Here is a 42,449-nt window from a genome sequence, read left to right as displayed (position 1 = left end):
GGAACCGCATGTCCGGTGGTGTGAGAGGTCGGCGGCAAAAGCCGTCTCCTACTCGATCACGGGCAGTATGGAAGCAGAACGAGGAAAGCCTCGCTGACTGTGTGGAAAGATGTAGTAAATCGTTTATATGGTGGAAAATTGTCTCTTGATGGAGAACTCTTTGATTCTGAATGCATGAATATTGCTGGGACAATAGTGCTGTCGTTCGGAAGTTCCGGTACGCTTATAGCGATAGCAGAGGGAATTCTGGCAGCAGAAGGTATGTATATGGGAAATATTGATGCACAGTTTGGCACGGAAATGAAAAAATCAACAAAAACATTTCAGATGAAGTATGGGCTTGATCCAGACGGAGAGGTTGGAAAAGAGACCTGGACGGCTTTGTTTGGCATTATGGGGAATAAAACGGACTGAACTGAAATTTTCTCATTTTTGTGAAAAGTGCCAGTTATGAAAAAAAACTTGCAAATAAGAACTAATGTTCGTATAATTGCATTAAGAGCTATCAGACGAAGGAGGTGCTTTTTTTATGAAGTGTGTGTTTGACAGTAAGCGTATAGAAATGGGGAATCGCATACGTACATTGCGGAAGAGAAGAGTGGGAAGTCAGTCAGAATTTGCGGAGAAACTGGATGTATCTGTTATCACAATATCCCGGATAGAGAATGGCATGACAAAGATTGATGCAGAACTTCTAATCAAGATGTCAGAGGTTCTGCAGGTACCGGTGAATATCATCCTTGGAATTGGGCAGCAGGAATATTTTGTATAAATACAGTTTGGGTCAATAGATATTGATTGGGAGCACAAAAGATGGAAATTCTGGTAAGCGTAGGAATGATTATATTTGCCATTGCTTTTTTTATGTATATTTTTTGGCATCAGCAATATTGTTTTGTGATGCCCCGGTTTCATTGATAGGTGCACTTTTTTCATTCTTTTGTTTGTGTCCGATTGGAAGACACAAAATACATATTGGCAGAGAAATGAAGTATCGATGGGCAGATTGTATAAGTGAAGTAAATCCTCTTTATGTGGCTGGATTTTTCAGGAAAAACGCATCAGATAAGAATATGTTATCGAACCTCAAAGGAAAATTTTACTGTGAAACTGCGTTATGTGGGATTTGGGCAATAGCGTTTATATGCAAAATATGCACGATGTATATGAATGCAAATATCTGGAAAATATGTGACTATATATTTGGAGGCTGTTTTGTAGTTGTAGAAGTGGTTTGGTGTTATTATGATCTGTACTATAAATGGTATTACAATGAGGCTTTTCGTTACACAGAGGGACCGGATCATATATGGAAACCTTTCAGCAATATAGCGGAATATTCCAGAAATCCTCAATTTGCAAGTCCATATTATTATTATTATTATCGTGTGCCGTTTGAAGAGATTAAGAACAAAATAGAGCAAGAATGTACTTCGCAGCAATATATTTTTGCAGGAGCATATAGCAAAAAGGAAGTGCACTCTATAATTTACTGGAAGAAAACGGAGAAGTCTGTTGAGATTTTACAGTTGGGGCAGATGCAGAAATATTCCGAAGAAAACATGCAGATATTAAATGAATTTTTTGCACATTTCTGGAAACAGGAACTGAGTGCGGAAAAACAAAAAGTAAAAGTTATTGCAATCTTGTGCATAGAAAATGCAAACCGGGAACTGAGGAGGCATTTATTAAGCCTATGCTACGTTGATCAAAAAGATGGAGAACAGGGAAGATACAGACTTCCAGTAGTTATCCTGCATCAGGAAGAACCGCAGGTTCAGATTTTACCGTTATATTCAAAGTGGCGTGGTAAGAAAGAATATGATGAAATGAAAGAAGAAGTCAGTTCTATCCTGGGATTGAGTACTACAAGGGAAGAAGAATGAGCATAAATCGGAGGCGACTTTTTGCTGCCTCTGATTTTTCTATATTTGCCCAAAGAAAACACTTGTTCGAAAAATGGAAGTGTAGTATACTTAATAAAGAATGGATAAGGAGAATGTATGAAACAGTTAGAAAAGGCCAGGAAATACGAAGAACTGTATAAGGAATTGTTTGACAGGAACAGTAAGGTAACCACGATTTGTCTGCTGTTGTGTGGTGCTTTTTGGGTGTTAAAACTCTACGTGTTGAGTGAACAGTGTCTTATATTGTTTTTCTTTTCTGGCGGACTGTATGGGGTGAGGCGAATTCATCGAGAGCATGTTCAACTGGGCGAATATTATTTGCCAGATCAGCTAAGAACATCATCTATCTGTAACAAAGTACTGTATAAAGGTAATGTAATTCCTGTTAGCAGGGCAAATGTAATTGATGTCTGGATATTGGTATGCTGTTTGGGGGCGGCGACGCTTTTGTTATGGATTGAATGCATCTTCAGTAAAGATATTGAAGGCACTCCGGCACTTATAATGTTTTATGGCATTGTGCCTGTTATATGTCTGGAATATATTTCTGGGTTTCGTACAGTGCATAGAAGGCTCAAACGTCTGACATGGAAAAATTTTCGATATCATATAGGTTGGTGTAACATCGGTGAAAAACTGCCGAAACAATATAAACTGGGAAATTGTGAGATAACAAAGGAAAACAGGATTTTTTTCAGGACATACTATACTGTAAAGACAACCAAAACTAATAACATCTATAAGAAAGTCATGTATTGTGGAAAAGAAGAAATAAATATAGGGTCTACATACGTTCTGTACGAAATCTGTGGTGTCCGATATATACAATAGCAAATCCATAAATCGAGGGAAAAATATAGTCGAACTGGAATTCTCGGGCATTGAGTATCTGAAATTGTTTCCGTATGATGAAGAATATACCTGTGAAATCCTTGGAGTAACTCTGATATTGGAGGACGGCAAAATATTCTGGTGTGACTGTGATGGCATATCAAAAGAAGAATTTCCAGATTACAGGGGAATTTCAATTTGCGCGTCGGAACTTAGGTGGCGCTGGGTAGATGGAAATAATATAGAAACAGAGCGGGAATAAGGGGCTAAATGGCTGGACGAAACGCGAATGGCTATGCTATAATGACCCACGATATAGAGAATTTTCGTGAAGCACATATATATAGAAGGGAGCACATCCAAGAATGATAGATCAGAGCAAAATCCGTAATTTTTGTATCATTGCACATATAGACCATGGCAAGTCTACGCTTGCTGACCGAATTATCGAGATGACTGGTACGCTGACTGAGCGTGAGATGCAGTCTCAGGTCCTTGACAATATGGAACTGGAGAGGGAGCGTGGTATCACGATCAAATCCCAGGCAGTCCGTATCGTGTACAAGGCGAGTGACGGGGAGGAATATATCTTCAACCTGATCGATACCCCAGGACATGTCGATTTTAACTATGAGGTTTCCCGAAGCCTTGCAGCCTGTGACGGCGCAATTCTTGTCGTGGATGCGGCACAGGGAATCGAGGCACAGACACTGGCGAACGTATATCTTGCACTGGATCATGATCTGGATGTCCTTCCGGTCATCAACAAGATCGATCTTCCGAGCGCAGAGCCGGATCGAGTTGTCAATGAGATCGAGGACGTGATCGGAATCGAGGCACACGATGCACCGAGGATCTCAGCCAAGACAGGACTGAATGTAGAGGAAGTTCTGGAGCAGATCGTTACGAAGATCCCTGCACCGAACGGTGATGTGGATGCACCGCTCAAAGCGTTGATCTTTGACTCCATTTATGATGCATACAAGGGCGTTATCGTATTCTGCCGTGTGCTGGATGGCCGTGTAAAGAAAGGAACACAGATCCGCATGATGGCGACAGGATTTACGACAGAAGTTGTAGAGGTAGGTTATTTTGGCGCAGGTCAGTTCATTCCATGTGACGAGCTGACAGCAGGCATGGTTGGATACATTACAGCAAGTATCAAGAACCTCGGAGATACCAGAGTCGGTGATACAGTAACGGATAATGAGAGACCGTGTGCAGAAGCACTTCCAGGATATAAGAAAGTACAGCCGATGGTTTACTGCGGACTTTATCCGGCAGATGGTGCCAAGTACGGCGATCTGAGAGATGCACTTGAGAAGCTGCAGTTAAACGATGCTTCCCTGTTCTTCGAACCAGAGACATCTGTGGCACTGGGCTTTGGTTTCCGCTGTGGTTTCCTTGGTCTTCTTCATCTGGAGATCATTCAGGAGCGTCTGGAGAGAGAGTACAATCTGGATCTGGTAACGACAGCACCGGGTGTTATCTACAAGGTTTACAAGACAAACGGCGATATGATCGAACTGACCAACCCATCCAATCTCCCGGATCCGTCAGAGATCGAATACATGGAAGAGCCGATGGTAAATGCCGAGATCATGGTAACAACCGAGTTTATCGGCGCAATCATGGATCTCTGTCAGGAACGCCGTGGCCAGTACATCGGAATGGAATATATGGAAGAGACGAGAGCACTTCTGAAATACAAACTGCCTCTGAATGAGATCATCTATGATTTCTTCGATGCACTCAAATCCCGTTCCAGAGGATATGCTTCCCTCGATTACGAGCTCTGCGGTTACGAGCGCAGTGATCTGGTCAAACTGGATATCCTTGTTAATAAGGAAGAAGTCGATGCCCTTTCCTTCATCGTACATGCAGATACTGCCTACGAGCGAGGACGTAAGATGTGCGAGAAACTCAAAGAAGAAATTCCGAGACAGTTATTCGAGATCCCGATCCAGGCTGCGATCGGAAGCAAGGTTATCGCCAGAGAGACTGTCCGTGCCATGCGTAAGGACGTACTTGCCAAATGTTACGGTGGTGATATTTCCCGTAAGAAGAAACTTCTGGAGAAACAGAAGGAAGGTAAGAAGCGTATGCGCCAGGTAGGAAACGTAGAAATCCCGCAGAAAGCGTTTATGAGTGTTCTGAAGCTGGACGATAAATAATCGTTCGGGAATCGGAGGATAATAATGAAAAAAACAAGATCACGTTTATTGCTGACAGGTGCAGTCCTTCTGATGTGTACACTTCTGGCGGGCTGCGGATGCGGCAAGAAGAAAGCAGCAGATCCGGAAACAGAAGAAGTTATCAAGATCAGCATCACACCGGAGCCAACGCCTACGACTGCACCGGAGCAGGTAAATTCTGCAGCAGTTGTTTCAAGTGGTGGCGTAACGATGGTAAACAGCTATCTTGATGAGAATGCCGGATCTACATCTGCCAATACAGCAAGTGGAGCTGCGGTTGTGTCAGACAGTACTACGTCAGATAATGCTTCGACAGCAGATAATTCCAGTTTGTCAGACAACAGCACATCTGCGGATGCAAATATGTCTTCTGATACAGAGGGCGATTCTTCCGACAGCGGAGACAGCCAAGATTATTCAGAAGATGACAGCAGCCAGGATGATTCAGAATATGACGACAGTGAGGAAGATTACAGTGAGGAATACTAAGATTCCGCTGGAGTTATATGTGCACATTCCGTTCTGCGTCCGCAAATGCCAGTACTGTGATTTCCTTTCCGGACCGTCAGACCAGAAGACACGGGACGACTATGTAGATGCGTTGTGCAGGGAGATAAGAAGCATCTCACAGAAAGAAGTATATGAGGTCGTTTCTATATTCATCGGCGGCGGAACTCCATCTGTGCTCAGTGGAGAGCAGCTTTGCCGGATCATGGATGAGATAAAACAGGCATTTATTCTGAGTGAAGATGCAGAGATCACAATGGAGGCAAATCCGGGAACAGTCAGTCCGGAGCAGTTGAAACTTTGCCACGAAGCCGGTATCAATCGAATAAGTTTTGGACTTCAGTCCACGGTGCAGCAGGAACTTGACATGCTCGGAAGGATCCACACCTACGAAGAATTTCTCCAGAGTTATCACTGGGCGAGGAAAGCTGGATTTTCCAACATCAATGTAGACCTGATGTTTGCAATACCGGGGCAGACCTGCGAGAACTGGAAGCACAATCTGGAAACCATCGCAGAACTTTCACCGGAGCACATTTCGGCTTACAGTCTGATCATCGAGGAGGGAACGCCTTTCGCACAGAAGAAACTGATCCTTCCAACAGAAGATGAAGAATACCAGATGTACGAGGACACCGCGGAAATCCTGAGAAAATATGGATTCCATCAATATGAGATATCCAATTACGCCCGTGACGGCTTCGAGTGCAGGCATAACAAGGGTTACTGGCAGCGCACAGAATATCTGGGAGCCGGTCTGGGAGCGGCATCATTATTTCAGGGAAAGCGTTTCAGCAATACCAGAGATATGCAGACGTATCTGGCAGACAGCACAGAACCGGAGAAGATCCGGGAGGATGTTACGGCGCTTTCCAGAAACAACGAAATAGAAGAATTCATGTTCCTGGGGCTGCGTATGACAGAGGGAATCTCTGAAAGACAGTTTGAGAGAAATTTTGGATGCAGGATAGAGGATATTTATGGCTCTGTTCTGGCAAAATATAAAGAGATGGATCTGCTGGAACATACAGGTGAGTTCTGGCGTTTTACAAGAAAGGGAATCCATGTGAGCAATCCGATTCTGGCGGATTTTCTGCTGGATGAGTGAAAGAACAGTAATACTACAGAGAAACAGTGCAAATTAGATATAATGAGAAAGCAGAGGAGCATAAGAAACTATGGCGGGACATACAACTGAGAAGAAATTTATCCGGATTCGGGGTGCAAATGTAAATAATCTCAAGAATCTGAGCGTAGATATCCCAAGAGATGAATTTGTAGTACTGACAGGAGTCAGTGGTTCCGGCAAGTCTTCTCTGGCTTTTGATACCATTTATGCGGAAGGACAGAGACGCTATATGGAGTCTCTGTCTTCTTATGCGAGACAGTTTCTGGGACAGATGGAGAAACCAGACGTGGAGTCGATCGAGGGACTGCCGCCTGCAATCTCCATTGATCAGAAATCCACAAACAGAAACCCGCGATCTACCGTAGGAACAGTAACTGAGATCTACGATTATTTCCGTCTTCTGTATGCAAGGATCGGAATCCCACATTGTCCGAAGTGCGGCAAGGAGATCAAGAAACAGACCGTAGACCAGATGGTAGACCACATCATGTCACTGCCGGAGAGGACCAAGATCCAGCTTCTTGCACCGGTAGTCCGAGGACGCAAGGGAACCCATGCGAAACTTCTGGATCAGGCAAAGCGAAGCGGCTATGTCCGCGTTCTGATCGACGGAAACATGTATGAACTTTCCGAAGAGATCAAACTGGACAAGAACATCAAGCATAATATCGAGATCGTAGTAGACCGTCTGGTAGTCAAACCAGGTATTGAGAAACGACTGTCAGATTCCATCGAGACTGTCCTTGATCTTGCAGACGGACTTCTGATGGTGGACACGATGGATGGAAATATCATAAATTTCAGCCAGAGTTTTTCCTGCCCGGACTGCCAGATCAGTATTGACGAGATCGAGCCGAGAAGTTTTTCTTTCAATAATCCGTTTGGAGCCTGCCCGGACTGTTTCGGTCTGGGATACAAGATGGAGTTCGATGTCGACCTGATGATACCGGACAAATCCTTAAGCATTTCAGAGGGAGCCATTACTGTGATGGGATGGCAGTCCTGCACAGACAAGGGAAGTTTTACAAGAGCGATCCTGGATGCACTGGCAAATGAATACCATTTCAGTCTGGATACTCCATTTCAGGATTATCCGGAAGAAATCAAGAACATTCTGATCCACGGAACTAATGGACACTCTGTCAAGGTTTACTACAAGGGACAGCGCGGAGAGGGAATTTATGACATTGCGTTCCCGGGTCTTATCAAGAACGTGGAGCAGCGATACAAAGAAACAGGTTCTGACGCAATGAAGCAGGAATATGAATCTTTTATGCGCATCACCCCATGTAAGACATGTAAGGGACAGAGACTGAAGAAAGAATCACTTGCTGTCACAGTCGGAGATAAGAATATTTATGAGATAACAGCGCTCTCCATAGAGAAGCTGTGTGATTTCCTGAAAGACCTGAAGCTTTCCAGCCAGCAGGAACTGATCGGAAAGCAGATCCTCAAGGAAATCCGTGCGAGAGTTGGTTTCCTTGCAGAAGTAGGTCTGGATTATCTTTCTTTAAGCCGTGCGACCGCGACACTCTCCGGCGGGGAAGCGCAGAGAATCCGTCTTGCGACACAGATCGGCTCCGGGCTGGTCGGAGTTGCCTATATCCTGGATGAGCCGAGTATTGGACTTCATCAGAGAGATAATGACAAACTGCTGAGGGCACTGATGCGCCTCCGTGATCTGGGGAACAGCCTGATCGTGGTGGAACATGACGAGGATACCATGCGTGCTGCGGACTGTGTTGTGGATATCGGACCGGGGGCAGGCGAACACGGTGGAAAACTTGTCGAGATCGGAACAGCAGAGACACTGATGCAGAATCCGGATTCTGTCACAGGCGCATATTTAAGTGGCAGGATCAAGATTCCGGTGCCGACGGAGCGTAAACAGCCGACAGGATGGCTTAGGATCCGCGGAGCAGCGGAAAATAATCTCAAGCAGGTCAATGTGGATATCCCACTGGGCGTTATGACGAGTGTTACGGGAGTCAGTGGTTCCGGCAAGAGCTCCCTGATCAACGAAGTGCTGTACAAGACTCTGGCAAGAGACCTGAACCGTGCGCGGACTATCCCGGGCAAACATAAGGAAATCCAGGGACTTGACCAGCTTGATAAGGTCATCAATATCGATCAGTCGCCGATCGGACGTACACCGAGGTCCAATCCGGCAACGTATACAGGCGTTTTTGACCAGATTCGAGATCTTTTTGCCGCGACTGCAGATGCGAAGGCAAGAGGTTACAAGAAAGGACGTTTCAGTTTTAACGTCAAGGGCGGACGCTGTGAGGCGTGCAGCGGTGACGGAATCATCAAGATCGAGATGCATTTCCTGGCAGATGTCTATGTTCCATGTGAAGTGTGCAAGGGCAAACGTTATAACAGAGAAACGCTGGAAGTGAAATACAAAGACAAAAGTATCTACGATGTCCTGAATATGACAGTCGAGGAAGCACTGGGATTTTTTGAAAACGTTCCATCTATCCGCCGTAAGATCCAGACACTGTACGATGTAGGACTTTCCTATATCCGTCTTGGTCAGCCGTCCACTGAACTTTCCGGCGGCGAGGCGCAGAGGATCAAGCTTGCGACAGAACTCAGCAAACGAAGCACCGGAAGGACGATCTACATTCTGGATGAGCCGACGACAGGACTTCATTTCGCGGATGTACACAAGCTGGTTGAGATCCTGAAGCGTCTGACAGACGGCGGAAATACCGTTGTAGTCATCGAGCATAACCTGGACGTCATCAAGACAGCAGATTATATTATAGATATGGGACCGGAAGGCGGTGACCGTGGAGGTACGGTGATCGCAACAGGAACACCGGAACAGATCGCAGAGTGTCCGGAATCCTACACGGGCCAGTATGTGAAGAAATACCTGCAGCAATAGAGAAAATTGGGAAGGAGGCTATTATGCCTGCAAATGATATTGGAATCGATATGGGAACCAGCAGTTGTCTGGTTTATTCCACCGGCAAAGGTCTGATCCTCAAGGAGCCGACGGTGGTAGTATATGACAAGGATACAGAAAAGATCAAAGCAATTGGTGAGGAAGCAAAACAGATGGCGGGACATGCCTCTTCCAATATAGAGGTGATCCGTCCGATCCGCCAGGGCGTGATCACGGATTTCATTGTAATGGAAAAAATGCTCAAATATTTTATCCCGAAAGCAATGGGACGAAGAGCTTTTCGCAAACCCCGCATCAGCATCTGTGTGCCAAGCGGGATCACGGAGATCGAGCGCCGGGCAGTGGAGGAAGCAACCTTCCAGACTGGCGCACGGGAAGTTTTTCTGGTCGAAGAACCGATCGCAGCAGCAATCGGCGCCGGTGTGGATGTTACGAAACCGTTTGGAAATCTGATCGTGGATATCGGAGGCGGAACGACAGATGTGGCAGTGATTTCCCTGGGCGGTGTTGTCGTCTCTTCTACGATCAAGGTAGCAGGAGATACGTTTGATCAGGCGATCATGAGCTACATACGCCGGACACATGGACTTTTTATTGGAGAGGACACTGCCGAGACGATCAAGATCAAGATCGGTACCGCGATTGAGGAAGCAAATCCGAGAGTGATGGAAGTCAAGGGACGAAATATCCTGACGGGTCTTCCAAAGACCATCAAGCTGACTTCGGAAGAAATCCGTGTGGCACTTAAAGATGCCACAAATCAGATCGTAGAGACCGTTCATGGCGTTTTGGAAAAGACACCGCCGGAACTTGCAGCAGATATCGTGGACCGTGGAATTGTTCTTGCAGGAGGCGGCGCAATGCTGAGTGGAATGGACACTCTGATCGAACAGAGAACAGGGGTAAATACACTGACGGTACAGAATGCAGTGAATGTAGTAGCTGTTGGAACTGGAAAATATGCAGAGATCATGGCGAGAATGGAAGAATGACCGCAGAGATCCGTGAACACAGAAACCAGGAATATCTGAAGTTTACTTTGGATGTCCTGGTTTTGCTGTACGGAATTCTGAGAAGCAGAAGAGAGGAACTATGAGTGAAAGCGTGACAGGGTATATCGATCATGTGATTTTTCGAAACGAAGAAAACGGATATACCGTAATGATATTAAAGGGCGTAGAAGATGAGGAAGAACTGACCTGTGTCGGATCATTTCCGGTGATTACGATGGGGGCTTCCGTGGAACTTACCGGAAATTATATCCAGCATCCGGTCTATGGAAAACAGTTTCAGGCAGCAACTCTTACCGAAAAAATGCCGGAAGATGCCATGGCAATGGAACGTTATCTGGGATCAGGCGCGATCAAAGGCATCGGTGCGGCACTGGCGGCAAGGATTGTGAGACGTTTTGGGCGTGAGACACTTCGGATCGTGGAGGAAGAGCCGGAACGGCTGGCAGAGGTCAAGGGGATCAGTGAAAAAAAGGCGAGAGAAATTGCAGCGCAGGTTTCTGAGAAGGCTGACATGCGAAAAGCAATGATGTTTTTGCAGAAATATGGGATTTCTCTGAATCTCGGAGCCAAAATCTATCAGAAATATGGAGAAACAGTCTACAGTGTACTTCAGGAAAATCCTTACCGGCTTGCAGATGATATCAGTGGTATTGGTTTCAAGATTGCGGACGAGATCGCTTACAGGATTGGAATCCATACAGATTCAGATTACAGAATCCGAAGCGGGATGATGTATACTCTTTTGCAGGCATCAGGAGACGGACATGTATATCTTCCAAGGGAAGAACTGTTCCAGAGGGCTTCGGAACTTCTGGGGGTGGATCCTTCCTATATGGAAAAACATCTGATGGATCTTTCTGTAGACCGCAAGCTGGTGCAGAAAGAAGAGAACGGAGTGGTCCTGGTTTATCCGACCATGTACTATTATCTGGAACTTAACACAGCAAGAATGCTTAAGGAACTGGATATTCTCTATCCGGAAGATCCAGAGATGATCAACAGGAGAATCGCACAGATTGAAAAGGAAACAGACACTGTTCTGGATGAAATGCAGAAAAAAGCTGTCACAGAGGCGGCATGTCATGGCCTGTTTATTCTGACAGGAGGTCCCGGAACAGGAAAAACAACCACGATCAATGCGATCATCCAGTATTTTGAGGGAGAGGGAGCAGAGATCCGGCTTGCTGCACCGACAGGAAGAGCGGCCAAACGAATGACAGAGGCGACCGGCTACGAGGCACAGACAATTCACAGACTCCTGGAATTATCCGGAATGCCTGAGGATGACAATAAGAGTGGTCAGGCAGTTCATTTTGAGAGAAATGCGGAGAATCCTCTGGAAGCAGATGTCATTATCATTGATGAGATGTCGATGGTGGATATTCAGCTGATACATTCACTTCTCCAGGCAATCATTGCAGGGACGAGACTGATTCTGGTAGGTGATGAGAATCAGCTTCCAAGCGTGGGACCGGGAAATGTACTTCGCGACATTATCAGAAGCATGGCATTTCCGGTGGTAGAGCTTAAGAAGATTTTCCGGCAGGCATCAGAGAGTGATATTGTCGTAAATGCACACAAGATCAACAAGGGAGAACAGGTGGTTCTTGACAATAAGAGCCGTGATTTCTTTTTTCTTAAGAGATATGATGCAGACATTATCATTCGCGTGGTAATTGCACTGATTCAGGAAAAACTTCCGAAATATGTAGAGGCGAAGCCTTTTGATATTCAGGTCCTGACTCCTATGAGGAAAGGACTTCTTGGCGTGGAACGGCTGAATCAGATTCTCCAGAGATACCTGAATCCGCCGGATGCATCAAAGAAAGAAAGAGAAAATGCACACGGACTTTTCCGCGAGGGCGATAAAGTCATGCAGATCCGGAATAACTACCAGATGGAATGGGAAATCCGGGGCCTGTATGGTATTCCAATTGAGAAAGGTATTGGTGTATTTAATGGAGATACCGGAATCCTCAGGACGATCAATGACTTTGCCGAGACAGCCGAGGTGGAATTTGAGGATGGCAGATGGGCAGAATATTCTTTCAAACAGCTGGATGAACTGGAACTTGCCTATGCGATCACGATACATAAATCGCAGGGGTCTGAATATCCTGCAGTTGTAATTCCGCTTCTGTCCGGACCAAGGATGCTTCTGAACAGAAATCTTCTTTATACAGCTGTCACCAGGGCGCGTAAGTGCGTAACCGTTGTCGGCAGTGAGGAGACATTCCGGGAAATGATCCGGAATGAGAAACAACAGCAGAGATACAGCTCACTGGATCGGAGAATCTGTGAGACAGAAGAGTAAGAGTGCTTCATCGGGGAGAAAGGACTTACTTGGAGAAATTTTTGAATATCCTGTATCCGAGACGCTGCCCGGTCTGTCATCAGATCCTTACTGAAAAGGGAATACTTGTCTGCCGGGCATGTGAGAACCAGCTGCATCCGATCATAAAGGATTATTGTCTCAAATGCGGAAGACCGGTGGCGCCGGAGGTGGAATTCTGTCCGGAGTGTCGGAAAGTGCACAGAGAGTTCGACAGAGGGAGAGGCGTTTTTCTCTATAATAACAGAATGCGGCAGTCGCTGCTTCACTACAAATATTATGGGAGCCGGGAATATGGTGAATACTATGCTGCTTCTATATGCAGATATATGGAAAGAGACATCCGGGCATGGAACCCGGATGTGATCATTCCCGTTCCTATGTATCCGCGGAAGCAGCGGGAGAGAGGATTTAACCAGGCGGCAGACATTGCAGACAGGGTCGGAAGAAATCTGAAGATTCCGGTACCGGATCAGATCATACGAAAGACAAAGAATACCCGGTCGCAGAAAAAACTGAGTGCTGCTGAAAGAAAGCAGAATCTGAGAGAGGCCTTTCAGATTACTGAGAGAATGGACGGACTCAGTATACTTGTCATGGATGACGTGTACACAACAGGAAGTACGATAGAAGCAATGGCTCATGTCCTTAAGGGAGCAGGTGCAGACAGAGTGTTTTTTGTGACCCTCTGCATGGGCTGGATATGATAACAGCAGGGCATTGGCGGTGAAAAAAGGCTTTTCATGGTCATGGATATATGTTACAATTAATCTATATGAGTATTTCTGTCCGGTGGAAAGAAATACGGTTTTGTAAGGAGCAGACTATGATCAACGAAGAAAAAGTTAAGATAATGACAAAGCTCGCCATGTATGAGCAGGGCAGGGGCAGGAAACATCTTCCGGTCAGCAGATATTACAGAAGTGACTATATCGGGCTGGCACTGATCAAGAATTTTTTCCTGGTTACGATCGGATATGTGCTGATTGTTGCGGCAGTAGCGGTATATTTTGGAGAATATCTTCTGGAGAATATTCACAGAATGAATCTGGTCACACTTGGAATCTATCTGATTATCGGTTATGTGATTGTTCTTGCAGCGTATTCTATTCTGACGTATATTCAGTATTCCGTGAAATATTATCAGGCAAAGAAGAGTGTACGGGAATATTACAGCCAGCTTACAGAGCTGAATAAGATCTATGCGCGGGAAGAAAAGAAAATGTCCGCCAGAGGAACAGCGGGAGGTTATCGGAAATGACAGCATTACTGGAATTTAAACAGAAAATCAAAGGCTTATTTGCACAGTATGAAGTGTATGTGATGCCTCTTTTGAAATTTATCCTGGCACTGGTTTATTTTATATGGATTAACAGCAACATGGGATATGTGAAAGCTCTTGATAATATATTTGTAGTATTGATTCTGGCACTTGTCTGCAGTGTCCTTCCGACAGGAATGATTGTTTTTGCAGGATGTGCGATGATGGTGGCACACTGTTATGCACTCGGAATAGAAGTTGCCGGTTTCCTGCTGGTGCTTCTTCTTTTCATGCTGATTCTGTTTCTGAGATTCAGCGCAGGCAAGAACATTGTAATGGTGTTTACGCCACTGGCATTTGCATTTGATCTTCCGGCATTGCTGCCAATCGGATGCGGCCTTCTGAGTTCACCGGTATCTGCACTTCCGGCAGGCGGTGGCGTGATCATTTACTATTTTGTTCGCTATGTGAGAGTACAGTCCCAGGCACTTATGAGTGCTGATATGCAGATAGTAGACAAACTGACACTTCTTTCAGATGGCATTATGAAGAATGGTGAGATGTGGCTGACACTGCTTACATTTGTTGTTGTGATTCTTGCAGTCCAGCTGATCCGTACGAGACAGTTTGATTATGCATGGAGAATTGCAATCATTGCAGGCGGCGTGCTCTATCTTGTACTTATGCTTGCAGGCAGCATGTATTTTGGATTTTCTGTTCCTGTTGCATCACAGGTTATTTTTACCGTAGTTGCAGTTCTGCTTGGAATTGTTCTTGAATTCTTTGTGTTCGGAGGCGATTATACAAGAACAGAGCGTCTGGAATATGAGGATGATGATTATTACTATTATGTCAAGGCTGTGCCGAAGGCGCTGGTTGCAACTTCTGAGAGAAGCATCAAGAAGATCAACGGCGAGCCTGCACGCGATGACAGGAAACAGAATGAGCGTGTAGTGAATTTTTCTGCACCATTGTTCCAGGGAGCGGTTCCTCCGGAAAAAGAAAAAGCAGAACCGGATGTGACAGAAAATACGGCTGCTATCGAGAAAGCAGATCTCGATGACATCGATTTCGAAAAGAAACTGGAAGAATCACTGAAGGATCTGTGATCAGAACCGTAATTTATAACAGACAGAATATAACAACAAATAAAAAGACTAGGAGGAAAGCGTGTTTATGCAGAATATCACGGGTATAATGGGAAGGTATCTTTCGGATATCAATTTACCATCCATGAATATCATTGATATCATAGAAATTATTCTGATCTCATTTTTTGTGTATCAGTTTATGGTATGGATCAAATTTACCCGTGCTTATACCCTGCTCAAAGGACTTCTGGTCATTGGCGCTTTTCTTGTGATCGCTTATATCTTCAAGATGAATACGATCCTCTGGATCGTGTCCAGGCTGGCGGGGGCACTGATTACGGCAATCGTGGTTATTTTCCAGCCGGAACTCCGCAAGGTTGTGGAGCAGCTTGGACAGAAGAAGATCATGGCTTCTATTATTCCGTTTGATTCCGGCAAGGAAGTCAAGGAACGTTTTGCAGACAAAACAGTTAACGAACTGATCAAAGCCTGCTTCGACATGGGTGAAGTCAAGACAGGAGCACTGATTGTAATTGAGCAGGAGATCCGCCTGGATGAGTATATCCGGACAGGTATTAATGTAGATGCGATCCTGACGAGCCAGCTTCTGATCAATATCTTTGAACACAATACACCACTTCATGATGGGGCGGTGATCGTAAGAAAGAACCGGATCGTGGCGGCTACCTGTTATCTTCCGCTTTCAGATAATATGGAACTGAGCAAGCAGCTTGGAACGAGACACCGTGCAGGTGTGGGAATCAGTGAGGTGACAGATTCTGTGACGATCATTGTTTCTGAGGAAACCGGTCAGGTTTCCGTGGCAGAGGGAGGAAGGCTGATGCGGAATGTCAGCAGCACTGAACTCCGTGAAGTGCTTGAGAGGGCACAGAACAAGAAAATTGTAGATAACAATAAACTGAGACAATTTTTTAAGGGGAGAGTGAAGCATGAAGAAAAAAGTGGCAAATAATATCTCTCTGAAAATCCTGTCTCTTATTATTGCAGTAGTCGTATGGCTCCTGGTTGTAAACATTGACAATCCGATCGGGACGAAGTCTTTCGTGGTTTCAGATGTACAGCTTCTAAATGAGGCATATATTGATGCAGACGGTAAGATGTGTATACAGGACAGTGAACAGACACCGATCCGTGTGACGATCAAGGCACAGCGCAAGATCCTTGATAAGCTCACAGTCGCGGATCTTCGCGCAACAGCAGATCTGCAGCAGGCAGTAAGCCTGGATACAGATCCTGTGATGGTGCCGATTACGGTTTCCTGTGAGAAGGTTTTACCGAATAATATTGAGGTAACTCCGAATAATTTGAGTCTCCATCTGGAAGATAAGGATACACAGGAATTTGTGGTAAATGTTACTACCAATAATACGAAACCAGACAAGAGATATGAGGTAGGTTCTCTGACCTCCAATCCGGAGAAAATCAAGATTACAGGACCGAAGTCTCTTATTAATAAAATAGATAAAGTGAATGCTTCTATTGATGTGGACGGGGCAACAGAGGATGTGACCCAGGAAACAGAAGTGAAGATCATTGACAAGAATGGAGAGGAATTCTCCGACACAGATGCAGGTTATCTTAATATTTCCAAAGTTTATGTGACTGCAAGGTTGTGGAAAGTTCAAACTGATGTTAAAATAAGTGCGGAATACACAGGTACTCCGGCAAGTGGATATCAGGTGGAGAGTGTCAGTACGACTCCGAATGTGATCAGTATCGCAGGAAGTGAGGAGGCACTGGACAGCCTGAAGGATCAGAATAATACAATCTGGGTATCAGGAAATGCGGTTGATATTTCAGGTCGGGACAGTGATTTTGAGGCAAAGATCAATATTTCAGATTATTTGCCGGAAGGACTGAAGCTGACCAGTGATTCCAGTGAGGATGTTTTTGTCAGAGTGAATATTCTGCCGGAAGGCAGCAATGTCTGTGAGGTTCCAACCAAGAACATTACTGTTGAGAACCAGCCGGATGGAATGCAGGTGGCATTTGATACCGCCAATATAGAAGTCCGGATAAAGAAATCCGATGAAAGCCTGGATGATCTGACAGAAGATGAAATCAAAGCTTCTATTGATCTGGATGGCAAGGAAGAGGGCAGTTATGAAGTTCCGGTAAATGTCAGTGTTCCGAAGGGATATGAACTGGTAGATGAAGTTACCACAGGCGTGGAAGTTTCCAGAATTTCCACAGCAGATACAGGTAATTAATTACAGGAGATACAGAAGATGATCAGTCAGAAGATAACAGTCAGCAATCCGTCAGGGCTGCATCTGCGCCCGGCAGGGAATTTGTGTAATGAAGCAATTAAGTATGAATCCAGAATTGAATTTCTCTTTAGCGGAGGAAGCGCAAATGCCAAAAGCGTTTTGAGCGTTCTGGGTGCCTGCGTGAAATGTGGAGATGAGATTGAACTTATCTGTGATGGCATTGATGAGCAGGCGGCAATGGAAGCTTTGACCAGTGCAATCAGCAATGGTCTTGGTGAATAAAGGTGTTATGAGAATAAGGAGGAGAAGTTGTGAAGAAACGAGTTGTGGCAGTTTTACTGAGTCTGTCTATGTGCATGGCTACTGCAGCAGAAGCGACAGTTGCCAGTGCAGCGGATTTTTCTGCGGAAATTACAGCTGCAGAGGATAATGATGAATCTGTTGCAGATGAAACAGCGGACAGTCAGGATGTAGAGGATTCTACAGTAACAATAGAGGACGGTGAAGTATCTGATGAAGAACAGAATGATGCAGAGACAACACCGGAAGCAGATGTGGCAGATGCAGCTGATTCAGAGGATGAAGTAGTTGTAGATTTCAGCCCAGAAGAAGATTTTACTTCTGATGCAGTATCAGCAGACCAGGTTGTTGATGACAGCACAGCTGATGCAGTTTCTTATACAGGAGAGAATGTAGTAAGCAGCACAGAGGCAGTTCTTTCTTATCACAGATGGGAGCCAATCACTGTTGGTGGACAGCTCAGATGGAAACTTGAAAAAATCAGTGGAACCAAGACAGCATCCGCAGAGGAAGCAGGAGATGCTGTACAGACAGACGATGCAGCAGATGCTGATGTTTCAACAGATGAGGCTGTTGAGGCAGATGTGGCAGGAGAAGCAGAAGAAACATCTGAAACAGATGGAGAAACAGCGGAGGTATCCGGAACAGTCGAGGAAGCAGCAGATGCAGCAGAAGAAGTATCTGAAATTACCGAAGATACGGATACAGATGCAGTGAGTACAACAAAATCTTACTACACAGCAACGGATGGTCTGGTAAAGATCACCACACTGGATGGAGATGGAAATACAGTTTTCACCGCAAAATACGCTTTTGATGAGAAAGGCTATCTGATCACAGGAACAAGCCTTGTAGGCACCAACGGAAATGACCGCTATTATTTTGCAACAGCAGATGAAGTAGAGATCACAAAACCGGATGTAAACAGTGCTTACAGTGAAGTTGTAGCTCCATACAACTCCGCACTTGGTCAGATGCAGACAAATAAATGGGTATGGGATGGAAAGAAATTCACATACTTTAACAAGACAGGTGTCCTGGAATCCAAAAAAGAGGGAATCTACAAGATCGGCAGTGACTATTATTATCTCAAGAGCACCGGTGTGCCGTTCATAGGAGAAAAAAGCACTACATACAATGGCAAATCAGGACTTTACTGGTTCAAGAGTGCATCCGGTTCAAAGGATATTCCGGGTAAGATGGCAAGAAATACCTGGATTGGAATCAACAACAACAGATGGCGTTACTTCGGAAGTGACGGACGTTATGTAAAGAAAGGTGTCGGAGCATACAAGGTTCTGAATAACAGCTCCAGGCTGTATCTCCTTGATGCAAACGGATATCTTATCAAAGGAAAACAGGTCAAAGGCGCTGATGGATATTATTACATGTCCAACAGCTCAGGTATTGCATATGCAAACCGTCTTGTTAAGGTTGGAAACTATAGATACTACTTTACTTCCAACGGCCGTCGTGCAACATGGAGAAATCGCTGGGTACAGCTTGCAGGAACAGGTTCTACCAAGTACGGCAGATATTACTACTTCGGAAGCGTTGCAGGACGTGTAGAAGAAAAGAAGGGAATGCAGAAGGTAGTTGTTAACAACAAATTTATCGGATGGTTCCTGTTTACAAATGGTGGTAACAACTACCAGAAAGCATGGAGTGGTTCCAGATACTTCCTCGAAGACGGACGTATGGCAAGTGGTGTTACCAAGGTAAATGGCAAATACTATTTCTTCCAGAGATCCAGCACAACACAGTATCGTGGTCAGATGTATAAAGGAACCTGGATCAAGTATAATAATAAATATTATTATGCAGCATCCAATGGTGTTCTTCCGGTTTCCGGATGGAGAAGAATCAGATGTGACGGTAAGATGTATTACTTCTGCTTCTCCAATTGTGCAGCACTGACAAACAGAAGTGCTACCCGCGCAGGAACCAAGGGATGGCTGGACAGCAGAGGAAGATTTACAACAGGATGGGTAACCATCGATTCCAGCAGAAACCTGGCACGTTATATCAACCCGGCAACAGGTAAATGGTATAGAAATACCTCAGCATGGATTGACGGTGTAAACTATCGTTTCAATAAATACGGAAACCGTGTTTATGACAGAACCAGCGAGTTCAAGCGCAACAGATATTATCTGGAATGTGACCGTACAAACGGTGTTATGACTGTATACACAGACAGCAGCAAGAAGTATCCGATCAAGACGATCCGTGTTTCCGTAGGTAATCCTACATCACTGACTATAGCAGGAACCTTCACACTGACAAGATCTCTTCGCTGGCAGCCGCTGATGGGACCATCCTGGGGACAGTATGGTACTCATGTAGTAAATGGAATCTTTGTTCATTCCGTAGCAAGTGGTCTGATGAATGGAAATAACCTTCCGGCAAGCGAATATCTGAAACTTGGAAGCCCTGCATCTCATGGATGTATCCGTGCCTGCGTTGCAGACGCGAAATGGGTATATGAGAACTGCAATGGTTCCAAGCTCCGCGTATTCGATGGTAAATACAGTGCCGATGAATGCTACAAGGGACCTCTGGGAAGAAGACCTCTTACACCACTGAGAGGGAGCAAGACTTTCGACCCGACAGACCCGAATTACGCAAACAGATAATCAGAACAAAATAAACGCTCTCCCCTGGGGGGAGGGCGTTTTTCAGGAGGAAAAGAAAATATGAGAACATACCTGGTAACAGGCGGTGCCGGATTCATCGGTTCCAACTACATTCATTACATGTTTCAGAAATACGACAACGAGATCCGTATCATCAATGTAGACAAGCTGACGTATGCAGGAAACCTTGAGAACCTCAAGGACATTGAGAATAGAGAGAACTACACTTTCGTTAAGGCTGATATCTGCGACAGCGAAGCTATCATGAAGATCTTTGATGAGAATGATATTGACCGTGTCGTTCATTTTGCAGCAGAGAGCCATGTAGACAGAAGCATCCGTAACCCGGAAGTCTTTGTCAAGACAAACGTACTTGGTACTCTGGTCATGCTGAATGCAGCCAAATCTGCATGGGAACTTCCGGATGGAACCTTTAAACCGGACAAGAAATTCCTTCATGTATCCACAGACGAAGTATACGGCTCCCTCGAGGAAGATGGCGGCTTTTTCTATGAGACAACTCCATATGATCCGCACAGCCCGTACTCTGCAAGCAAGGCATCCTCTGATATGCTGGTAAAATCCTACATGGATACCTACAAATTCCCGGCAAACATCACAAACTGCAGTAACAACTACGGACCATACCAGTTCCCGGAGAAACTGATCCCGCTGATCATCAACAATGCGCTCCAGGGCAAGAAGCTTCCGGTATATGGTGACGGCAAGAATGTCCGCGACTGGCTCTATGTTATGGATCATGCCAAGGGAATCGACATGGTACAGGAGAAGGGACGTCTGTTCGAGACATATAACATCGGCGGACACAATGAGAAACAGAATATCCAGATCATCCATATCATTCTTGATACTCTTCAGGAAATGCTTCCGGAGGGAGATCCGCGTAAAGAACTCGTAAGCGAAAACCTGATCACTTACGTAGAGGACCGCAAGGGTCATGACCGTCGTTATGCGATCGCACCGGACAAGATCAAAGAAGAAGTTGGCTGGTATCCGGAGACATGTTTTGAGGATGGAATTCGCCTGACGATCCAGTGGTTCTTTGAGCATGAGGACTGGATGAAGAATGTTACCAGTGGTGACTATCAGAAATATTACAACGAAATGTACAAAACCAAATAAAACGCTCCGATCATTCAGACGGAGGCTGGAAATGCTGCAGGCATCGGAGGAGTCTCTGAGGCTTGCGGCATTTTTTGATGTTAGAAAGGATAATCATGAAAAAGATTGTAATCATCGGGGCAAATGATTTTCAGAAGCCACTGATTCAAAAAGCAAAAGAAATGGGATATGAAACGCACGTATTCGCCTGGAGAGAGGGCGCAACCGGTGCGGAGGATGCGGATTTTTTTTATGAGATCAGTATTGTGGAGATGGATGCGATCCTGGAAGAATGCCGGAAGATCAAACCGGATGCAGTTGCTACCATAGGCTCAGATCTTGCGAATATCACGGTACAGTATCTGGCAGAGAAACTGGGACTTCCGGGAAACAGCAGTGAATGTATCAGGCAGTCTACCAACAAATATGCCATGCGGAGCGCTTTCCAGAAAGCCGGGATCCCGGTTCCGTATTTTGCATGCGTCGGAGAAGGCGAGAGCGTGGAACCGGAGCATTTCCCGGTGATCGTCAAACCGACAGATCGTTCCGGCAGCAGAGCGATCACCAAGGTCACAGATCCGTCTGAACTTCCGGCAGCGATCGAAGCCGCGATCGCACAGTCTTTTGAGAAGAAAGCGATCGTGGAAGAATATATTTCCGGAGCAGAATACAGTGTGGAAACGATCAGCTATCGGGGAAAACACACCTGCCTTGCAATTACCAGGAAATTTACGACTGGAAGTCCGCATTATATCGAGGTTGGTCATTTACAGCCGGCTCCACTGACAGATGATATAAGAAAGCAGGTAGAAGAGACCGTATTTCGTGCACTGGATGCACTGGGAGTGGAATTTGGAGCGGGACACAGTGAACTCAGGATCAATAAAAAAGGCGAGATCCGCATTATAGAGATCGGGTCACGTATGGGCGGCGACTGCATTGGTTCCGACCTTGTACCTCTTTCGACCGGACAGGATTTTGTGGGCATGGTTGTGGACACCGCAGCCGGAAATCCGCCTGTCATCAAAGCGAATGAGCCGCATATATCTGCGATCCGTTTCCTGATGAATGAAAATGACCTGCGTCTTTTGAATGATATCAAACAGAATCATCCATCTAATCTCAAAAAAGTTGTGATCGAGGGCGATGTAAAAACCGCCAGCATCACAGACAGCAGCAGCCGTCCGGGATTTTTTATCCTGCAGGCAGAGTCTTATGAAGAGATGGAAACACTCCTTCATCATGGACCGTGGGAAAATCCAATCCATGTTTTTGACACACCGGTTCAGAAACTCCGCTATAATGATGGCAAAAATACATTTTTTATGAAGAGAGATGATCTTCTTCCGTTTGCTTTTGGTGGAAACAAGGTGCGTTTTGCGCGGAAGTTTGTGGAAGATATGCAGGAAGAGCATTGCGACAGCATGATCATCTACGGAAATTATCACTCCAATCTCTGCCGTATCCTTGCAACGCTTTGTCATGAGCTGGAGATCCCGTGCTATATGGTCCATAATACTGAGGATATCAAAGAAGACAGAGAGACGAGTAACAGCCGTATCATCCGGCAGATGGGAGTTGTAGAGATCCCATGCGGCAAGGCGGGAATCGCAGCAGCAGTGGAACAGGCTATGGCAGAACTGCGTGAAAAGGGATACAAACCGTATTATATTTACGGGAATTCCAGAGGCCAGGGCAGAGAATGGGTTCCGATGAGAAGCTACGAAGCTGTGTATGACGAGATCTGCTGTTACGAAAACAGACACGGTGTTCATTTTGACTATATTTTTCTTGCATCCAGTACAAATGCGACACAGTCCGGACTTCTTGCGGGAAGTCTGCGTCAGGGAGATGACCGCAGGATCGTGGGGATCTCCGTTTCCCGAAATGCCGCAAGAGGCAGGGAAGTCATCACCGGAAATCTCAGAGAATATGCAGAAAAATTCCACAGAACACTTCCGGACGATCTGGAAGACCATATCCATTTTACAGATTCCTATATGGAGGGCGGATATGGTGCATGGTCAGAACCGGCAGCAGATCTGATCCGTCAGATCTATGGCAGTGAAGGAATCCCTCTTGATATGACCTATACAGGAAAGGCTTTTTATGGTATGGTTAAATATCTGGAAGAGAATCAGATCCAGGGAAAACAGATCCTGTTTCTTCATACAGGAGGAACACCTCTGTTTTTTGACTTTCTTGAACAAGAGGATAAATAAGCATGAAAAAATTAATGATCCTGGGAGCGAGTTATTCTCAGCTCCCTCTTTATGAAGCTGCCAGGAAGCTTGGCGCAGCAACCGTAGCCGCCAGCACACCGGGAGACTGGCCGGGATTTGCAGTGGCAGATGAGAGCGTCTATGCAGACATCACCAATCCCGAAGCAATCCTTAAAGCAGCACAGGAAAAGGGAATCGATGGCATTGCAACCTGTTGTCTGGATGCAGGCGTGCGTGCACTTGGATACACCTGTGAGAAGATGGGGCTGATCGGTCCGTCAGCCAGAGCTGCTGATATCAGCAATGATAAATTCAAGATGAAAGAAGCTTTTATGGCAGGAGGCGTGCAGTGCGCGAGACATATCTGCATCCACAGTCTGGAAGAACTGGAAGAAGCACTTGAGAAACTGGAATTTCCGGTAGTCCTCAAGGCTGTAGACCTTATGGGGAGCAGAGGAATCTTTCGCTGCAATACCAGGGAGGAGACTTTCTTCTATTATAATAAGACTATGGAAGCAACACGAAAGGACTACTGTCTGGTCGAAGAATTTATCGAGGGTCAGGTGCTCGGATGTGAAGCTATGATCCGTGATGGAAAACTGCTTTACTGTCTGCCGAACAATATCGAAGCTTTTCAGAGCTATGTGCCGACTCCGATCGGTCATTCCGTTCCGTACAGGAAACAGGAAGAACTTGGGGCAGAGGTCCGGCATCAGGTAGAACTTGCCATCAAAGCAGTGGGACTTGATAACTGTCCGGTCAACTGCGACCTGATCGAAAAAGACGGAAAGATCTATGTGATCGAGATCACCGGAAGAGCGGGAGGAACCTGCCTGCCGGAAATGGTAAGCATTTATTATGGAATCAACTATTACGAGGCGATCGTCCGACTGGCTCTCGGAATGGATGTGGAAGAGATGTTCCGTGGCAAAACATCCGGTGTGGCAAATCTTTCCAGAACGCTGCTTTCAGAGAAAGATGGTGTTGTAAAAGCTATCCACAATGAGAATGAACCGGCAGAGGATATTGTGGATCTTTCCTTTAATATTGCACCGGGTGAGGAAGTACATCACTACACAAACGGCAGAGACCGGCTGGGTCAGGTGATCCTTCGGGGAGAAAGCCTTGAGTCCTGCGAGAAACGTCTGCAGGAGATTTTGTCGAAAATAAACATTGAATTTACGGTATGATTGTGAGAGAATAACATGAGAAATTACATTAGTTCAAAAAAAAGTATTTTTCTGATGCTTCATATCAGCCTTCTGTTCAGTTCACTGAGTGGAGTCTGCTCCAAAATGGCATCTCGGTATACAGATCATATATTCTCTGTGAGCTTTATTTTCTGGTTCGGGCTTGTTTTTGTGATCATGTTTGGATATGCGATCATCTGGCAGCAGATCCTGAAACGGATGCCGCTGACTGTTGCCTATGCCAACCGTCCGGTCACACTGATATGGGGAATCATATGGGGAGCACTGATCTTTGGCGAAAAAGTCACCTGGAATATGATCGCAGGTGCAGCCGTAATCTTTGCCGGGATTTATCTTGTAACAGGAGAGGATGGAGAGAAAGGCGGTGAGAATTCATGAACCGTCTGGAGATATCTGTCTGCATTCTGCTTTTTTCTGTGTTTATTTCATCTGTTTCCCAGATCTTACTGAAAAAAGCAGCCAACAGAACCTACGAGAGTCCACTGAAAGAATATCTGAATCCGCTGGTGATAGGAGCGTATGGAATGTTTTTCTGCTCTGTGATCCTGACGATGCTGGCACTTAAGTATGTGCCGCTTTCCATGTCACCGATCCTGGAATCCACAGGTTATATTTTTGTGTCGGTGATGGGATACTTTTTTCTGAAAGAGAAATTTACGAAGAGAAAACTGGCAGGATTTGCACTGATCCTGGCAGGAGTTATTATATTTAACATATAGAGAAATGAGGGATATAGGACATGCTGGTATCCATTGTCATACCATGCTATAATTCAGAACATACCATCGGCAAAGTGGTAGAACTGGCTATAGAAGAATTTGAGAAACTGAAAGACTACGAGTGTGAATTTGTGCTGGTCAACGATTATTCCAGGGATGGAACGTGGAATGCAATCCATGCATTGGCAGAGAAACATCCGAATGTCAAGGGAATCAACCTTGCCAAGAATTTCGGACAGCACAATGCGATCATGGCGGCTATGAATCATACGGAGGGAGATCTGATCATTGGAATGGATGATGACATGCAGAACCATCCGTCGCAGATTCCACTTTTTCTGGACAAGATCCAGGAGGGATATGACATTGTATTCGGCGTGTTCAAAGAACGAAAGTTTTCTGCATTCAAGAATCTGACAGGAGCAGTCAGCAGATTTCTTCTGTGGCATCTGCTGGACCGTCCGAAGGATATCCAGATGAGCAGTTTCTGGTGCTGCCGCCGTTATGTGCGTGATGAGATCGTGAAGTATGATGGATACAATATCTTCCTTCAGGTACTGTTTTTCCGCACAACACATAATATTGCCAATATCGAGATCGAGCACTTTGAACGTGAGGTAGGAACGTCTAACTATAACTTCCGCAAGGGACTGAATCTGTTTCTTTCCTGCCTGAATTTTACAGTGATCCCGCTCCGTGTGTCGACATTTTTCGGAACATTGTTTTCAGCGGCTGGCTTTATCGGGGCAATCGTTGTACTGGTCCGTAAGCTTCTGGATCCGACGATCGCGATTGGCTGGTCTTCTCTGATGTGCGCGATGCTGGTGCTCTTTGGAATTGCATTCCTGATGCTCGGAATCATCGGAGAATATCTCGGTAAGCTGATGCTGAATATCAACAGGACTCCTCAGTACGTGATCCGGGATAAGGCAAATATCACATCCGAAGAAGAAAAGAGGTAATACATGATAGATTTTAACAGACCGGCGATCGTCGGAAATGAATTAAAATATATTCAGGATGCTGTGGCGCAGGGGATGCTCTGTGGAGACGGCAAGTATACAAAGCTCTGCTCAGAGTGGATGAAGAAACGCTTTGATGTAAATCAGGTTTTTCTTACGACTTCCTGTACACATGCACTGGAGATGGCGGCTTTTCTCTGTGACATTCAGCCGGGGGATGAGGTGATCATGCCTTCCTACACGTTTGTTTCAACTGCAGATGCATTCGTGCTTCGCGGAGCAAAGATCGTTTTTGTAGATATCCGTCCGGATACCATGAATATCGATGAGAACCTGATCGAGCAGGCGATCACAGACAAGACCAGGGCGATTGTTCCTGTCCACTATGCAGGTGTGGGCTGTGAGATGAACAAGATCATGGAACTTGCGAAGAAATACAACCTCAAAGTTGTTGAGGATGCCGCACAGGGCGTGGAGGCATATTACCACGGCAAGGCTCTTGGAACGATCGGCGATTTTGGCTGCTACAGTTTCCATGAGACAAAGAACTATACGATGGGAGAGGGCGGCGCGCTCGTTTTCCAGAAAGACGAATACCAGGAAAAAGCAGAGATCCTTCGTGAGAAGGGAACTGACAGAAGCAAATTTTTCCGTGGACAGGTAGACAAATACCGTTGGATCGATTATGGATCTTCCTATCTTCCGAGTGAGATGAATGCGGCATATCTTTATGCACAGCTTGAGGAATGTGAAAAGATCAATCACAAACGCCATGAGATCTATGATTATTATCATGCAAATCTTAAGAATCTTGAGGATGAGGGCAAGATCCAGCGTCCGTTTGTGCCGGAAGGCTGTGTGCATAATGCACATATGTATTATATCAAGACCAGGGATCTGTCCGTAAGGAGCCGTCTGATCGCTTACCTCAAAGAAAATGGTATCTGTACAGCATTCCACTATGTTCCGCTGCACAGTTCACCGGCCGGCGAAAAATTCGGCAGATTCAGCGGCGAGGATGTATATACAACAAGAGAGAGTGAGCGTCTGGTGCGTCTTCCGATGTTCTACGATCTCTCAGAGACAGATATGGAATACATTGTAGAAAAAATACAGCAATTTGAGTTTTAAATGGAGGTAACACCATGAAAAAAAGAATATGCCAGATGGCTGCGTTGGGAAGTGTTCTGCTTCTGGCGTTTTCTGCACCCGTACAGGCAGCTGCTGTTACTACGAACGGTACGCCTGCGGCAGTTGCAACCAATAATATTCAGAACTGGCCGGCTGGTCCGGAAACTACATCGGAAGCAGCGGTTCTGATCGATGCCGATACAGGAGCGGTTCTTTATGACAAGGGAATGAATGAATGCCGTTATCCTGCAAGTACGACGAAACTGATGACGATCCTTCTGGCAACCGAAAACAGTTCGCCGAGGGATATTGTAACATTTACAGAGACAGGAATCCGTGACGTGACCTGGGACAGCAGTAATATCAATGCACAGCTCGGGGAGCAGATGACAATGAAAGACTGCTGGTTTGCTGCCTACATTAAGTCTGCGAATGAAGTCTGTGCACAGATTGCAGAGTATGTCGGCGGTTCAGAGGCGAATTTTGTCGATATGATGAATCAGAGAGCCAAAGAGCTTGGCTGTACGCACACACATTTCGCAAATGCCAGCGGTCTTCCGGATGAAAATCATTATTCCAGTGCCCTGGATCTCGCAAAGATCATGCGTGCAGGACTCCAGAATGCGAGATTCCGCAAGGTGATCGAGAGAGTCGGCTACACGATTCCGGCAACAAACTTAAGTGAATCCAGACCGATGCACACACATATGCCGCTGATGGCAAAGGAATCTGATCTTTATTATGAAGGATGTATCGGAGGAAAGACCGGGTTTGCGAATGAAGCAGAGCATACACTGGTTGTTGCGGCGGAGAGAAACGGCAGGACTTATATTGCAGTGACCATGAGGGCTGCTGATCTGGGAATCAACTGTACAGACAGTACTGCATTATTTGACTATGCATTTAATAATTTTGATACAATTGATGTAAATGGAACAAAGATGACGGTTCCGGCGGGAGCTACAGTCAATGATCTGACTACAGAAAGCGTAGACAGAAACGGAAAAACCATGAACCGTTATTATTACAATGGGCAGTATGTAGGGTATGTGGTGGCTGCAGATCCTACACCGACACCTACGGAGGCTCCGCAGAATGAGGAGGAAGCGACAGCAGACATTTCGACGGATCAGACTGCAGAGCAGACGGAAACAGCAGTACAGGACAGCCAGACGGAAACAAAGGGACTTTCCCAGACATCCAAAATCCTTCTTGGAGTTATGGCTGGTATGGGTGTGCTCCTGATCATTCTTCTGATCCTGCTTCACAGAAAAAATTATTAGAGTACTTTTATAAGATAAAAGGAGGACAATCAATGAAAGGTATTATTTTAGCAGGCGGCTCCGGAACCAGATTATATCCGCTGACCAAAGCAATTTCCAAACAGATCATGCCGGTATACGACAAACCGATGATCTATTATCCACTGTCAACTCTGATGCTTGCAGGAATCCGTGAGATCCTGATCATCTCCACACCACGTGACCTTCCGGTATTTCGTGAACTGCTCGGAGATGGTAAGCAGCTTGGCATGAGATTTGAATATGCAGTGCAGGAACAGCCAAGAGGACTGGCAGATGCGTTCATCATCGGTGCTGACTTTATCGGCAATGATGCAGTGGCACTTGTCCTCGGAGACAATATCTTCTATGGACAGAGCTTCTCCAGAGTACTTCTGAATGCTTACAAGCGTACAGAGGAAGAAAAGGGAGCAATTATTTTCGGCTACTATGTAAGAGACCCGAGAGAATACGGTGTTGTAGAATTTGATGAAAACGGCAGAGCCCTTTCCATCGAAGAAAAACCGGAGCATCCGAAGTCAAACTATGCAGTTCCGGGACTTTATTTCTATGACAATGATGTTGTAGAGATCGCAAAGAACGTGAAACCGTCCGCAAGAGGCGAGATCGAGATCACCAGCATCAACAACGAATACCTGAGAAGAGGAACTCTTAAAGTAGAAACTCTTGGAAGAGGATTTGCATGGCTGGATACAGGAAACCATGATTCTCTTCTTGATGCGGCAGATTTCGTTGCGGCATTCCAGAAACGTCAGGGACTTTATATTTCCTGTATCGAGGAGATCGCGTACAAACGTGGATTTATCACAAAAGAGCAGCTTGTCGAACTGGCACAGCCGCTTCTCAAGACTGCCTATGGCAAATATCTGATCGAAGTAGCGGAGGGATTATAAAATGGGTAAGATCACAGTAGAAAACTGTCATATCGAAGGACTTAAGGTCATCACACCAACTGTATTCGGGGATGAACGCGGTTATTTCATGGAAACATACAATTACAATGATTACAAGGCAGCAGGAATCGACATGGAATTCGTTCAGGATAACCAGTCAAGCTCCCGCAAGGGCGTTCTCCGCGGACTTCATTTCCAGATCAACTATCCGCAGGACAAGCTTGTACGTGTTGTAAGCGGAGAAGTGTTTGATGTTGCCGTTGATCTGAGAGAAGGTTCTGAGACTTACGGACAGTGGTACGGTGTTGTTCTGTCTGCTGAGAATAAGAAACAGTTCTTCATCCCGAAGAATTTTGCACACGGATTTGTTGTACTTTCTGATACAGCAGAGTTCGCATACAAATGTACAGACTTCTATCATCCGAATGATGAGGGTGGACTTGCATACAATGATCCTGACATCGGCGTACAGTGGCCGATCCCGGAGGATATGGAACTGATTCTTTCTGACAAAGACCAGAAATGGGGAAGCTTCAAGGAATACACTGCAAACAGGGGTAAAAAGGATTGAATAAAAATACCTGGCTGCCTGGAGAAATCTACAGAAACAGAAGATTAGTCTTTTCTCTGGCAAAAAATGATTTCAAAACAAAATATGCCGGTTCCTATTTCGGAACAGTATGGGCGTTTATCCAGCCGATCGTTACGATCTGTGTCTACTGGTTTGTGTTTGGTCTGGCACTTCGGAATGGTTCTGACAAGGGCGTTCCGTTTGTACTCTGGCTGATCGCAGGTCTTATCCCGTGGTTTTTCTTCCAGGAGGGACTGACGGGTGGAACGAATGCACTTCTGGAATACAATTATCTGGTCAAGAAAGTGGTATTCAATATCCGCATCCTGCCGGTAGTAAAGGTATTTTCAGCGGTGTTTGTCCATTGCTTTTTTGTAGTGATCGTTCTGGTGATCTACACCTGCATGGGATACCCGCCGAGCCTGTACGCCCTGCAGCTTGTGTACTACAGTTTCTGTATTTTTATGCTGATCCTTGCTGTGACTTATATGACAAGTGCGGCAGTCGTATTTTTCCGCGACTTAAGCCAGATCATCAACATTGCCCTGCAAGTAGGTGTCTGGGTGACTCCGATCATGTGGGACTTCAATGATCTCGGGCTTGGCGGGATCCTTCAGAAAATACTCAAACTGAATCCGCTGTTTTATATTGTCCAGGGGTATCGTGACTCCCTGATAAACAAAGTGGCGATCTGGGACCACCCTGTACTGACACTTTATTTCTGGGTATTCACGCTGGCAGTATTTATCTTCGGAACCAGACTGTTCAAAAAACTTCAGGTACACTTTGCAGATGTACTGTAACATGGAGAGTAGAATGAGTGAATTTGCAATTCAGGTAAAACATCTGGACAAGATGTACAAATTATATAACAAACCCTCAGACCGTCTCAAAGAGGCACTGGGGTTCAAGGTTCCGGTGCGGGAGCATTATGCGCTCCGCGATGTGAGCTTTGAGGTCCGAAGGGGCGAGACCGTGGGAATCATCGGAACAAATGGTTCCGGTAAATCCACGATCCTTAAGATCATCACAGGCGTACTGAATCCTACCGGCGGCGAAGTGACGGTAGATGGACGTATCTCAGCACTTCTTGAGCTGGGAGCCGGATTCAATATGGAATACACAGGGATCGAAAACGTTTATCTCAACGGAACCATGATGGGATTTTCAAAAGAAGAAATTGATTCCCGTCTGCAGGATATTCTGGATTTTGCTGATATCGGAGATTTTGTCCACCAGCCGGTCAAGGCGTATTCAAGCGGTATGTTTGTCCGCCTTGCTTTTGCAGTGGCGATCAATATCGATCCGGAGATCCTGATCGTAGATGAGGCACTTTCTGTAGGAGATGTTTTCTTCCAGGCAAAATGCTATCGTAAGTTCGAAGAATTCAAGAAGATGGGAAGGACCATCCTTTTTGTAAGCCATGATCTGAGCAGTATCGCGAGATACTGTGACAGGGTCGTTCTTCTGAACAAGGGTGTGAAGCTGGAAGAGGGATCCCCGAAGCAGATGGTAGATATGTACAAGCAGCTTCTGGTCGGGCAGGACCCGACGAAGCAGCAGGTGCAGGAAGAGAAGCCGAAGGAAAGCTGGAGTGAAGAATTCCAGGTCAATCCGAACATGCTGGAATATGGCAGTAAGCTTGCGGAGATCACAGACTTTGCCGTGATCGATGACAAGGGCAGATCCACGAATACCATCGAGAAAGGAAGTTCCTTCCAGATCCGCATGAAAGCTGTGTTCCACGAGGCGATCCAGGAGCCGATCATGGCATATACTTTCAAGGATATCAAGGGTACGGAGATCACCGGAACCAATACCATGTTCGAAAAGATGCATATCGAGCATTCGGATGAAGGTGACACCTGTACGGTGACTTTCACACAGAAGATGTTCCTTCAGGGCGGAGAGTATCTGCTCGCATTTGGCTGCACGGGATACAAGGATGGAGAATTCACGGTATTCCACAGACTTTATGATGCATGCAACATCACGGTTGTTTCCGAACAGAACACCGTAGGTTTTTATGACATGGATTCACAGGTAGAGATACAATACGGAGAAGAAAAATGAGTGAAAAAATAGGACAGGTTGTGCTGGATGACACGTATTATCCGGGAAAAGATTTATATACAGACGGTGCGATCGAAGATGAGATGCTGGAGATCGCCAGGACTTATCCAGAAGAAAAATGGAATCAGGTGATCGCAGAGCGCAAAAGCTGGCCGATCCTGTATCATTTTTCACATATCAGAGAAAATATCTTAAGCTGGCTTCCATTCACAGGAGAAGAAAATGTCCTGGAGATCGGTTCCGGCTGCGGCGCGGTGACTGGCGCACTGTGCAAGAAGGCAAAGAGCGTGACCTGCATCGAACTGTCACGCAAGAGAAGCCTGATCAATGCCAACAGACATAAGGACTTTGATAATCTTAAGATTCTTATGGGCAACTTTCAGGATATTGAGAAAAATCTTACCGAAAAGTATGATTACATCACGCTGATCGGTGTATTTGAATATGGAGAGGCTTATATTCAGAGCAGTACTCCTTATGTAGATTTCCTGAAGATCATTTCCAGACATCTCAAACCGGACGGCAGGATCGTCCTTGCGATCGAAAACCGTTTTGGACTGAAATACTGGGCGGGCTGTACAGAAGATCATTTCGGAACTCTTTTTGAAGGACTGGAAGGATATCCGACGACAAAAGGTGTCAAGACCTTTACGAAGAAGGAATTCAATGCCATCTTACGAGAGGCAGGGGACCTCAAAGCATCCTGGTATTATCCATTTCCGGACTACAAACTTCCAATGACGATCTATTCTGATGAGCGTCTTCCGTTCAAGGGCGAACTGAACAGGCTGGAGACGAATTATGACAGACTGCGCCTGCAGCTTTTCCAGGAGTCACCAGTATATGATTCTCTTCTGGACAATGATCTGTTCCCGGAGTTTTCCAATTCGTTCCTTCTTCTGATCGGCAGGGAAAAGCCGGAGATCGCAACGGTATATTCCAAATTTTCCAATGAGAGATCATCGGAATTCGCCCTTCGTACCGATATCTGCAAAGAAGGCAAAAAAGATCGTTTTGTTCGAAAAGTTCCGACAGAAACTACAGCAGAGAAACATGTACGGAATCTGGAATCCCTTTCCAGAGAGATGGCAAGGATCTATGCAAAAGAAGGTCTGGAACTGAACCAGTGCATACTGGAAAAACAGGGTGTCCGTCTGGAATTCCTCAAGGGAAAGACGCTGGAAGAACATCTCGATGCGCTGGTAGAACAGGGCAGAAACGAAGAGGCAGAGAAGCTTCTGTTCCGTTATGTTGAGAAGGTACGCCGGATCCACAGTGGAGAAGCTTTTTATAAAACACCGGAATTTGTCAAAGTATTCGGAAATGTTTCACAGGAAGGAACACTTTCCTGTAGTGGAATCTCCAATATCGATCTGATTCCGGCAAATATCCTGATCGACAATGACAGGATTTCCGTGATCGATTATGAGTGGACGTTCCGTTTCCCGATCCCGGGCAACTTTATCATTTACAGGATGATCCATTATTATCTGGAAAGTGACGGCAAGCGCCGTGCGCTCAAGGATATGGATTTCTATACGAAGGCAGGTCTGACAGAGAAAGAACTGGAGATCTATGCTGCAATGGAGCGTAATTTCCAGAATTATATCAAGGGCAGCCATGTACCGCTTCTTGACATGTATGAGGATGTTTCACCGGGCAAAGTTGATGTACTGTCTTATTATGAGCAGCTCCGGATCGCAGGTGCAGAGCGGAAACTGCAGGTATTTTATGACAGAGGAAATGATTTCAACGAAAGCGATTCAGCCGTCTATCCGATGGCGAAGACCGGACTTTCTCTGAAGATTCCGATTTCGAAGGATGCAAAACGTCTGAGACTTGATCCTGGTGAGGCAGCAGGAGGACTTCTCCTTCACAGACTTGCCTTTGATGATGGCAGCAAGGCTGTTTTTTACAGTAACGGATTTGACATGGGCGATGGAAGATATTATTTCGGAGCCGGTGACCCGCAGTTTATCATTGAGCATGTTCAGGGCAAAACTCTGGATATCGAGATCGAAGTATTGAAAGAGCAGGAAGCAAGGGAAGAATTCTGGCAGAAATTCTCACAGGTATCTTCACAGAAAGAGCAGGAGATCCAGAGACTGAACCAGAAAATACAGCAGATGGAAAACACAAAAGTCTGGAAGCTGTACCGAAGCATTAAAAAAAATTAAAGAGGATGTAGAATGGGTGATTTTTGTTTCAGCATAGATGAAGAACGTTACGATGACAGACATGGTCATGTGCTGAGTCTGGACGGATGGTATTCACATCCTGACAGAAAAACATATGGATTTGAACTTCTGGGAGATGGCTATGATACGGTAGAACTGCCAGAGATCCAGAGACGGGAGCGGCCGGATGTCGCACAGGCTCTTGGATGTGAATTCGGGGATTTTCTGCCGGGATTTACCGTTCAGATCCCGGAGGTACTGAAACTGGCAGAGAAATATCAGAGTCTGGAACTTTTTCTCCGCGACGGGGAAGAACGTGTCAGTATCTGGGAGATCAGTGCAGACGAACTGGATGAATTGATCAAAGAAAATCTTGTGGAATATCATCTGGACCGTGTTGAGATCCTGTATGATACGATGCTGGAGATCCAGGGATGGGTCGTTGATCAGAGAGGAAGCGTGGAAGTGACGGTACATCAGGAGGATGCATCACTTCTGGACTGCCGGATCAGCAGAGGACGCAGACCGGATGTGGTCGAGAGAAGGAATCTTGATGAGGAATATAAGACGCAGGAGATCGGATTCAGGATCTCTGCGGCGCTTCCGGAGATCAAAGGCGGAGAGATCATTCTTCATTTCTGTGGTGATTCTGTCACCAAAACATATACGATTGACATCGAGGAACTTCGGAAACAAAATAAACCAAAAGGATTCTTAAGCAGGCTTTTTGGCAAAGAGAGTGTGGCAGAAGGTGGATATGAAGCATGGCTTGCGCGCCATAAGGTGGATAAGAGAACCCTTCGCAGGCAGAAACATGCTGCTTTTGCACAGAAGCCGCTCATCAGCATTGTGATTCCGCTGTACTGCACACCGCTTCCTTATCTTAAGGAACTGCTGGAGTCTGTCCGCAGACAGTCCTATGAGAACTGGCAGCTCTGCCTGGCAGACGGAAGCCCGGATGACAAGGTAAAAGAATTCATTGAGAAGCATTACGGCAGAGAGAAACGTATTGTTTACCGCAAGCTGGAAGAGAATGGCGGGATCTCCGTCAACACAAATGAGGCGGTCGCGCTGGCAGCAGGCGAGTATCTTATGCTCTGCGATCACGATGACACCCTGGAACCGGATGCTCTCTATGAGATCGTCAAAGCGATCAACGATACAGGTGCCGATGTGCTTTATACCGATGAGGATAAGGTCAGCATGGACGGCCGGCATTACTTTGACCCGAATTTCAAACCTGACTTTAACCTGTTCCGTCTGAGGGAAAACAACTATATCTGTCATATTTTTGTTGTGAAAAAAAGCCTGACAGACGAAACGGGACTTCTCCGGTCTGAATTTGACGGCGCGCAGGATTTTGATTTTATCTTACGCTGCTGCGAAAAGGCGCAGAAGATCACACATATCCCGAAAGTGCTGTATCACTGGAGATGCCACATGGACTCCACAGCGGCAGATCCTTCCAGCAAGGCATACGCATATGAAGCAGGAAGAAAAGCCGTCCGTGAGCATTACCAGAGACTGGGCATCGATGCGAAGGTGGAGATGACAGAACGTCCTGGCTGGTATCGAAGCCATGTGAAGGTTCAGGGAAATCCACTTATTTCTGTCATTATTCCGAACAAAGATCATACAGATGATCTGGAGCTGTGCCTGTTTTCCATGACACGGAAATCAACATATCGCAATTATGAGATCCTGATCGTAGAGAACAACAGCGAGAAGGAAGAAACCTTTGAATATTACAGAAAACTCCCGGACCGTTATCCGAAGGCGAGGGTACTGACCTGGGAAAAAGAATTCAACTATTCCGCGATCAACAATTTCGCTGCTAAGGAAGCGAAGGGAGAGTATCTTCTTTTCCTGAACAACGATGTGGAGATCCTGACACCGGACTGGATGGAAGAAATGCTCCAGAACTGCCAGCAGGAAAACGTGGCGGCTGTGGGAGCGAAGCTTTATTACCCGGATGATACGATCCAGCATGCGGGTGTTGTCCTGGGACTTGGAGGCATCGCAGGCCATATCATGTGCCGTGCATCGAAAGAAGACCCGGGCTATTTTGGACGTATGATCAGCGTGCAGGAGATCAGTGCGGTGACAGCGGCGTGCATGATGGTAAAGAAATCCGATTTTGATGCCGTGGGCGGTCTTGATGAGACTTTCCAGGTGGCATTTAATGATATCGATCTGTGCATGAAATTCCGTGCGGCAGGAAAGAAGATCATTTTTACACCGTATGCAGAACTGTATCACTATGAATCAAAATCAAGAGGACTGGAAGATACACCGGAAAAACAGTTCCGCTTTGACAAAGAAGTAAAGAGATTCCAGGAGAAATGGGCGCAGCAGCTTGAGATGGGGGACCCGTATTACAGCCCGAATCTTTCTGTGACAGAAGGGGACTGTTCCCTGAGAGAAGACTGAGAAATGAGGTTGGATATAGATTATGGCAAGAGAAATTTTTGAAGTGACCAAGGACAGGTTCCATCTTCAGAATCCATGTTGTTACATCCTTCAGGGAACCTGGCCAAAAGAAGCAAGAATGCGTGCCTGCCTGGACGGATCAGAAGTAAAGGCAGAGATCAAGAAACTGGAGATGGTCAGTGCACTGGAGCGTTTCAAGGATCCTGATCTGATGCGCGGCGAGAGGATCACGGCTGAGATCCGTCTCCCGGAATCACTGGAAGGCTTTCAGAAACTTTCCGTTTATGCAGATATGCCGGACAAAAACTTCTGCTGGTTTTCTGTTCCGGTCAAAGAACTGGAACGACGCAGAGGCAAACCGCAGTTTTTTATCGAAGAAGAAAAGGTGCAGCAGGGCTTCCTGAGAGTACGTGGATGGGCTGTGGCATCTGAACCGGTCAAAATTCAGATCTTTGATGAAAATAAAGAGAAGATTTCAGCAGAAATCCTCCGTACAGAACGTGTCGACGTGGAACAGCTTTATGAGGAGACAGAGATCCATGATAAGACAGGATTCTTTGTAGAACTGACAAACCTTACAGGCAAATTTGTCTATATTGTTTTTTATGCAGGAAATACGAAGTCTGTCCATATCGCACACCTTCAGCCGACTGTTGTCCTTCGCAAAAAGGTCGGGAAATATGCCAAAAAAGGCTTACGTTACTGGAGAAGCCAGGGAAGCGTGGCGCTGGTGGGCAAAATCGCAGCCAAGGTTAAGACAGCTTCTACAAGAGAAATTCCATATCAGAAGTGGATCCTCAGGCATCTTCCGAGCCAGAAAGAACTGGAGAAACAGAGAAGAGAGAAATTCGACTTCCAGCCAAAGATCTCTATCGTGATCCCGTTATACAAGACCCCTGAGAAATACTTAAGACAGCTGGTTGATACCGTCAAGGCACAGACTTATCCGAACTGGGAACTCTGTCTTTCTGACGGAAGCGGTGCAGATTCACCGATCGCAGGACTCCTTAAGGAGCTTGCAGCATCGGATGAACGTATCAAAGTAGTTTCTCATAACCAGCAGCTTCAGATCTCTGGGAATACCAATGCAGGAATCGAGATCGCAACGGGGGATTACATCGCTTTTGCAGATCATGACGATGAACTGACACCGCATGCACTGTTTGAGTGCGTCAAGGCCTTGAATAAAGACCGCAGGATCCGTGTTCTGTATTCTGATGAAGATAAGATGTCGATGGATGGACATAAGTTCTTCCAGCCGCATTTCAAACCAGATTACAACCCGGATCTTCTCTGTACCGTAAACTATATCTGCCATCTGTTTGTGGTTGACAGAGAGATCATTAATAAAGTCGGTACTCTCCGCAGTGAATTTGACGGCGCGCAGGATTATGATTTTATTTTCCGCTGTATTGAGGCGGTAGATCCTTCAGAAATCTATCATATCCCGAAGATCCTGTACCACTGGAGATGTCATGAGGACTCCACGGCCGAGAATCCGGAGAGCAAGGCGTATGCATTTGAGGCAGGAAAACGTGCGATCGAGGCACATTATGAGAGAACAGGCATCCATGCGGAAGTATACCAGGGAGAGTTCCTGGGACTTTACAGAACAAGATTTATCCGTGACCATGATCCGCTGATCTCCATCATCATTCCGAATAAGGATCATATTGATGATCTGAAACGCTGCATGGATTCAATCGATAAGAAATCAACGTATCAGAACTACGAATACATCATTGTGGAAAACAACAGTACAGATGATAAGACCTTTGCATATTACAAGGAACTGGAAGCATCCAACCCGAAAGCACATGTTGTTTACTGGGACAGAGAGTTCAACTATTCCGCGATCAACAACTACGGCGCATCCTTTGCGAAGGGCGAGTATATCCTGCTTCTGAACAATGACACAGAGATCATCAATGATGACTGTCTGGAAGAACTTCTTGGCTACTGTATGAGAAGTGATGTAGGTGCAGTCGGTGCGAGAATGTATTATGAGGATGATACGATCCAGCATGCCGGTGTAGTTATTGGCTTTGGTGGAATCGCAGGACACTGTTTCGTGCTCCAGCCTCGTGGAACGACAGGCTATTGCCACAGGATCATCTGCGCGCAGGATTACAGTGCGGTGACAGCAGCCTGCATGATGGTGAAGAAAGAAGCATTTGATAAGGTAGGCGGTCTGACAGAAGAACTTGCCGTTGCCTTTAATGATATTGATTTCTGTATGAAGCTCCGTGCAGCCGGATACCTGATCGTGTATAATCCATATGCAGAACTGTATCACTACGAATCCAAATCCAGAGGACTTGAGGACACACCGGAAAAAGTGGCACGTTTCAACAAAGAGATCCAGATCTTTGAGAAACGCTGGCCGGATATCCTGAGAAACGGCGATCCGTATTACAATCCAAATCTGACCTTAAAGAGTCAGGATTTTTCGCTGAGACGTATATAGGAGGATTTTCTGATGAAAGTATTAGTAACAGGCGTAAAAGGACAGCTTGGCTATGATGTAATGAACGAGCTGGCAAAAAGAGGCTACGAAGGAGTCGGCGTTGATGTTGCCGAGATGGACATCACAGACAGCGCGGCCGTAGAAAAAGTGATCTCAGAAGTTCATCCGGATAAAGTTGTCCACTGTGCAGCGTGGACTGCTGTGGATGCAGCGGAGGATAACCAGGAGGTCTGCCACAAAGTAAATGTGGATGGAACAGCAAATATTGCAAAGATGTGTGGAAAACTCGACATTCCGATGGTATACATCAGCACAGACTATGTGTTTGACGGACAGGGAATCCGCCCGTGGGAGCCGGATGATCCGGTCGTAGAGCCGCTGAATGTCTATGGACAGTCCAAATACGAAGGTGAAGTTGCCGTGGAAAAATATGCTCCGAAGCACTACATCGTGCGTATTGCATGGGTATTCGGACTGAACGGCAAAAACTTCATCAAGACCATGATCAATCTTGGCAAAACACATGATACCCTGACTGTTGTAAATGACCAGATCGGTACACCGACTTACACCTACGACCTTGCAAGACTTCTTGTAGATATGCTGGAAAAAGAAGAGTACGGCAAATACCATGCAACAAATGAAGGCGGTTACATTTCCTGGTATGATTTTGCAAAAGAGATCTTCGCTCAGGCAGGTATGGATGTCAAAGTCCTCCCGGTAAGTTCTGCGGAATATCCGGCAAAGGCAAAACGTCCGTCCAACAGCCGTATGGAGAAGAAGAAACTCGACGAGCATGGATTTACCCGTCTTCCGGACTGGAAAGATGCTCTTGGACGTTATCTGAAGGAAATTATGTAAACTGATGAAAGAAAAGATGAAATCAAGCTCAAAGATCCGGACAGTGCAGAAGCTGTCCGGATTTTGTCAAAGCCCTGATGTGAGGGCGCTTTGTTTTTTATTTCTGCTGCTGAGTGCAAGCTGTAGTTTTATATTCCGGGATTATTTATATGGAAATGACCTGATGATCTTCAACGATATCGGAAGTGATACCTGGCAGCAGTACATCATGAACTATACCAGCATTGTGAACCATCTGCGGGACGGCAGCTTTTCTCTCTGGGATTTTAATAACGGGCTGGGGATCAACCAGTTTAACTTTAACCTGTTTGATCCGTTCCTGATGCTGCTTTATGGAGTCGGTGTTGTTCTGGGACCGGCACATATGCTTCTGTATATCAATGTCATTCAGATCCTCAAGATCATGGTGGCGGCGTTTGCTTTTTACTGGTTTCTGTCACAGTTTTCTTTCAGCGTGCCGTCAAAGATGATCACGTCTTATGCTTATGCGCTGAATGGGTTTCTCCTGGTGTGGGGGCAGCATTACCAGTTTGGAACGGTCGTGATCTATTTTCCGCTGATGCTTCTTTTCTGTGAGAAGTTCATCCAGAAAAAGAAAGGAAAGGCACTGTTTCCGGTCATGGTATTCCTGTGCGGGATCTACAGCGTGTACTTTACATACATGTGCCTGGCGGCGACCGGGCTGTATCTGCTTTTCCGGATCCTGATGCTGGACGGACTTACCTGGAAAGAGAGGATACAGAGATTTCTGCTCGGCTGCGCGGAGATGATCATGGGCGTGGGAATGAGCCTTGTCGTGTTCCTTCCGATGGCAGAAGTTCTCCTGGATGTGTCTTCCAGACTGGAAAGCGACGGAACAGGGCTCCTTGATTTCCTGCGCCAGTGTTTTACGCCATATTCAAGGAAGTTTTATCTGTCCATGCTCAAGAGAATGTTCTCAAGCAACTTACAGAACGGTTACGGACTGGCAAAAGGACCGCAGCAGTATGTGATGAACTATTACGAAGATCCAGTCCTTTTCTGCTCAACGCTGGCTGTTTTTCTGAATGTGCAGTTTCTTGCAGTCCTCCGAAAAGCAGACATGACGAAGCGGGCAAAAAGAGTACTCTATGGAGTGGCTGCCCTGATCCTTGTCGGAACTGCACTCCCGGTCGGAGGAACGGTCTTTAATTACTTCACACTGCCGACACAGCGTTATACATTTGTGCTGATGACAGTCTTTCTGCTTTTGATGGCGTGGATGTGGGATTACATGCGAAAAGGCGGCAAGCTGAACCTTGTGCTGATTCTTGCGGTGACTGCCCTCATGGGCTGGGCATACTGGTGCGGATATGAGCAGGCGGGCTTCCAGGAATACAGGACAAATATCCTGATCCTGACCGTCACAGGAATTCTGACAGCCGTCTGCCTGACGCTACTCTGTTTCCTGAAGGATACACAGATAAGAAATGTGATCCTAGGAGTTATGGGCGTTGTGCTTGTCGTGAACGTGGTTTCTGAGGGCGGAACAAATTATCAGAACCGCGTCACCATGAAAAAGACAGATGTTCCGGCAGAAGTGATGGTGCAGGAAACACAGCGCTATGAGGAGATGCGGACTTCTGATGACAAGGAGATAAAATACCGCGCAGAGATCGAGAAACCGCAGGATTTTTTCCGGGAGATGTACCGTGTCGATCTTGCGGACTGCCTGAACTATCTCAAAGAAAATGATCCGACGTTCTACCGTGTAGAGAAGGATTATATTTCGGGAACTGTTTCGATGGATTCTTCCGGGCAGGGATACCGCGGGATTTCGACTTATAATTCTGTCATGAACGGAAATGTCAAAGAATTTGTTGAGACCTGTTATCCGGAACTGTTTTTTGCAGATCACAATCATTATACGTTCTGGAACAATGTGGACGATAACTGGCTGGCTGCTTTCCTGGGCGTGAAATACATCCTTTCCGGAAACGGAGA

General features: G+C 45.9%; 34 protein-coding genes (1 of these 34 only partly in view). All 34 read left to right on the top strand.

Annotated elements, in window-relative coordinates:
* Positions 1-99: 99 nt before the first annotated feature.
* Positions 100-414 (top strand): peptidoglycan-binding domain-containing protein, encoded by a 315-nt coding sequence (locus tag DXC01_RS09725; RefSeq protein WP_118698828.1) that lies wholly within the window; start codon positions 100-102, stop codon positions 412-414.
* A gap of 115 nt (positions 415-529) precedes the next feature.
* The gene (locus DXC01_RS09720; RefSeq protein ID WP_022214323.1) at positions 530-772 is read left to right on the top strand and encodes a helix-turn-helix domain-containing protein; all 243 of its coding nucleotides are present in this window, start codon (positions 530-532) and stop codon (positions 770-772) included.
* A gap of 394 nt (positions 773-1,166) precedes the next feature.
* Positions 1,167-1,886, top strand: coding sequence for a hypothetical protein (locus DXC01_RS09715; protein ID WP_147399628.1), 720 nt, complete (start codon positions 1,167-1,169; stop codon positions 1,884-1,886).
* Between the two features lie 117 nt (positions 1,887-2,003).
* Positions 2,004-2,738, top strand: coding sequence for a hypothetical protein (locus tag DXC01_RS09710; protein WP_118698826.1), 735 nt, complete (start codon positions 2,004-2,006; stop codon positions 2,736-2,738).
* Between the two features lie 365 nt (positions 2,739-3,103).
* Positions 3,104-4,912: a translation elongation factor 4 gene (lepA, locus tag DXC01_RS09705; protein ID WP_022214320.1), complete on the top strand. Its 1,809-nt coding sequence runs from the start codon at positions 3,104-3,106 to the stop codon at positions 4,910-4,912.
* A gap of 24 nt (positions 4,913-4,936) precedes the next feature.
* Positions 4,937-5,422: a hypothetical protein gene (locus DXC01_RS09700; RefSeq protein WP_022214319.1), complete on the top strand. Its 486-nt coding sequence runs from the start codon at positions 4,937-4,939 to the stop codon at positions 5,420-5,422.
* A complete protein-coding gene (hemW, locus tag DXC01_RS09695; RefSeq protein ID WP_118698825.1) occupies positions 5,385-6,548 on the top strand; it encodes a radical SAM family heme chaperone HemW in 1,164 nt (387 codons plus the stop codon). The genes DXC01_RS09700 and hemW overlap by 38 nt, the downstream gene beginning before the upstream one ends.
* 70 nt (positions 6,549-6,618) lie before the next feature.
* Entirely contained in the window at positions 6,619-9,462 is a 2,844-nt protein-coding gene (uvrA, locus tag DXC01_RS09690; protein WP_118698824.1) for an excinuclease ABC subunit UvrA, read from the top strand.
* A 23-nt stretch (positions 9,463-9,485) separates the two neighbouring features.
* The gene (locus tag DXC01_RS09685) at positions 9,486-10,475 is read left to right on the top strand and encodes a rod shape-determining protein (RefSeq protein WP_118698823.1); all 990 of its coding nucleotides are present in this window, start codon (positions 9,486-9,488) and stop codon (positions 10,473-10,475) included.
* Positions 10,476-10,575: 100 nt separating this feature from the next.
* Positions 10,576-12,810, top strand: a complete 2,235-nt coding sequence (gene recD2 / locus DXC01_RS09680; protein ID WP_118698822.1) for an SF1B family DNA helicase RecD2 — start codon at positions 10,576-10,578, stop codon at positions 12,808-12,810.
* A gap of 29 nt (positions 12,811-12,839) precedes the next feature.
* Positions 12,840-13,535 (top strand): ComF family protein, encoded by a 696-nt coding sequence (locus DXC01_RS09675; protein WP_173905551.1) that lies wholly within the window; start codon positions 12,840-12,842, stop codon positions 13,533-13,535.
* Between the two features lie 119 nt (positions 13,536-13,654).
* Positions 13,655-14,089 carry a hypothetical protein gene (locus DXC01_RS09670; RefSeq protein WP_022214312.1) on the top strand — a complete coding sequence of 145 codons (435 nt, stop codon included), beginning with the start codon at positions 13,655-13,657 and terminating at the stop codon, positions 14,087-14,089.
* Positions 14,086-15,198, top strand: coding sequence for a hypothetical protein (locus DXC01_RS09665; protein WP_118252241.1), 1,113 nt, complete (start codon positions 14,086-14,088; stop codon positions 15,196-15,198). Before DXC01_RS09670 ends, DXC01_RS09665 begins: the two co-directional genes overlap by 4 nt.
* Before the next feature lie 67 nt (positions 15,199-15,265).
* On the top strand, positions 15,266-16,153 hold the full coding sequence (gene cdaA / locus DXC01_RS09660) for a diadenylate cyclase CdaA (RefSeq protein ID WP_022214310.1): 888 nt from the start codon (positions 15,266-15,268) through the stop codon (positions 16,151-16,153).
* Positions 16,131-17,411 carry a CdaR family protein gene (locus DXC01_RS09655; protein ID WP_022214309.1) on the top strand — a complete coding sequence of 427 codons (1,281 nt, stop codon included), beginning with the start codon at positions 16,131-16,133 and terminating at the stop codon, positions 17,409-17,411. Before cdaA ends, DXC01_RS09655 begins: the two co-directional genes overlap by 23 nt.
* Positions 17,412-17,429: 18 nt before the next feature.
* Entirely contained in the window at positions 17,430-17,693 is a 264-nt protein-coding gene (locus DXC01_RS09650) for an HPr family phosphocarrier protein (protein WP_022214308.1), read from the top strand.
* 29 nt (positions 17,694-17,722) lie between these two features.
* Positions 17,723-20,347, top strand: coding sequence for a L,D-transpeptidase family protein (locus DXC01_RS09645; protein ID WP_118698821.1), 2,625 nt, complete (start codon positions 17,723-17,725; stop codon positions 20,345-20,347).
* Between the two features lie 60 nt (positions 20,348-20,407).
* Positions 20,408-21,490, top strand: coding sequence for a dTDP-glucose 4,6-dehydratase (gene rfbB / locus DXC01_RS09640; protein WP_022214306.1), 1,083 nt, complete (start codon positions 20,408-20,410; stop codon positions 21,488-21,490).
* 95 nt (positions 21,491-21,585) lie between these two features.
* Positions 21,586-23,691 carry a pyridoxal-phosphate dependent enzyme gene (locus DXC01_RS09635; protein WP_118698820.1) on the top strand — a complete coding sequence of 702 codons (2,106 nt, stop codon included), beginning with the start codon at positions 21,586-21,588 and terminating at the stop codon, positions 23,689-23,691.
* A gap of 2 nt (positions 23,692-23,693) precedes the next feature.
* Entirely contained in the window at positions 23,694-24,881 is a 1,188-nt protein-coding gene (locus tag DXC01_RS09630; RefSeq protein WP_118698819.1) for an ATP-grasp domain-containing protein, read from the top strand.
* 15 nt (positions 24,882-24,896) lie between these two features.
* On the top strand, positions 24,897-25,280 hold the full coding sequence (locus DXC01_RS09625; protein ID WP_022214302.1) for an EamA family transporter: 384 nt from the start codon (positions 24,897-24,899) through the stop codon (positions 25,278-25,280).
* Positions 25,277-25,621: a DMT family transporter gene (locus DXC01_RS09620; protein WP_022214301.1), complete on the top strand. Its 345-nt coding sequence runs from the start codon at positions 25,277-25,279 to the stop codon at positions 25,619-25,621. Before DXC01_RS09625 ends, DXC01_RS09620 begins: the two co-directional genes overlap by 4 nt.
* Before the next feature lie 20 nt (positions 25,622-25,641).
* Positions 25,642-26,583 carry a glycosyltransferase family 2 protein gene (locus DXC01_RS09615; protein ID WP_022214300.1) on the top strand — a complete coding sequence of 314 codons (942 nt, stop codon included), beginning with the start codon at positions 25,642-25,644 and terminating at the stop codon, positions 26,581-26,583.
* 3 nt (positions 26,584-26,586) lie between these two features.
* Positions 26,587-27,714: a dTDP-4-amino-4,6-dideoxygalactose transaminase gene (gene rffA, locus DXC01_RS09610; protein ID WP_022214299.1), complete on the top strand. Its 1,128-nt coding sequence runs from the start codon at positions 26,587-26,589 to the stop codon at positions 27,712-27,714.
* Between the two features lie 14 nt (positions 27,715-27,728).
* Positions 27,729-28,997, top strand: coding sequence for a D-alanyl-D-alanine carboxypeptidase family protein (locus DXC01_RS09605; RefSeq protein WP_118698818.1), 1,269 nt, complete (start codon positions 27,729-27,731; stop codon positions 28,995-28,997).
* Positions 28,998-29,029: 32 nt separating this feature from the next.
* The gene (rfbA, locus tag DXC01_RS09600) at positions 29,030-29,908 is read left to right on the top strand and encodes a glucose-1-phosphate thymidylyltransferase RfbA (protein WP_118698817.1); all 879 of its coding nucleotides are present in this window, start codon (positions 29,030-29,032) and stop codon (positions 29,906-29,908) included.
* Position 29,909: 1 nt separating this feature from the next.
* Positions 29,910-30,479 carry a dTDP-4-dehydrorhamnose 3,5-epimerase gene (gene rfbC / locus DXC01_RS09595; RefSeq protein ID WP_118698816.1) on the top strand — a complete coding sequence of 190 codons (570 nt, stop codon included), beginning with the start codon at positions 29,910-29,912 and terminating at the stop codon, positions 30,477-30,479.
* Positions 30,476-31,282, top strand: a complete 807-nt coding sequence (locus DXC01_RS09590) for an ABC transporter permease (RefSeq protein ID WP_118252233.1) — start codon at positions 30,476-30,478, stop codon at positions 31,280-31,282. The genes rfbC and DXC01_RS09590 overlap by 4 nt, the downstream gene beginning before the upstream one ends.
* Positions 31,283-31,295: 13 nt before the next feature.
* Positions 31,296-32,552 carry an ABC transporter ATP-binding protein gene (locus DXC01_RS09585; RefSeq protein WP_022214294.1) on the top strand — a complete coding sequence of 419 codons (1,257 nt, stop codon included), beginning with the start codon at positions 31,296-31,298 and terminating at the stop codon, positions 32,550-32,552.
* The gene (locus DXC01_RS09580; RefSeq protein WP_118698815.1) at positions 32,549-34,729 is read left to right on the top strand and encodes a methyltransferase; all 2,181 of its coding nucleotides are present in this window, start codon (positions 32,549-32,551) and stop codon (positions 34,727-34,729) included. The genes DXC01_RS09585 and DXC01_RS09580 overlap by 4 nt, the downstream gene beginning before the upstream one ends.
* Before the next feature lie 12 nt (positions 34,730-34,741).
* The gene (locus DXC01_RS09575; protein ID WP_118698814.1) at positions 34,742-37,159 is read left to right on the top strand and encodes a glycosyltransferase family 2 protein; all 2,418 of its coding nucleotides are present in this window, start codon (positions 34,742-34,744) and stop codon (positions 37,157-37,159) included.
* Between the two features lie 22 nt (positions 37,160-37,181).
* On the top strand, positions 37,182-39,626 hold the full coding sequence (locus DXC01_RS09570) for a glycosyltransferase family 2 protein (protein ID WP_118698813.1): 2,445 nt from the start codon (positions 37,182-37,184) through the stop codon (positions 39,624-39,626).
* Positions 39,627-39,638: 12 nt separating this feature from the next.
* A complete protein-coding gene (gene rfbD, locus DXC01_RS09565) occupies positions 39,639-40,487 on the top strand; it encodes a dTDP-4-dehydrorhamnose reductase (RefSeq protein ID WP_118698812.1) in 849 nt (282 codons plus the stop codon).
* Between the two features lie 4 nt (positions 40,488-40,491).
* Positions 40,492-42,449: the 5' portion of a YfhO family protein gene (locus DXC01_RS09560; protein ID WP_118698811.1), read on the top strand. It continues 580 nt past the right edge of the window; 1,958 of the gene's 2,538 nt are visible here — the first part of the coding sequence; it begins with the start codon at positions 40,492-40,494; its stop codon lies beyond the right edge, outside the window.

The sequence above is a fragment of the Blautia sp. OM07-19 genome, assembly GCF_003481595.1.
Taxonomy (GTDB): domain Bacteria; phylum Bacillota; class Clostridia; order Lachnospirales; family Lachnospiraceae; genus Blautia_A; species Blautia_A intestinihominis.
This window is presented reverse-complemented; position numbering and strand designations above follow the sequence as displayed.

Bases quoted from the DNA above. Each gene is read 5' to 3' on its own strand.
- DXC01_RS09720 (WP_022214323.1), top strand. From the start codon at position 530: ATGAAGTGTGTGTTTGACAGTAAGCGTATAGAAATGGGGAATCGCATA.
- DXC01_RS09715 (WP_147399628.1), top strand. From the start codon at position 1,167: ATGAATGCAAATATCTGGAAAATATGTGACTATATATTTGGAGGCTGT.
- DXC01_RS09710 (WP_118698826.1), top strand. From the start codon at position 2,004: ATGAAACAGTTAGAAAAGGCCAGGAAATACGAAGAACTGTATAAGGAA.
- lepA (WP_022214320.1), top strand. From the start codon at position 3,104: ATGATAGATCAGAGCAAAATCCGTAATTTTTGTATCATTGCACATATA.
- DXC01_RS09700 (WP_022214319.1), top strand. From the start codon at position 4,937: ATGAAAAAAACAAGATCACGTTTATTGCTGACAGGTGCAGTCCTTCTG.
- hemW (WP_118698825.1), top strand. From the start codon at position 5,385: ATGACGACAGTGAGGAAGATTACAGTGAGGAATACTAAGATTCCGCTG.
- uvrA (WP_118698824.1), top strand. From the start codon at position 6,619: ATGGCGGGACATACAACTGAGAAGAAATTTATCCGGATTCGGGGTGCA.
- DXC01_RS09685 (WP_118698823.1), top strand. From the start codon at position 9,486: ATGCCTGCAAATGATATTGGAATCGATATGGGAACCAGCAGTTGTCTG.
- recD2 (WP_118698822.1), top strand. From the start codon at position 10,576: ATGAGTGAAAGCGTGACAGGGTATATCGATCATGTGATTTTTCGAAAC.
- DXC01_RS09670 (WP_022214312.1), top strand. From the start codon at position 13,655: ATGATCAACGAAGAAAAAGTTAAGATAATGACAAAGCTCGCCATGTAT.
- DXC01_RS09665 (WP_118252241.1), top strand. From the start codon at position 14,086: ATGACAGCATTACTGGAATTTAAACAGAAAATCAAAGGCTTATTTGCA.
- cdaA (WP_022214310.1), top strand. From the start codon at position 15,266: ATGCAGAATATCACGGGTATAATGGGAAGGTATCTTTCGGATATCAAT.
- DXC01_RS09655 (WP_022214309.1), top strand. From the start codon at position 16,131: ATGAAGAAAAAAGTGGCAAATAATATCTCTCTGAAAATCCTGTCTCTT.
- DXC01_RS09650 (WP_022214308.1), top strand. From the start codon at position 17,430: ATGATCAGTCAGAAGATAACAGTCAGCAATCCGTCAGGGCTGCATCTG.
- rfbB (WP_022214306.1), top strand. From the start codon at position 20,408: ATGAGAACATACCTGGTAACAGGCGGTGCCGGATTCATCGGTTCCAAC.
- DXC01_RS09635 (WP_118698820.1), top strand. From the start codon at position 21,586: ATGAAAAAGATTGTAATCATCGGGGCAAATGATTTTCAGAAGCCACTG.
- DXC01_RS09630 (WP_118698819.1), top strand. From the start codon at position 23,694: ATGAAAAAATTAATGATCCTGGGAGCGAGTTATTCTCAGCTCCCTCTT.
- DXC01_RS09625 (WP_022214302.1), top strand. From the start codon at position 24,897: ATGAGAAATTACATTAGTTCAAAAAAAAGTATTTTTCTGATGCTTCAT.
- DXC01_RS09620 (WP_022214301.1), top strand. From the start codon at position 25,277: ATGAACCGTCTGGAGATATCTGTCTGCATTCTGCTTTTTTCTGTGTTT.
- DXC01_RS09615 (WP_022214300.1), top strand. From the start codon at position 25,642: ATGCTGGTATCCATTGTCATACCATGCTATAATTCAGAACATACCATC.
- rffA (WP_022214299.1), top strand. From the start codon at position 26,587: ATGATAGATTTTAACAGACCGGCGATCGTCGGAAATGAATTAAAATAT.
- DXC01_RS09605 (WP_118698818.1), top strand. From the start codon at position 27,729: ATGAAAAAAAGAATATGCCAGATGGCTGCGTTGGGAAGTGTTCTGCTT.
- rfbA (WP_118698817.1), top strand. From the start codon at position 29,030: ATGAAAGGTATTATTTTAGCAGGCGGCTCCGGAACCAGATTATATCCG.
- rfbC (WP_118698816.1), top strand. From the start codon at position 29,910: ATGGGTAAGATCACAGTAGAAAACTGTCATATCGAAGGACTTAAGGTC.
- DXC01_RS09585 (WP_022214294.1), top strand. From the start codon at position 31,296: ATGAGTGAATTTGCAATTCAGGTAAAACATCTGGACAAGATGTACAAA.
- DXC01_RS09580 (WP_118698815.1), top strand. From the start codon at position 32,549: ATGAGTGAAAAAATAGGACAGGTTGTGCTGGATGACACGTATTATCCG.
- DXC01_RS09575 (WP_118698814.1), top strand. From the start codon at position 34,742: ATGGGTGATTTTTGTTTCAGCATAGATGAAGAACGTTACGATGACAGA.
- DXC01_RS09570 (WP_118698813.1), top strand. From the start codon at position 37,182: ATGGCAAGAGAAATTTTTGAAGTGACCAAGGACAGGTTCCATCTTCAG.
- rfbD (WP_118698812.1), top strand. From the start codon at position 39,639: ATGAAAGTATTAGTAACAGGCGTAAAAGGACAGCTTGGCTATGATGTA.